Source organism: Streptomyces sp. NPDC059832 (genome assembly GCF_042731715.1).
Lineage (GTDB): Bacteria > Actinomycetota > Actinomycetes > Streptomycetales > Streptomycetaceae > Streptomyces.
In genome coordinates this window covers 57672-115342 of record NZ_JBHWIY010000004.1, presented here as the reverse complement: position 1 = coordinate 115342, position 57671 = coordinate 57672, and the positions used below count along the sequence as shown (strand labels likewise).

48 protein-coding genes (2 of these 48 cut by a window edge) are annotated in these 57671 nt (G+C 71.9%); 26 read left to right on the top strand and 22 right to left on the bottom strand.

Annotated elements, in window-relative coordinates:
* The 4 genes from ACFV8T_RS08345 to ACFV8T_RS08330 form a co-directional block, all read left to right on the top strand.
* Window positions 1-1882, top strand: partial view of a protein kinase gene (locus ACFV8T_RS08345; protein ID WP_385325713.1) — the 3' portion only. The gene continues 479 nt to the left of window position 1, outside the view; only the last 1882 of its 2361 coding nucleotides appear in the window; its start codon lies off the left edge, out of view; its stop codon occupies window positions 1880-1882.
* A complete protein-coding gene (locus ACFV8T_RS08340; RefSeq protein ID WP_385325712.1) occupies window positions 1879-3552 on the top strand; it encodes a hypothetical protein in 1674 nt (557 codons plus the stop codon). Before ACFV8T_RS08345 ends, ACFV8T_RS08340 begins: the two co-directional genes overlap by 4 nt.
* A 73-nt stretch (window positions 3553-3625) precedes the next feature.
* Entirely contained in the window at window positions 3626-5695 is a 2070-nt protein-coding gene (locus tag ACFV8T_RS08335) for an AAA family ATPase (RefSeq protein ID WP_385325710.1), read from the top strand.
* On the top strand, window positions 5692-6273 hold the full coding sequence (locus ACFV8T_RS08330; protein WP_385325708.1) for an FHA domain-containing protein: 582 nt from the start codon (window positions 5692-5694) through the stop codon (window positions 6271-6273). Before ACFV8T_RS08335 ends, ACFV8T_RS08330 begins: the two co-directional genes overlap by 4 nt.
* A gap of 24 nt (window positions 6274-6297) precedes the next feature.
* On the opposite strand, the gene ACFV8T_RS08325 is transcribed toward ACFV8T_RS08330, so the two are convergent.
* Genes ACFV8T_RS08325 through ACFV8T_RS08315 form a run of 3 tightly spaced genes read right to left on the bottom strand, consistent with a single transcriptional unit; the run spans window position 6298 to window position 11403 of the window.
* Window positions 6298-6957, bottom strand: coding sequence for an RES family NAD+ phosphorylase (locus ACFV8T_RS08325; protein ID WP_385325706.1), 660 nt, complete (start codon window positions 6955-6957; stop codon window positions 6298-6300).
* On the bottom strand, window positions 6957-7616 hold the full coding sequence (locus ACFV8T_RS08320) for a hypothetical protein (RefSeq protein WP_385325705.1): 660 nt from the start codon (window positions 7614-7616) through the stop codon (window positions 6957-6959). The genes ACFV8T_RS08325 and ACFV8T_RS08320 overlap by 1 nt, the downstream gene beginning before the upstream one ends.
* 16 nt (window positions 7617-7632) lie before the next feature.
* Window positions 7633-11403 (bottom strand): CHAT domain-containing protein, encoded by a 3771-nt coding sequence (locus ACFV8T_RS08315; protein WP_385325703.1) that lies wholly within the window; start codon window positions 11401-11403, stop codon window positions 7633-7635.
* 327 nt (window positions 11404-11730) lie between these two features.
* Between ACFV8T_RS08315 and ACFV8T_RS08310 the strand changes: the two genes are divergently transcribed.
* Both ACFV8T_RS08310 and ACFV8T_RS08305 read left to right on the top strand, forming a co-directional pair.
* Window positions 11731-12108: a hypothetical protein gene (locus ACFV8T_RS08310; RefSeq protein WP_385325702.1), complete on the top strand. Its 378-nt coding sequence runs from the start codon at window positions 11731-11733 to the stop codon at window positions 12106-12108.
* Window positions 12105-12746 (top strand): hypothetical protein, encoded by a 642-nt coding sequence (locus ACFV8T_RS08305; protein ID WP_385325701.1) that lies wholly within the window; start codon window positions 12105-12107, stop codon window positions 12744-12746. The genes ACFV8T_RS08310 and ACFV8T_RS08305 overlap by 4 nt, the downstream gene beginning before the upstream one ends.
* 54 nt (window positions 12747-12800) lie before the next feature.
* Here ACFV8T_RS08305 and ACFV8T_RS08300 read toward each other — a convergent pair whose 3' ends face one another.
* Window positions 12801-13223 carry a hypothetical protein gene (locus ACFV8T_RS08300; protein WP_385325700.1) on the bottom strand — a complete coding sequence of 141 codons (423 nt, stop codon included), beginning with the start codon at window positions 13221-13223 and terminating at the stop codon, window positions 12801-12803.
* Between the two features lie 120 nt (window positions 13224-13343).
* On the opposite strand from ACFV8T_RS08300, the gene ACFV8T_RS08295 reads away from it, so the two are divergent.
* The 4 genes from ACFV8T_RS08295 to ACFV8T_RS08280 are packed head-to-tail and all read left to right on the top strand — an operon-like array spanning window position 13344 to window position 17543.
* The gene (locus tag ACFV8T_RS08295; protein ID WP_385325698.1) at window positions 13344-14276 is read left to right on the top strand and encodes a hypothetical protein; all 933 of its coding nucleotides are present in this window, start codon (window positions 13344-13346) and stop codon (window positions 14274-14276) included.
* Between the two features lie 34 nt (window positions 14277-14310).
* Window positions 14311-15261, top strand: a complete 951-nt coding sequence (locus ACFV8T_RS08290; protein WP_385325696.1) for an NADP-dependent oxidoreductase — start codon at window positions 14311-14313, stop codon at window positions 15259-15261.
* 49 nt (window positions 15262-15310) lie between these two features.
* Complete coding sequence (locus tag ACFV8T_RS08285; RefSeq protein ID WP_266417045.1) at window positions 15311-15562, top strand: DUF2630 family protein; 252 nt, start codon at window positions 15311-15313, stop codon at window positions 15560-15562.
* Between the two features lie 22 nt (window positions 15563-15584).
* Window positions 15585-17543 carry an FUSC family protein gene (locus tag ACFV8T_RS08280; RefSeq protein WP_385325694.1) on the top strand — a complete coding sequence of 653 codons (1959 nt, stop codon included), beginning with the start codon at window positions 15585-15587 and terminating at the stop codon, window positions 17541-17543.
* A 19-nt stretch (window positions 17544-17562) separates the two neighbouring features.
* Here ACFV8T_RS08280 and ACFV8T_RS08275 read toward each other — a convergent pair whose 3' ends face one another.
* A complete protein-coding gene (locus ACFV8T_RS08275; protein WP_385325692.1) occupies window positions 17563-17970 on the bottom strand; it encodes an RNA-binding S4 domain-containing protein in 408 nt (135 codons plus the stop codon).
* Window positions 17971-18482: 512 nt separating this feature from the next.
* On the opposite strand from ACFV8T_RS08275, the gene ACFV8T_RS08270 reads away from it, so the two are divergent.
* Window positions 18483-19985: a VWA domain-containing protein gene (locus tag ACFV8T_RS08270; protein ID WP_385325690.1), complete on the top strand. Its 1503-nt coding sequence runs from the start codon at window positions 18483-18485 to the stop codon at window positions 19983-19985.
* On the opposite strand, the gene ACFV8T_RS08265 is transcribed toward ACFV8T_RS08270, so the two are convergent.
* Window positions 19919-21130: a sensor histidine kinase gene (locus ACFV8T_RS08265; protein ID WP_385325689.1), complete on the bottom strand. Its 1212-nt coding sequence runs from the start codon at window positions 21128-21130 to the stop codon at window positions 19919-19921. The two genes, ACFV8T_RS08270 and ACFV8T_RS08265, sit on opposite strands and share 67 nt — an antisense overlap.
* Complete coding sequence (locus tag ACFV8T_RS08260) at window positions 21127-21780, bottom strand: response regulator transcription factor (RefSeq protein ID WP_385326234.1); 654 nt, start codon at window positions 21778-21780, stop codon at window positions 21127-21129. Before ACFV8T_RS08260 ends, ACFV8T_RS08265 begins: the two co-directional genes overlap by 4 nt.
* Before the next feature lie 148 nt (window positions 21781-21928).
* On the opposite strand from ACFV8T_RS08260, the gene metG reads away from it, so the two are divergent.
* Window positions 21929-23542 (top strand): methionine--tRNA ligase, encoded by a 1614-nt coding sequence (gene metG / locus ACFV8T_RS08255; RefSeq protein WP_385325687.1) that lies wholly within the window; start codon window positions 21929-21931, stop codon window positions 23540-23542.
* A 69-nt stretch (window positions 23543-23611) separates the two neighbouring features.
* Here metG and ACFV8T_RS08250 read toward each other — a convergent pair whose 3' ends face one another.
* The 4 genes from ACFV8T_RS08250 to ACFV8T_RS08235 form a co-directional block, all read right to left on the bottom strand.
* On the bottom strand, window positions 23612-24439 hold the full coding sequence (locus ACFV8T_RS08250; RefSeq protein ID WP_385325686.1) for a L,D-transpeptidase family protein: 828 nt from the start codon (window positions 24437-24439) through the stop codon (window positions 23612-23614).
* A gap of 330 nt (window positions 24440-24769) precedes the next feature.
* Window positions 24770-25264, bottom strand: a complete 495-nt coding sequence (locus ACFV8T_RS08245; RefSeq protein WP_385325684.1) for a hypothetical protein — start codon at window positions 25262-25264, stop codon at window positions 24770-24772.
* Entirely contained in the window at window positions 25261-26808 is a 1548-nt protein-coding gene (locus tag ACFV8T_RS08240; RefSeq protein ID WP_385325682.1) for an ATP-binding protein, read from the bottom strand. The genes ACFV8T_RS08245 and ACFV8T_RS08240 overlap by 4 nt, the downstream gene beginning before the upstream one ends.
* Window positions 26809-26825: 17 nt before the next feature.
* Window positions 26826-27521: a response regulator transcription factor gene (locus tag ACFV8T_RS08235; RefSeq protein WP_266417019.1), complete on the bottom strand. Its 696-nt coding sequence runs from the start codon at window positions 27519-27521 to the stop codon at window positions 26826-26828.
* 134 nt (window positions 27522-27655) lie between these two features.
* On the opposite strand from ACFV8T_RS08235, the gene ACFV8T_RS08230 reads away from it, so the two are divergent.
* The 4 genes from ACFV8T_RS08230 to ACFV8T_RS08215 are packed head-to-tail and all read left to right on the top strand — an operon-like array spanning window position 27656 to window position 31363.
* A complete protein-coding gene (locus ACFV8T_RS08230) occupies window positions 27656-28333 on the top strand; it encodes a hypothetical protein (protein WP_385325680.1) in 678 nt (225 codons plus the stop codon).
* The gene (locus ACFV8T_RS08225) at window positions 28330-29409 is read left to right on the top strand and encodes a peptidoglycan-binding protein (RefSeq protein WP_385325679.1); all 1080 of its coding nucleotides are present in this window, start codon (window positions 28330-28332) and stop codon (window positions 29407-29409) included. Before ACFV8T_RS08230 ends, ACFV8T_RS08225 begins: the two co-directional genes overlap by 4 nt.
* A complete protein-coding gene (locus tag ACFV8T_RS08220) occupies window positions 29406-30173 on the top strand; it encodes an ABC transporter ATP-binding protein (RefSeq protein WP_385325678.1) in 768 nt (255 codons plus the stop codon). The genes ACFV8T_RS08225 and ACFV8T_RS08220 overlap by 4 nt, the downstream gene beginning before the upstream one ends.
* Complete coding sequence (locus ACFV8T_RS08215) at window positions 30170-31363, top strand: ABC transporter permease (protein WP_385325676.1); 1194 nt, start codon at window positions 30170-30172, stop codon at window positions 31361-31363. The genes ACFV8T_RS08220 and ACFV8T_RS08215 overlap by 4 nt, the downstream gene beginning before the upstream one ends.
* A gap of 82 nt (window positions 31364-31445) precedes the next feature.
* Here ACFV8T_RS08215 and aspS read toward each other — a convergent pair whose 3' ends face one another.
* A complete protein-coding gene (aspS, locus tag ACFV8T_RS08210) occupies window positions 31446-33263 on the bottom strand; it encodes an aspartate--tRNA ligase (protein ID WP_385325674.1) in 1818 nt (605 codons plus the stop codon).
* A gap of 162 nt (window positions 33264-33425) precedes the next feature.
* On the opposite strand from aspS, the gene ACFV8T_RS08205 reads away from it, so the two are divergent.
* Window positions 33426-35528: a SpoIIE family protein phosphatase gene (locus ACFV8T_RS08205; RefSeq protein ID WP_385325673.1), complete on the top strand. Its 2103-nt coding sequence runs from the start codon at window positions 33426-33428 to the stop codon at window positions 35526-35528.
* A gap of 8 nt (window positions 35529-35536) precedes the next feature.
* Here the strand turns inward: ACFV8T_RS08205 and ACFV8T_RS08200 are convergent, their stop codons facing one another.
* The 3 genes from ACFV8T_RS08200 to ACFV8T_RS08190 all read right to left on the bottom strand — a co-directional run bounded on the left by ACFV8T_RS08200 (window position 35537) and on the right by ACFV8T_RS08190 (window position 38241).
* The gene (locus ACFV8T_RS08200) at window positions 35537-36622 is read right to left on the bottom strand and encodes an AI-2E family transporter (RefSeq protein ID WP_385325672.1); all 1086 of its coding nucleotides are present in this window, start codon (window positions 36620-36622) and stop codon (window positions 35537-35539) included.
* A 78-nt stretch (window positions 36623-36700) separates the two neighbouring features.
* Complete coding sequence (locus tag ACFV8T_RS08195) at window positions 36701-37657, bottom strand: pirin family protein (RefSeq protein ID WP_385325671.1); 957 nt, start codon at window positions 37655-37657, stop codon at window positions 36701-36703.
* A gap of 143 nt (window positions 37658-37800) precedes the next feature.
* Entirely contained in the window at window positions 37801-38241 is a 441-nt protein-coding gene (locus ACFV8T_RS08190) for an SseB family protein (RefSeq protein WP_072487501.1), read from the bottom strand.
* 172 nt (window positions 38242-38413) lie between these two features.
* Here ACFV8T_RS08190 and ACFV8T_RS08185 point away from each other — a divergent pair, with 172 nt between their 5' ends.
* From ACFV8T_RS08185 to ACFV8T_RS08165, 5 genes are all read left to right on the top strand, one after another.
* Window positions 38414-40240: an acyl-CoA dehydrogenase gene (locus tag ACFV8T_RS08185; RefSeq protein WP_385325669.1), complete on the top strand. Its 1827-nt coding sequence runs from the start codon at window positions 38414-38416 to the stop codon at window positions 40238-40240.
* Between the two features lie 105 nt (window positions 40241-40345).
* On the top strand, window positions 40346-40969 hold the full coding sequence (locus ACFV8T_RS08180; protein WP_385325667.1) for a Uma2 family endonuclease: 624 nt from the start codon (window positions 40346-40348) through the stop codon (window positions 40967-40969).
* A 74-nt stretch (window positions 40970-41043) separates the two neighbouring features.
* Window positions 41044-41724 carry a hypothetical protein gene (locus ACFV8T_RS08175; RefSeq protein WP_385325666.1) on the top strand — a complete coding sequence of 227 codons (681 nt, stop codon included), beginning with the start codon at window positions 41044-41046 and terminating at the stop codon, window positions 41722-41724.
* Between the two features lie 61 nt (window positions 41725-41785).
* Window positions 41786-43084 carry a M18 family aminopeptidase gene (locus ACFV8T_RS08170; RefSeq protein WP_266416997.1) on the top strand — a complete coding sequence of 433 codons (1299 nt, stop codon included), beginning with the start codon at window positions 41786-41788 and terminating at the stop codon, window positions 43082-43084.
* A 183-nt stretch (window positions 43085-43267) separates the two neighbouring features.
* Window positions 43268-46222, top strand: coding sequence for a BTAD domain-containing putative transcriptional regulator (locus ACFV8T_RS08165; protein WP_385325664.1), 2955 nt, complete (start codon window positions 43268-43270; stop codon window positions 46220-46222).
* A 48-nt stretch (window positions 46223-46270) separates the two neighbouring features.
* Here the strand turns inward: ACFV8T_RS08165 and ACFV8T_RS08160 are convergent, their stop codons facing one another.
* Window positions 46271-48097, bottom strand: coding sequence for an NHL domain-containing thioredoxin family protein (locus ACFV8T_RS08160; protein ID WP_385325662.1), 1827 nt, complete (start codon window positions 48095-48097; stop codon window positions 46271-46273).
* A gap of 64 nt (window positions 48098-48161) precedes the next feature.
* Here ACFV8T_RS08160 and ACFV8T_RS08155 point away from each other — a divergent pair, with 64 nt between their 5' ends.
* Window positions 48162-48653, top strand: a complete 492-nt coding sequence (locus ACFV8T_RS08155) for an LURP-one-related/scramblase family protein (RefSeq protein ID WP_385325661.1) — start codon at window positions 48162-48164, stop codon at window positions 48651-48653.
* Between the two features lie 32 nt (window positions 48654-48685).
* On the opposite strand, the gene ACFV8T_RS08150 is transcribed toward ACFV8T_RS08155, so the two are convergent.
* A complete protein-coding gene (locus tag ACFV8T_RS08150; RefSeq protein WP_385325660.1) occupies window positions 48686-49483 on the bottom strand; it encodes a carbon-nitrogen family hydrolase in 798 nt (265 codons plus the stop codon).
* 170 nt (window positions 49484-49653) lie between these two features.
* Here ACFV8T_RS08150 and ACFV8T_RS08145 point away from each other — a divergent pair, with 170 nt between their 5' ends.
* Window positions 49654-50478, top strand: a complete 825-nt coding sequence (locus ACFV8T_RS08145; protein ID WP_385325658.1) for a maleylpyruvate isomerase family mycothiol-dependent enzyme — start codon at window positions 49654-49656, stop codon at window positions 50476-50478.
* 81 nt (window positions 50479-50559) lie between these two features.
* Here ACFV8T_RS08145 and ACFV8T_RS08140 read toward each other — a convergent pair whose 3' ends face one another.
* Complete coding sequence (locus tag ACFV8T_RS08140; RefSeq protein WP_385325656.1) at window positions 50560-51870, bottom strand: nitrate/nitrite transporter; 1311 nt, start codon at window positions 51868-51870, stop codon at window positions 50560-50562.
* Window positions 51867-52562 (bottom strand): GntR family transcriptional regulator, encoded by a 696-nt coding sequence (locus ACFV8T_RS08135; RefSeq protein ID WP_385325655.1) that lies wholly within the window; start codon window positions 52560-52562, stop codon window positions 51867-51869. The genes ACFV8T_RS08140 and ACFV8T_RS08135 overlap by 4 nt, the downstream gene beginning before the upstream one ends.
* A 270-nt stretch (window positions 52563-52832) precedes the next feature.
* Between ACFV8T_RS08135 and ACFV8T_RS08130 the strand changes: the two genes are divergently transcribed.
* Complete coding sequence (locus ACFV8T_RS08130) at window positions 52833-53684, top strand: D-alanyl-D-alanine carboxypeptidase family protein (RefSeq protein ID WP_385325653.1); 852 nt, start codon at window positions 52833-52835, stop codon at window positions 53682-53684.
* A 131-nt stretch (window positions 53685-53815) separates the two neighbouring features.
* On the opposite strand, the gene ACFV8T_RS08125 is transcribed toward ACFV8T_RS08130, so the two are convergent.
* Window positions 53816-54250, bottom strand: coding sequence for a VOC family protein (locus ACFV8T_RS08125; protein WP_385325652.1), 435 nt, complete (start codon window positions 54248-54250; stop codon window positions 53816-53818).
* A 525-nt stretch (window positions 54251-54775) separates the two neighbouring features.
* On the opposite strand from ACFV8T_RS08125, the gene ACFV8T_RS08120 reads away from it, so the two are divergent.
* Entirely contained in the window at window positions 54776-55258 is a 483-nt protein-coding gene (locus tag ACFV8T_RS08120; protein ID WP_385325651.1) for a response regulator transcription factor, read from the top strand.
* Window positions 55259-55279: 21 nt separating this feature from the next.
* Here the strand turns inward: ACFV8T_RS08120 and ACFV8T_RS08115 are convergent, their stop codons facing one another.
* The gene (locus ACFV8T_RS08115; RefSeq protein ID WP_385325649.1) at window positions 55280-56914 is read right to left on the bottom strand and encodes an ABC-F family ATP-binding cassette domain-containing protein; all 1635 of its coding nucleotides are present in this window, start codon (window positions 56912-56914) and stop codon (window positions 55280-55282) included.
* 17 nt (window positions 56915-56931) lie between these two features.
* Window positions 56932-57671: the 3' portion of an MFS transporter gene (locus ACFV8T_RS08110; protein WP_385325647.1), read on the bottom strand. 517 nt of this gene lie beyond the right edge of the window; 740 of the gene's 1257 nt are visible here — the last part of the coding sequence; the start codon falls outside the window, past its right edge; the stop codon is at window positions 56932-56934.

Here is a 57671-nt window from a genome sequence, read left to right as displayed (position 1 = left end):
GGACATCGTGCACCGCGACGTCACGCCCGACAACATCATGGTGCGGATCCAGAACGAGGACCGGCCCGAACTGGTGCTGATCGACTTCGGCGCGGCGGTGCACGAGCCGCAGCACGACCGGCCGCGCCGGCGCGGCTGGGTGGGCAAACCTCTCTACCTCGCACCGGAGGCGGCCCCGCACCGGCAGGCCGTGACCCCCGCCGTCGACTGGTGGTCCTTCGGCATGGTCGTCGCCGAACTGGCCGGCGGCAGCCACCCGATCGACTTCCGCGGCGACGAGGAGGTGCTGACCGAGGTCGCCACCCACGACCCCGAACTGCCCCTGGTGACCGATCCCCGGTTGCTGATGCTCTGTCAGGGACTGCTCACCCGGGCACCGGAGCACCGCTGGGGCGGCGATCAGGTGGCGGCCTGGCTGCGGGGTGAATCCCCACCGACGGCGCCCCGAACGTCCGGCGCGGCACCGCACGACCTCCCGCCCCGGCGCACGCTGCGCCCCTTCCCCTTCATGGGCCGGGAGGTCACCGGCGCCGAGGAACTGGCCCGCCTCCTGGACGTCAACCGCCTCGCCACCGGACGGCTGCTGGGCCGCCGGAACCGGCGGGCCGAACTGGTCGAGTGGCTGGGCCAGTTCATCGACTCCCCCGGCCGCAGCTCCGAGGAGAACGAACGGCTCGTCGCCCTGCGCGCGGAACTCGCCGAACCGCCGGACGCCCGGACCACCGCACGGCTGATCAACTGGCTGGGCCCGCGACTGGAGGTCTCCTACCACGGGGCCCCCCTCGACACCCTGGGCATCCGGCAGCTGACCGAGGCGGTCACGGACGGCGACGCCGAGGCCCGCGCGGTACTGACCGATCTGCTGCGGCACGAACTGCTGCCCCTGCTCGCCGAACGTCCGGGCGGCGCCGGACTCGACGAGGTGCACCGGCGGTGGTCCGCGCACCGGGCCGCCTGGCGACCGCTGACCGACGAGATCCTGTCGCGCGGCGGACCCCGCGACCGCGGCGCCGCACGCGCCCGGCTGCGCAGCACCGATGCCGTCGACGCGATGCTGCTGCGCCTCGCCCACGAACCGGGGCGGGTCACGGCGGAACTGGCACGGGGGGCCGCCGCGGTGCGGGCCGCCCTGGCCGTGCCCGTCGACTGGTACACCCGGCTCGTCGCCGATCCGGACGACACCCTGCGGCTGATCGCCGCCCGGCTGCTGGCCGGTGTCGCCACCGACGAGGCCGCGGCGCGCCACGGGGAGCTGGCCGAGGCGGAGGCCGCCCGGCTGCTGGCCGCCGACCAGGACGCCACCCTTGTCTGGCTGCGTCGGCTGGAACGCCCGGCGATGCTGGGCTGGGCGCTGCTCGGGGCCACTACGGCCACCGTGCCGTGGGGGTTCGTGATCGGCCTCGCCGATGTCCTCGGACGGGCCTCCCAGCAGGCGGTCGTACTCGCCTGGGCGCAGGCCCTGCCCGCCGCCGCCGCGGTGTTCGCCCTGGAGCTCTCCGCCGCGGCGTTCATCGGCCCGCCCCACTACCACCCCCGGCGGTCGCTCGCCGGGCGGCTGATCGCCACCTCGGAGCGCCCCGCCCGGTTCGCCCGGTCCCGCGGCCTGCGCACCCTGCTGCCGTCGGCCGCGCTGCTGGCCGCGGCGGTGGCCCTGGGGATCTACGCCGTCACCGTCGCGCCCTGGGCCTGGCCGATCGGCACCGTCGTGGCACTCACCGTCTGGACCGTGCACCGCACGGTCTCCTGGCGCCGGGAGCTGAGCCGGCTGCGCGCCGGGCGGGCCGCGGACCGCACCGGCCGGCCGCGGGGCGTCGTGCCCGCGGGCCCGGCACGCACGTACCGGCCACCCCGTCCGCTGCCGCCGCCCGGAGGAGACCGATGAGCACCGGAGTCGCCCTGCCCTCGATCAGCGAGGTGTTCCCCGCGGTGGACTACGCACCGGCAGGCCAGTCGGTCGGCGACCTCGTCCCGCACGCCCAGGCCTTCGCGCACCCAGGTGTCGCCCATGTGCCAGGGGCCGCGGACGCGGTCCACCAGGCCGCCGGGCACCTGACCGACGCGGCGGCCCACGGTCTGCATGAGCTGCTCGCCCCGGCGGCCGTCGCCCTGGGAGCGCTCAGCGGGGCGCTGCTGGCCGGACGGGCCGCCCTCGTCACCACCCAGGTGCTCGCGGCGGCGGCCGTACGGGCCGCCGAGGAACAGGCGTGTCTCGAACGCCGGCAGGAGGCCTCCGCCGCCGCGGCCCAACAATGGGAGGTCGCCGCCTTCGCCGCCGCGCGGGCGAACGCACGGCGGGCGGCACTGCTCGCACGGGTACGGCGGGCAGCGCGGGCGGCCCCGCCCGGCACTCCCCCGCCGCCCCCCGGCCTCCCCGGCCCCCTCAGCCCGGTGGGCATGCCCCTGGCCCGGCTGCGCGAGCGACTGGCCGTCCTGGACGAGCGGATGCGTCACGCGGAGGCCGCGCACGCCGACTGGGTGCAACGGGCGAGCCGGAACGCCTTCGCCGGACCGGAGGACGACGACTGGCAGCGTGAACTGCGGGCCCGGCGCGCCTCGGTGCTGCACGAGCACCGGTCGCGGCCGGACGCCGCACGGGACGCGGACCCCTCCGTCGCGCGCCGGGAGGACGAGGCCCTGCCGCAGCCGCCCGCCGCCGAGGAACTGCGGCACGAGGACGCCGTGCGGATCGGGGCCGAACTGCTCGCCCGGCTCGACGTGGCCGCCACCGCCGAGGACGCCGCACCGGCCGCCGCCGCGGTGCGGCACGCGCTCGCCGCCGCCGCGACCCGCCCGCTCAAGGCCCGCACCCATCTGCGCGAGGCACGCCGCTTCGTCGCCGACACCAACCGTGCCGTCCGGGCCCGCCGGGCCGCCGAGGAACGGGCCGCCGCACAGCTCCACTTCCTGGAGACCACGGCCCCGCAGGGCACGGACCCGCTTCCGCCGGCCCCGGCCGAGACCGCGCTGCTGCGCCGGGTGCTCGACGAGGGCCGCCCGCTGGAACCCCACGAGCAGCAGCAGGTGGACGACCGGGTGTCGGAGCGGCTGGCGGAGCTGGAACGCCGGTACGTCGAGCGGATGCTGCGGCTCGCGATCTCCGGCACGGACCGCTCCGAGGGGCGGGCGGCCGACTCCTCGCACCCGCGCGACCGGCTCGTCCGCTTCGACTGGACACCGCCCGGCTGGGGCGAGGAGCACTGGCTGCGGATCGTCCTGGACGGGGAGCACGCGCGGGTGGCCACCATGCGCCGCGAAGGGCCCGGTGCGCGCGACAGCGCCGCGCTCGCCCGGGACGCCGAACGGTGCCACCGGGCCGGCGACCACCTGGACCGGCTGCGGGAGATCGCCCGTCAACTCGGCGTCGCCCTGGACTTCGTCTTCGAGGAGAGCGGCACCGTACCCGGGACACGGGGCGAGGAGGACGTCCTCCTGCTCGACGAGGACACCGTGGGCGCGCGGCCGGATACGTCCGGGAACACGCACGACGGACAAGGGCGCCGGGGCGAGGACCGGCGGCCCAGGTACCGCACGGCTCCGGCCGGCGACCGCTGACCCCACCGGCCGTCCGGCCGACGCCCCGCCGTCGCGGAAGACGTGAACACGATCAAGGATGCGGAGGAAGGGTGTGGACACCCACAGCACCGAGGACACGCGGTCCTACGACTACCGCAAGCACCGTCCGGGCCACGACGGACCACCCGCCGAGGTCCGGGACGGCACGGAGGAGGGCGGGCCGGAACGTGCGGTGCCGCTGTTCGTCGAGGAGCTGACGAGCACGCTGGGCGTGCACTCCCAGTACGTCCTGCACGGCAACATCCAGGACCTCCACCTGGTGCGTCACCGTTCCCGGGACGCCCACCACCCGTTGGTCGAGGTCGTGTGGAACGCCCTGCGCAGGCTGGGGTACCAGGCGCTGATCCGCTACGACCAGATCCGCGGCTTCCGCGTCGTCACGGGCCCCGAACAGCTGATGGTCGAGGAACTGCTGCATGTCACCCGGCAGTCCGGCGGCCGGGACCGGCACCGCCCGCCGGTCCTCATGGAGATCGAGCCGCTGCTCCACGGCATCGTCACGGGCTGGGCCGAGCACCGGCGCGCCGGCCACGGCAACGGCCGGTCGGCGGCGCCCCTCCGGGTCGCCCTGCTCGTCGAGCACGCCGCCCGGCTGACCACCGATGTCACCCGGCTCACCGAGTCCGAGCGCGACTTCTTCGTGGCCTGCCTCAAGCTCGCCGAGCAGGCCGTACCGGTCCCGCTGCCGCCGGGCGTGCTGTCGCCGTCCGCGAGCCGCGGCGCCACACCGCTGTTCAACCCGGTCATCTGGCTCACCGAGGGCGAACGCGATCTGCCGAACTGGCTGGTCTCCGGGAGCGAACGCATCCGCACCATCGCGGTGCCCGACCCGGACGCCGACGAACGCCGGCGGATGGCCGCCCTCCTGCGGCACGAGCACACCGGGCCGGACGACGACGGGCACCGCACCGGTGGCGGGGTGACGGGCAAGGACCCGGTGGACGCCTTCGCACGGGCGTCCGTCGGGCTGCCGCTGCGGGCCATGCGGCAATCCCTCGACCTGGCCCTCTCCCGGGGCATTCCGTTCGGCGCCATGCCCGACGCGGTACGGATGTACCGGCTGGGGGTGGAGAAGAACCCGTGGCGGCGCGACGAGATCCGGCAGCGGATCATCGAGGGCGAACGCACCGTGCCGGAGCGGGTGCTCGGTCAGGAGGCGGCCGTCTCCATGACGCTGGACATCCTCAAGCGGGCCGCGATGGGGCTCTCGGGCTCCCAGGCCACCAACCCGGGCCACCGGCCGCGTGGCGTGCTGTTCTTCGCGGGCCCCACCGGCACGGGCAAGACCGAGCTGGCCAAGGCCGTCGCCTCGGTGCTGTTCGACAGCGACCAGGCGTATCTGCGCTTCGACATGAGCGAGTTCTCCTCCTCGCACTCGGCGGACCGCCTGGTGGGGGCCCCGCCCGGATACGTGGGGTACGAGGCGGGCGGAGAGCTGACGACCGCGGTGCGCGGCAATCCGTTCCGGGTGATCCTGTTCGACGAGATCGAGAAGGCCGACAAGGGAGTTCTCGACAAGTTCCTCCAGGTGCTGGAGGACGGCAGGCTCACCGACGGGCAGGGCGTCACCACGTACTTCAGCGAGTGCGTGCTGATCTTCACCTCCAATCTGGGGGTGCAGCGCACCGACCCGCAGACCGAGGAACGGGAGTGGATCGTCCGCCCGGGAACCCCGTACCGGGAACTGGCCCGGACCGTGCGACTGAACGTGAAGCGTCACTTCGAGCACGTCATCGGCCGGCCCGAGCTGATGAACCGGCTCGGCGGCAACGTGGTGGTCTTCGACTTCATCTCCGGCGAGGTGGCCGAACGGATCATGAAGCTCCAGATCGACAACATCCGGCGCCAGTTGCTGGCCGAGCACAGCATCTCCCTCGAACTCTCCCCGCACGCACGGGCCCAGTTGACCGAGTACTGCACGCATGACCAGTGGAACGGCGGCCGGGGCATCGGCATGACGCTGGAGACGCACCTGATCAACCCGCTGGCCCGCGCCCTGTTCGCCGACCCGGCGATCGGTGCGGGCTGGACCGTGTCGGTGCGGGAGGTCCACGAGCGCGACGACGGCCGGGTGGAGATCCGCATCGACACGTCGCCCGGCTTCGTGCCCGGTCAGCGATGACCGCGCCGGTCCGGGGCACCGACGGGGACCGGGACGACGGGTACGAAGGGTACGGCGGGTACGACGACGACTGGGAATCCGTACCGGACGAGGAGGTGCGCGGGGCGGCCCCGCCTCCCCCGGACGGCGCCGCCGGCGTGCGCTGCCCCGGCTGCGCGGCTCTCGTGCCGCCCGGGACCCCGCGCTGTCCACGCTGTCTGGCCCGGATCGGCGGCGAGGGCGACGGGACGGCGCCGCCCGGCACCCGGGTGGTGCTGCACTTCGACACCCTGGCCCTGTCGCTGCCCGTCCTGCCCGGGGAACCGCTGAGGCTCGGTCGGGACACGGACTGGGCCCCCGCCTCGGCCGGTGCCTTCAAGGACCTGTCCGTCGTGTCCCGCCGGCATGCCAGTGTGAGCGTCGATCCCGACGGCACGGTCTGGGTCACCGAGGAGACCGACGGAACCGTGAACGGCACCTGGGTGAACGGCGGTCACCTCCTGCCCGGTGAACGGCACCGGCTGCGGCACGGTGACCGCCTCCAGCTGAGCCACCGGGTCGGCTGCACCGTCCGCATCACGGGGGACGGGCCCTGCTGAGGCGGCCCCGCCCCGGGCGGGGCGTCAGTCCGGCCAGGGCGAGGAGATCACGGCCCGGAGCGGGTTGAGCAGCCGGTTAGCCTCGGCCAGTCCCTCGGGGGAGTCGAGCCGCAGGCTCCGGTCCGGGTCGGTGTCCAGCGGTGCCTCCCCGCAACGGTCACCGAAGAGCTGCAGGGCGCTCCTCGGCCGGCACCGCTTCGACTCCCAGACCAGACCGTGCGTCCCGGAGGCATGCTCACGCATCAGCCGTACCCAGTAGCGGGTCTTCGGGTAGTCCCCGGCCTCGGAGTCGACCAGCCAGGAGTCCTGCCAGACGGCGGCCAGGCCCTCGGCCGTCGCCAGTTCGACGAGGGACAGCTCGCGGGTGGTGCGCACCACCGAGAGCGTGTACCGGGACGCCTGCGCCCACGGGACCAGCCGCACCGCCGTGCGGTTCTCGAAGTCGACCGCGCGCAGCAGGACTTCGCAGAGCGCGGTGACCGGGTCGAGCGCGGCGTAGAGGAACGGGTAGGGGTCCTGCTCGGTGGCGTCGAACCGGTTGCCGCGGAAGTACGGGTGGGCGGGGTTGGGGTTGAAGGACTCAGGGCCGAAGTCGTTCTGGTGGCAGCGCCAGAGCTCGGTCCCCGCGGGCAGGACGCGCAGCAGGGGCCGCATGGAGACGCCGGTGGGCGGGATCTGGTCCATCAGCCCGCCACCAGTTCGAGTGCGGCCCGCGCGAGGTCCTCGTCGGGGACGGCGCCGAGGAGTTCGGCCGGGATTCCCGCCAGCCGGCCGTTGCCGCCGAGCCACCAGTCCGCGGCGCCCCAGGGGTCCTTGTCGGCCATCAGGATGTGGTTGATACGACGCACCACCGGCAGCGGTTCGGTCGTGCCCGGGGCGAACTGGAACCGGGGATACCGGTCCCCGGCCCCGGGATGGCGCAGTCTGATGAGACCGGCGGCCGCGGGGTCGTCCGCGGTTTCCGGGGCGAGTTCCGCCGGGCCCAGGGCCGGGGTCTCCCACAGCCGTTCGTGAGCGGCCCGGAGCAACTCCGCGGGGCCGGGCGGAGGGTCGGCGAACACGTCGAGGAGTTCGCCGAGCAGCGCCCGGTCGACCGTCGGGGCGGACGGGGCGTCCGCGTAGCGGACCGTGCCGCTCAGCTCCCGGGCCACCGGGTGGTCGGAGGGCAGGGCGCGCAGTTGCAGCCGCAGGCCGCGCAGGGCCCGTTCGACGGCCTTGCGGTCGCCAGCCGCCGCGAGGTCGTTCAGACCGTCGCACAGCCGTGCGCGCCGGCCGCCGTCGAGAGCGGCGAGCGTCATCGGCCAGTGGGTGCGGAGCAGGGAAAGGAACGCGTCAGGGGTCATCTCCGTGCTTCTCCTTTCACGGGGCGAGCGGGACGGACGAGGCAGACGGGACGGACGAGGCAGACGAGGCGGACGTAGGCGTGCCGGGGGCGCCGTCCTGGCCGGCCGGTCCCGGATTGCCCTGGTGGATGAAGGCGGCCCAGGCGAACGGCACCGACAGGTCCAGCTCGGCCGCCGCCCGGCCGAGTTCGGGCGTCAGACCGCGCACGGTGTCCCGTCGGCCGGGCGGCGCCAGCATCCAGCGCTGGGCGGCCCGCAGCGCGTCCGGCGGGGCCAGCCCGGCGCCGAGACGGTCGTGGAAGACGGTCATCAGTACCGAGCTGGCCACGTCCGGGACGGTCCAGCGGGAGCCCACCACGTCGGCGGCCAGCCGGTGCGCCAGGGCCGTGGTCAGTGTCAGCGCCTCGTCGTGGTCGCGGGCGCTGAGGTCCGTCTCGCAGGCGCTGAGCACGACCAGGGGGCCGCCCGCCCCCTCCGTACGGTCGAACGGTGTGTCCAGCAGCGCGGTGACCGTGAGTCTGCCCGCCTCCGGTTCCGTACCCTGCGGCCAGCCGAGTTCCAGCGCGGAGGCGGTGGGGTCGGAACCCGCCACCCCGTGGCAGGCCAGGTGTACGAGGGCGACGCGCCCGGTGTCCCGTCCGGGCCCCGCCCCCAGCAGCGCCAGCACTTCCTCCGGGGTGCCCTCGGGCGGTTCCGGAGTCAGGTCGCGGGTCATCAGGGTTCCGTACAGGGCGGCGTCCGGGTAGTAGGTGTCGACCAGGGCCAGAATCTCGTCCTCGGCACAGTCCAGGTCCCAGCCGGGAACGCACACCAGCGCCTGTCCCAGGGCGGCCGGCAGTCGTGCCCGGCCGGCCGACCGTGCGAACTCCCGTCCGGACGCGGCGTACGAGAGGACGGCCAGCTCACACGCCCGTACCGTGGCGGGCCTGCCGTCCGGCGCCGGGCCGTGCCCGGGTGCCGGGGGGACCGTGAGCAGGGCCGCCTGCCAGGGCACCACACCGAGGTTCCCGCAGGCGATCAGGGTCAGCCGGACCGGTTGCGGCAAGGGGTGCGTCGCGGGGCCGCCCGCCAGGCCCGACTCCGCCAGTCCCCTTTCCCACAGCGCGAGTTCGTCGAGGACGGGGGCCATCACGGCCTCGCCCGCCCAGGCGCACAGCGCGTCCAGTGCGGCCTCCCAGCGCTGCTGTCCCCGCCGGGCCGTGGCGTGCTGGGCCGCGGCGTCCAGATAGCCGTCGAGCGGGGCCCGGCCCTCGGCCGACAGACCGGGCAGGGGCAGCGACCGGGGCGGCTGCCCCGGGACCAGCAGCACGGCGGAGCCGTCCGCGCCTCCCTGCCCCGGCAGGAGGTACACCAACGCGTCGATCCCCGCGCGCCCGGCGGCGGCGACCAGCTCGGACACGGCGGGAATCCGCCCGGGGGCGTCCTCCCCGCCGGCGGGGCGCAGCAGTTCCAGGGCCCGGCGACGCAGGGCGCTCGGCAGTTCCGGGCTGCCGAACGACGCGCCCAGCACGATCTCCGCCAGCTCCGACCGGCTGCCTCCCGCGCGGGGGCCGGTGGTTCTCCGGGAGGTCTCCCGGCGCCACCTGTCGGCCAGTTCGTGCTCGCCGCGCTCCGCCAGCCGTTCGGCGACCGTGGCCGAGACCGCCGCCGCTCCGAGAACCAGGGCCCGTCCCTCCTCCAGACAGGCCACCGCGTCCGCGGGCCGCCCGGCACCGACCGCCCAGCCGGCGGCGGCCAGCGCGCAGCTGGCACCGGTCCTGGCGACCTGGAGGCCGTGCTGGACGCCCTGCTGGAGCAGGACGTCGTCGGCGATGGTGCGGAGCGAGTGCCGGGCGCTCTCGACCGCCCTGACCAGGTCGTCCCCTCCGTGGGCGGCTCGCCGCCCGTACGCGTCGGCCAGCTGCCAGTGCATGGCGGCGGCCGACCCCCCGCTCACCCCCGTCAGCTCCTCCTCGGTGCACTCCAGCTCGGTGATCATCTCGTCCAGGACGGACGGATCACCGGTCATGCCGTACACCGCGTCGAGGGCCAGTCCGATCGCCTGCCGTGCCCGCACCCGCTGGTCGACCATGACGGGCGCACCCAGCAAGGTCGCCCGGGTCCGCCGGATGCCTTCCTGGATACGGTCGACGGAGGGTTCGAGGAAGGAGCTGAAGGTCAGCAGCGGCGCCCAGCTCATGTCGAGCATCGTCCGTGCCAGCAGTGGTACGTCCGGGCTCGTCAGCGCCTGTTCCTGGTAGTGCACCGCACTGCGCAGCGAGTCGATGCTGCCGGTGAGCCAAGCGAGGGAGAGATGGACCACGCCCAGCTCGTAGAGCGGGAGGAACGACCACTCGGTGTCCTCACAGGCGTCCAGGATGTCGAGGAGTTCTCCCACCAGCGCTTCGAGTGTCTCCGTATCGCCGGCCTCGCCCGCCCCGGTCGCCCGCATGTGGATCCGCAGACACTGATTGATCATCAATGCTTCGCTCAAGCCCGCCAGTTCGGGCAGAGCATCGGCCGACAGCCCCTCGCCGGGGGTCAGGAGATCCTCCAGAATCGCCTGCGCCTCCTCCAGGTCCTGGAGGCTCCCGCCGACCAGCATGGCGCCGACCAGGGCACCGGGCAGCATGCTCCGCGCCATCCAGGCCATCTTGTCGTCCGGACCCGCCGCCGCGGCGGCCTCGCGCATCAGCCGCAGCGCCTCCTGGAATTCCTCCGGACGGCCGGTGCGGATTCCGAGCCCCATCGCGCCGAGTGCGGACAGGAACTGGTCACCGGGCTCCGCCCCCTGCCCGGGGTCACCCAGCCTGGTCAGCAGCTCGGCGAATTCGTCCGGTGCGAGCACACCCGGCCGGTTCATCTCGGCGAGCAGGGCCACGATGTCGCGCATGTTGTCGTCCGAATCCGGTGCCGACAGGGCGGAGACGGCCCTAGCCAGTTCCGGCAGGGCCGACACACGCCCGTCCTGCGCCGCCGGGCCGCCGCCCACGGCGGCCGGTTCCTCGCCCGCCAGGCCCGTCGCGTCCGATGCCGGTTCCTCGCCCGCCAGGTCCGTCGCGTCCGATGCCGGACCCTCGCCGGCCGACCCCGGCGCGCTGGATCTGACCAGCGGCATCAGCGTCCGCGCGACGGAGCCCAACGGGCCGGAGGGCATCATCGAGCCGAGGTCACCGGCGAGCATCTGCTCGCACATGGCCGCCACTCCCCGGGCATCGCCCCCGTTCAGCGCCTCGGCGTACGCGCTCATCATCGAGAGGCCCTGGAGGACGGGGGGCGCGGCTCCGCCGATCTCCTCCACCAGCTGCTGGATTTCGGGAAGGGCTTCGATGACGCCTGCACCGCCGAGCTTCTCGGGCTTGCCGATCTGCATCAGCAGCGAGAACCCGTCCAAGCCGATCGCGCTGTCGAAGCGGCCCGGATCGACGCGCACCGCCGGGCCCAGCAGCAGGGCGACGAGTTCGCGCGCGGCCCCCAGGTGGTCGTCCGGTGCGAGGAGACCGGACGCACGGGCCCCACGCAGCAGACGTATCGCCTCGTGCCGGTCGGACTCCTCCCCGTCGGCCGCCCACCGCGAGCCGGTCAGCGTCCCGAGCCGGGCCGTCACCGCCTGCCCCAGCGGATCGCCCGGCAGGTCCCGTTCGAACTCCGCTCCCAGAGACCGCAGTTCGGATATCAGCGCGTCACGTTCCGCTCCCTGCGGGCCGGTCGGCGCGGCGACCGCCGCGGGCAGTGCCCGCGCTCCCGCCGTCCGGCGGATCGCGTCGGCCGCCCGCTCCCGCAGCCCGGCGTCGTCGGTGTCGTTCAACACCCCTCCTCCCGCCGCCCGTTCGGGCAGTCACGGCGCCCCCCGAGTCGATGCGGGGCCCTGTTGCGGACATGATGCCCACGGGCGCCAGTCGCCAGGACCGTTTCGCGGCAGCCGCCGGAATACGTCCCGTAATCGACCCGAAATCGGACAACAACCCTCCGGCCAGCGGCGATTCCGGCACCGGGCGGCGGCACGGCCCCGACGCACCGCCGCCGGCGTACCGCGCCGAAGCCTCCGCGCCCGAACAGGGCCCGGCCTTCTGGCAGCATCGGAAACCGGACGCGAGCCACCGCCGTCCGCCGCCCCGCCCACGGGAGACGCCTCATGCCCGAGCCCGCCCCGCCCACGCGAAACCCCCCGACGGACCCCGCTCGTACGGGGCGTGCGTCCGCCCTCCCGTACGAAGAGGTCACGGAGCCCGGCTATCCCGCCTCGTACACCGCCGGCCTGCGCATCGAAGCCACCGGGGACGGAGCCGTCCTGACCGGCACCTGCCCGCGCTGCCACTGCGCGACGGTCTACACCTGGACGCGTTCCGTCGTCCGGGCCGCGCCGCGCACCGGCCGGCCCCGGCGCACCGGCACGGGGCTCGTCCCGGTGCCGGTGCTCTGCGTCTGCACGACCGAGCATCCCGGCCGGCCCGGCGACGAGGAGGGCTGCGGGGCGTACTGGAACATCCTGCTGGAGAGGGAGCGGAGATGACCTGGCGTGCCGTACCGGGACCGGCCGGGGTCCCGGTCGACCGGCTCGCGGCCCGCCATCACCGCGCCCTGCTGCGCCGGGAGCTTCCCCGGGTCCGGGAGTCGGCGCTGGCCTGGCGCAACGGCCTCGCCGCGCTCCTGGCCGGGCTGGTCGGATTCGGCCTCCTCCGGGGTCGCAGCGACATCGGCTCGCTCGCCGCCCCGTACGCCGTCGCCGTCGGCCTCGTGCTGCTCCTCGCGCTCCTCTGCGGCGCCGCGGGGAGCCTGTCGCTGCTGCGCGCCGCCCACGGCCGTCCGGCGGCAGCGGTCGACACCGGCGCGTTCCGGGTCGACCACGTCGCCGAGGACCACACCGAGGCGCTGCGCGCCGCCCAGGCCCTCGCACGGGGCGTGCCGTTCACTCTCTGCTGTGCCGCGTTGCTCATCGCGGCCGTGGGGATCACCTGGTACGGGCCGTCGAAGGAGGGCCCCCGCGTCTCGGTCACCACCCCCGCCGGAACGGTCTGCGGGGAACCGCAGCGCACCCACGGGGGCCGGATGACGCTCAGGACCGACGCGGGCCGGGTGGTGGCGGACCTGACCCGGGCCACCACGGTGCACGCGGTGATGTCGTGCGCCCCGCCGCCGGCGAACGGCTGACAGCGGGGCGCGACAGGTCGTCGGGCGGCACGTGCGGGTGCGTGCCGCCCGGGTTCACGCACGGGGGCGGATGTCCTCGTGCGTGTAGAAGATGTAGAAGGTGGTGATGAACATGCCGAGGCCGACCGCCAGTCCCAGCGCCGAGGACCGCAACACGCTCGAATCGGTCAGCCCGACCAGCAGGCCGATCGCCGCCGCCGTCAGCGCGCCGTAGGCCACCGCCCGTACCAGGGGCAGCAGGGCGTGCTGGATCCGGCCCAGCGCGAAGCACAGGGCGGCGAGCACCGCCGCGGTGATCAGGCCGTACCAGAACTGCCGGCCGCCGCTCGCGCCGTTGTTGCGGAGGATGAACGAGGCGTAGAGGCCGTACGCGGCACCCAGCGTGACGGGTGCCGCCCAGGAGAGCGCGCTGTGCCCGCGGGCGTGTGCCCTCGGCCCGGTCCGTCCGCGGGTCGGCATTGCTGCGTGTGTGGACATGGCGGAGTTCTCCTTCCGTCGCCCCTGTTTCCTTCCAGGGCACACCCGGCCGCGCCGCCCGGCAACTCGGATGGCCCACAACCCGGGGCGCGCCGCCCGTCCGCGGGATTCCCTGGGAGGGTGCGGACGTATCTCTCGGCGGGTCTCTCGGTGGTGCTGGTGGCGCTGCTCGCCGTCCTCGTCCCGGTCGGCGCGCTGTCCGCCTGGGTGGATCTGGAGATCGACAACACGGACCGTTACGTCGCCGCGGTGGCCCCGCTCGCCTCCGACCCCGATGTGCAGAGCACCGTCACCGACCTCATCACCGACGGCGCGATGAAGCAGATCGACGCCGGGCCGCTCCAGAACACCGTGCGGGACTTCCTGCGCCAGGCGGTCCTGTCCTTCACCACCACCGACGCCTTCCAGGACGCGTGGATCGCCGCCAACCGCACCGCCCACCAGGCCGTCACCGCCGCCCTGAACGGCAACACCGGCGAGGCCGTGACCATCGATCTGGCGCCCGTGACCGAGCGGGTCAAACAGAATCTGGCGGAGAACGGGGTGCCGTTCGCCGACCGGATCCCGGTCCAGCACACCGACATCACGCTCATCTCCGCCGGCCGCGCCGACCAGCTGCGCCAGACCTTCCGCCTGCTGCGGACCGGCAGCATCTGGCCCGCCGTGGGCACGCTCGTGGTCGCCGTCCTGGCCGTGGTCGTGGCCTGGGCGCGCGGCGGCGGCCCGGGGCTCAGGCGCTCCGGGCTCGCCGCGCTCTCCGCCACCGCCCTGGCCGGGCTCGGCCTCGCGCTCGGGGCGCTCGTGCTGCGCGCGGTGATCGCGTACACCCGCGGCCGGGTGCTGTCCGAGGTGCCGGACAGCGAGACAGCGGGGGCGGCGGCGGTGTACGACGCGCTGACGGGCTCGCTGCGCACGACGGTGTGGATCGTGTGCGCCGCGGGGCTGGCGGTGGCGCTGTGCGCGGGGCTCGTACGGCTGCGGGCGGGCCGGGGACGGCCCGCCCCGGGCTCGACGTGCGGCGGTGGGCGGGCCGGGGAAGAGTGGATCTCATGACTGCCGGATCGGGGGCGACTGAGAGGTCTTCCGCATGCGAGCCATAGCCGTCGGCGCGTTCCGGGCCGACCCCGCACTGGTGGAGATACCCAAGCCCGAGCCGGAAGCCGGAGAGGTACGGGTCAAAATCGAGTACGCCGCGCTCAATCCGTCCGACTGGCAGGCCGCACAGGGGTCCCCGGACGACGGACCGGCCCCGCGCGTGTTCCCGATGGTCATCGGCGTGGACTTCGCGGGCCGGGTGGACATGATCGGCAGCGGCGACAACCGTTTCCGGGTCGGCGACCAGGTCTTCGGCCGGGTCGCCCGGCCGAACGCGGCCGGGGGCGGCACGTACTGCGACTACGTGTCCGTGCCCCAGGACTCCGCCATCACCGTCGTCCCGCCCGGCCTCCCCCTCCGGGCCGCCGCCGCGCTGCCCTCCGCCGGGATGACGGCCGCCCAGATCCTGGAGATCGCGGTGTTCCGCGGCCACGAGAGCCTGCTCGTCGTCGGTGCGGCGGGCGGCGTCGGCAGCTATCTGACCCAGCTCGCCTCGGCCCGCGACATACGCGTGATCGCCGCCGTGCGCGGCGACGAGCGCAGGCGGATGACGGAGCTGGGCGCCGCCGTCACGATCGACGTCACCGACCGCCCGCTCGAAGCGGCGGTACGGGAGAGCTGCCCGGACGGCGTCGACGCACTGGTCGACCTGGTCTCCACCACCCCGGACTCCTTCGCCGCCCGTGCCGCCCTGGTACGCGACGGCGGCATCGCCCTCACCACCCGGGGCGTCGCCGTCGGCGCCGCCCTGCCCGCGGGCGTGACCGGCATCGACTTCCGGCTCGAACCCACCCCGGTCCTGCTCGACGTGCTGGCCGCGGGCGCCGCCGAAGGTGTGCTGCGGGTGCCCATCGACATCGAACTCCCGCTGGAGAAAGCACCCCAGGCCCTCGACCGGAACCGGACGGGCGGCGCACGCGGCAAGACCGTCATCGTGCTCTGAGCCCCCGCCCCTACACCGCTTGCCCCTCCCCCGAAGGAGACGAGACGTCATGGACGACCGGGAACGCGACATCATCGACGACATCGGCGGGCTCATCTCCGAGGAACGGAGCCTGCGCGACCGCTCCACCCGGGAGATGGGCCTGAGCGCGGACGAGAAGTCACGGCTGCGTACCGTTGAGGTACGGCTCGACCAGTGCTGGGACCTGCTGCGACAGCGCCGTGCACTGAGCGAGTTCGGCGAGGATCCGTCCACGGCGGAGGTCCGGCCCGCCGACGAGGTCGAGGGCTACCGCAGCTGACCGCACGACTCAGGGGGACGCGTTGACCGACACGGAGGCCGCATCCGGACGGCGGCGCGCGACGCCACCCCCCTGGCTGCTCAGCGGACTGCGCCCGCAGTCGTCCACGCCCATCGCCTGGGCGGCGGTCCTGCGTGCCTCCGTCTCCCTGGCCGCACCGCTCGCCGTCGGCTTCGCGCTGGACCGGCCGGCGTACGGCGCGCTCGTCTCCATGGGCGCGCTCTCCGGCGTCATCGGCGACACCGCCGACGCGTACCGGATGCGCATCCTCAACATCGCCGTACCGCAGCTCTTCGGCGCGCTCGGCATCATGCTCGGCACGCTGGTGTACGGAACCGGCTGGGCGGCCGTCGCCGCGCTGACCCTGGTCGGCCTGGTCTCCGGAATGATGTCGACGATCGGCGCCGTCGCCTCCGTGTCCGGGCTGCTGCTCCTGCTCAACGCGGTGGTCGGCGCCGGACTCCCGATGCCGCAACCCTGGTGGGTGGCGCCGCTGCTGCTCACGGTCGGCGGTCTGTTCGTCCTCGCCCTGACCCTGCTGGCCTGGCCGCTGCGACGGAAGCTTCCGGAGCGGGTCGCGGTCGCGGGCACCTATCTCGCGGTCGCCGACCTGCTCGCCGCCGCGGGCAGCGACGCGTACGAGGAACAGCGCCACGCCGTCACCCAGTCCCTCAACACCTCCTACGACCTGATCCTGGCCCGCCGGGCCCGCTACCACGGCCGCAGCAACGCCATGGTGCGGCTGCTCGCCCAGCTCAATGTCGTCATCCCGCTCGTCGAAGCGGCACCCGCCGTCCATGTGCGCCGGCTCACGCTCCCGGACGAGATCCCGGCGGCGGTACGCGAACTGGCCGCCGCCGTCGAGGAGAGCCGCACCGGCCGCCCCGAACTCACCCTGCCCGCACCGGACTCGCCCGCCACCCGGGCGGTGGACAGCGCCCTGCGGCACGCGGCGGTCGTCGTGCACAAGGCCGACCCCGACCCGTACAACGTCGACGACCGGCTCGGCCGCCCCGCCGTCCTCGGGGTACGGATCCGGCGGGCCACCCGCGACGTACTGCTCTCCGGGGCCTCGTGGCGGTACGGGCTGCGCCTGGCCCTCTGCATCGGCCTGGCCCAGGCGCTGACCTCGCTGATCCCGGTGTCGCGCTCCTACTGGGTCGCGCTGACCGTCACGTTCGTCCTCAAGCCCGACTTCGGCTCGGTGTTCTCGCGGGCCGTACTGCGTTCGGTGGGCACCGCGGCCGGTCTCGTGATCGCCGCACCGGTGCTCGCCGCGGTGCCGATCGGCTGGTGGGACGTGCCGGTGATGGTGGTGCTCGCCGCGCTGATCCCGGCGCTCACCGCGAAGGGCTACGCCTTCCAGACCGCGGCCATCACCCCGGTGATCCTGCTCCTGTCCGACCTGCTGAACCACCAGGGCTTCCATCTGGTCTGGCCGCGCTTCCTGGACAGCCTGATCGGCTGCGCGATCGTGCTGGTGGCGGGCTATCTGCTGTGGCCGGAGAGCTGGCACGTACGGATCGGCCACCGGCTCGCGGACGCGGTGACGGACACCGCCGACTACGTGGCGTACGCCTTCGAGCCGGGCCGCTCCGGCGACCACGCGGAACGGGTGCGGGCCCGGCGCCGGATCTACCGCGATCTGTCGGTCGTACGTTCCGAATTCCAGCGCGCCCTGACGGAGCCGCCCCCGGTCGGCACCCGGGCCGCCGCCTGGTGGCCGCTGGTCGTCGCCGTCGAACGCATCGTGGACGCGACGACGGCGGCCCGGGTCCGGGTCAACCACGGAGCACCCGAGCCGCCGCCGGCGGAGGTCACGGAGGTCCGGCGGCAGCTGCGGGAGCTGGCCGACGGGATACGGGCGAGCGAGGTCCTGGTGGAGGTGCGCACCGAACTCCCGGGCGACGAGGAAGGCGTACTGGCCCCGCTGCGCCAGGAGGTGGCGGCGGCCAGGGCCATCGCGTCACCCCAGCCGTAGCCGTCACTCCGTGGGGCCGTCAGCCCGTGCCCGTGGGGTCGGCCCCGCGCAGCCGCTCCATCTCGCGCCGGTCCCGCTTCGTCGGCCGCCCCGCGCCCCGGTCCCGTACCGGAACCTGGATCGCCGCCTCGCGCGGCGGTGGCGGCGGACTGTTGTCCATGAAGCACTCCGCCGCCACCGGAGGGCCGACCCTCTTCTTGACGATCTTCGACACGACCACGATCCGGTCGCGGCCGGCGTGCCGGAGCCGCACCTCGTCGCCGACGCGCAACGCCTGGGCGGGCTTGGCGCGCTCGCCGGCGACCTTCACATGACCCGCGCGGCAGGCGGCAGCGGCCTGCGAACGGGTCTTCGTCAGCCGGACCGACCAGATCCAGACATCGACCCGAACGCTGCCCTCCGCCTGCGGAGCCTCACCGGAAACCATGCATCCGACTGTAGTGCGGTGCACGCTCCGGGTCAGGTCCGGTGAGCCGGCTCGCGCGAAGCTGCAGACATCCGACCGTATGACCACCGCCCGCCCATACGTACGGCAAGATCAGAACTGGCAGCTATTGCCCATCAGTTATTCATATCCGCACCACCGGCGTGACCAGATGGTCCCTTTGGCCACCCCTCCGCCATCCGAACCGGACGGCTCCTTCATCTGCGCGCCTTCACGCCACCTACGGCAGAACTGCGTTGATGCCTGTGAGCCGGCCACCCACGCCAACAAGGCAACTCAGAACCGAGGGGACACACTTGAGCGACGCGCATCAGGCCCGCACGGCATGCGCACAGGACTCGTCCAGGGATCAGCCGGTCTCAGTTCCCACACGGGCGGGCCGCGCCACCGAAGGGCTGGATCCGGCCGCTAACCTTACGTATCCGTCCTGGCCAGGGATCAATTCCCACAGGTCGGACATTTCTCGCACCCAACTCACGCGAAAGGCCTCGCCCATGGGCATTCGGAGCTTGCTGCGCAAGGTGTTCGGCCGCGACCGCGCGGAGCAGGACGCGCCGACGGCCACGGTCCCGCCCCAGACCGAACGCACCGCGCCCGCGGAGTCGGAGCCGGCCACGGCGACGGAGACCGAGACGGTGACGGCGGACGAGCCGGCCCCGGTGCTCGAAACCGCCCCGGCCACCAGGGCTTCGGTACCGGCCCCCGCCTCTCCCCGGTCCGCCGACAACAGCGGTCTGGCCTCGGACCTGGTGGCAGCCGCCTTCGACAAGGCGTCCCTCTCCACGGTCCCGTCGCAGGGTTCGGCCCCGAAGCCGGAGTCGACGGAGACCGTCAAGGCCGCGGAGACAGCGCCGGAGCCGGAGGCCGCCGAGGCTGCGGAGCCGAAGGCTGCGGAGGTCGTCGAGGCTGCGGAGCCGAAGGCTGCGGACGCCGTCGAGGCTGCGGAGGTCGTCGAGGCTCCCGCCGAGGTGGAGGCTCCCGCCGAGGCCGAGCCGGTCGTCGCGAAGGCGGAGCCGGAGACGGAGACGGTGGCCAAGGACGAGCCCGTGGCCGCTGAGGCCGAGCCGGAACCGGAGCCGGTAAAGGCCGAGGTCGAAGCCGAGGTCGAGGCCCCCGCCGAGCCCGAGGCGCAGGCCGAACCCACCCCCGAGCCCGCTCCCGAGCCGGAACCGAAGCCCGAGCCGGTAAAGGCCGAAGCCGAGGTCGAGGCCCCCGCCGAGCCCGAGGCGCAGGCCGAGCCCGCGCCCGAGCCCACCCCCGAGGCGACCCCGGCCCCGGCGTCCACCCCCGCCACCGCCCCCGCCCCCAAGCCCGCGCTCACCCTCGCCCGGGTCAAGTCGCGCGCCCCCGGGCTCGTCGACTCGTACAAGGCTGCCCAGGCCGGGCTGAAGGCGCACGGGCTGACCGGGCTGCGCGCCACCGTCTACCTGGTCCTCGACCGCTCCGGCTCCATGCGGCCGTTCTACAAGGACGGCAGCGCCCAGCACCTGGGCGACCGCACCGTGGCGCTCGCCGCGCACCTGGACGAGAACGCGACCGTCCCCGTCGTCTTCTTCTCGACGGAGATCGACGGCACCGGCACGGTCGGCCTCGCCGACCACGAGGGCCGGATCGACGAGCTGAACGCGGGCCTCGGCCGCCTCGGCCGTACGAACTACCAGTGCGCCGTCGAAGAGGTCGTCGCGCACTACGAGAAGTCGGAGGCGACCGGCCCCGCCCTGGTGATCTTCCAGACGGACGGCCCGCCGGACGCCAAGCAGGCCGCCAAGCAGGCGCTGGCCGACGCGGCGCGGCTGCCGCTGTTCTTCCAGTTCGTCGCGTTCGGCGACGAGGACGCCAAGGGCTTCGACTTCCTGCGCAAGCTGGACGCCCCGAACGCCGGGTTCTTCCACGCGGGCCCCGCGCCCCGGGAGGTCGCGGACACCACGTTCTACCGCGAGGTCCTCGCCGCGCTCCCCGCGTGGATCGCGGCCCGCGACACCCCGGCCGACGCCTGATCCACCGGCAGACGTACGGTCACGGCGAGCCCGCCCCCGGGGCCCGGCACCGCCGTGACCGTACCGCCGTGCGCGACGGCGATGGAGCGCACGATCGAGAGGCCGAGCCCCGACCCGCGCCCCATCCGGTCCTTGCCCTCGCCCCGCCGGAACGGCTCGAACAGCCCGGGGATGTCCGCCGCGTCCACCACGGGCCCGGTGTTGCGCACCTCCAGCAGCGCCCCGCCACCGGCCGTCACCAGTGACACGTCCACCGTCCCGTCCGGCACGTTGTACGTGACGGCGTTGGCCAGCAGATTCGCCACCAGCTGCGCGAGCAGCATCCGGTTCCCCCGCACCGTGCAGAAGTGCGTATCGGCCCGCACGCCCGGGTGCCGGGCCGCCTCCTCCGCCACCACCTGCGCGAGATCCACCGTCTCCCGCTCGCCCTCCGCGAGCCCGCGCTCGCTGCGCGCCAGGACCAGCAGCCCCTCTATGAGCCGCTCGCTGCGCCGGTTGTTGTCCAGGAGCGTCTGCCGGGTCCGTACGAGATCCTCCGGGGTCGGGTCGTCCAGACCGATCTGGATCGCGGCCCGCTGGGTGGCGAGCGGGGTCCGCAGCTCGTGGGAGGCGTTGGCGATGAACCGCCGCTGGCTGTCGAACGCCTTCTCCAGCCGGGCCAGCAGCGCGTCGAGCGTCTCGCCGAGCTCCTTCAGCTCGTCGTCGGGGCCGCTGGACGCGATCCGCTCGTGCAGATTGTGCTCGGAGAGCCGGCGCGCCTTCGCGGTCATGGCGTGGACGGGCCGCAGCACCCGCCCCGCGGTCCACCAGCCCACGGCGACCGCGCAGGCCGTCATGACGAGCAGCGAGGCCGCGGACCACACGAGCAGCTGATGCCCGGCCGCGTCGCTGACGTGGTCGGTGAGGTCGTAGACGGTGGGCGGCCCGAGACTCCGCCGGGTGACGAGCGGACCGTTCACCGCGTAGCCGGGCTGGACCACCGCGGCGGTGCGGGCGATGTCACGCGCCTGGGAGTCCGTACCGGCGCGGGAGGCCAGGTTGACGGTGGCGAGCAGCGCCGTGCCGAGGATCAGGAACACTCCGCCGTACACGAGCGCGATCCGGGTCCGGATCCTGGAGTGCGGCACCGGGGCCGGGCGCCTCACAGGGCGTACCCCACGCCCTGCACCGTACGGATCAGCGCCGGTTCCCCGAGCTTCCCGCGGAGCTTGCTCATGCAGACACGGACGGCGCCGGTGAACGGATCGGCGTTGGCGTCCCAGGCCCGCTCCAGGAGTTCCTCGGCGCTGACGGTCCCGCCGTCGGCCTCCAGCAGCAGCTGGAGCACCGAGAACTCCTTCGGCGAGAGGTCCAGCTCCCGCCCGTCCCGCGAGGCGGTGCGCCGTACGGTGTCGAGCCAGATGCCGTGCCGCTCCAGCTGCGGCGGTACGGGGCGGGCACTGCGCCGCCGCAGCGCCCGTACCCGCGACACCAGCTCGGGGAACTCGAACGGTTTGCCCAGGTAGTCGTCGGCGCCGAGGTCGAGCCCGGCGACCCGGTCCTCCATGGAGCCGGCGGCGGTGAGCATCAGGATCCTGGTCCGGGAGCCGGAGGCGACGAGGCCGCGCGCCACGTCGTCGCCGTGCACCCGCGGCAGGTCGCGGTCGAGGACGACGACGTCGTAGTCGTGCAGCCCCAGGTAGGCGAGGGCGGCGTCACCGCTGTACACCGTGTCGACGGCGAAACCGGCCCGCCGCAGTCCGGTGGCGACCAGCTCCGCCAGGATTTCCTCGTCCTCGGCGACCAGTACCCGCATCGTGATGTCCCCTGCCTCGTACACGCGTGTCCACTCCCTCCCAGGATGCGTCTTTGTTACGGGAAGGGATGTTTCGCAAAGGTCTCCACGGCCGTGGCCGGGTTTATCGGTGTGAGTTGATCTCCCGCAGGCCGTTAGGATTTCGACCATGGCGGCCACTGGATCCGAGAAGCAAGGGGGCGACGGCGTGAAGAGTTTCTACGTATCGACCCCCATCTACTACGTCAACGACGCTCCTCACCTGGGCCACGCCTACACGACCGTCGCAGGCGACGTGCTCACGCGCTGGCACCGCCAGCGCGGCGAGAAGGTGTGGTACCTCACCGGCACGGACGAGCACGGTCAGAAGATCATGCGCACTGCCGAGGCGAACGACGTCACGCCCCAGGAGTGGTGCGACAAGCTCGTCGAGGAGGCATGGAAGCCCCTCTGGGAGCACCTGAACATCGCGAACGACGACTTCATCCGTACGACGGAGAAGCGCCACACCGACCGGGTGCAGGAGTTCGTGCAGGACCTGTACGACAAGGGTGAGATCTACAAGGGCGGCTACGAGGGCCCCTACTGCGTGGGCTGCGAGGAGTACAAGCTCCCCGGCGACCTCGTCGAGGACGAGAACGGCGTCAAGCTGTGCCCGATCCACAAGAAGCCGGTGGAGATCCTCAAGGAGGAGAACTACTTCTTCAAGCTGAGCGCCTACGGCCCGAAGCTGATGGAGTTCTACGCGAACAACCCGGGCTTCATCCAGCCCGAGTCCGCCCGCAACGAGGTCGTGAACTTCGTCAAGCAGGGCCTCCAGGACCTCTCCATCTCCCGCTCGACCTTCGACTGGGGCGTCCCGGTGCCGTGGGACGAGAAGCACGTCATCTACGTGTGGGTCGACGCCCTGCTGAACTACGCCACGGCGGTCGGCTACGGCGCCAACCAGGAGAAGTTCGACGGCACCTTCCCCGCGAACGTGCACCTGGTGGGCAAGGACATCCTCCGCTTCCACGCGGTGATCTGGCCCGCGATGCTGATGGCGCAGGGTCTGCCGCTGCCGGGCCGGGTCGCGGCCAACGGCTGGCTGATGGTCGGCGGCGAGAAGATGTCGAAGTCGAACCTGACGGGCATCAAGCCGCAGGACCTGACCTCGCACTTCGGCGTGGACGCGTACCGCTGGTACTTCCTGCGCGCCATCGCGTTCGGCAGCGACGGCTCGTTCTCCTGGGAGGACTTCTCCGCCCGCTACACCTCCGAGCTCGCCAACGACTACGGCAACCTCGCCTCGCGCGTCGCGGCCATGGTCGGCAAGTACTTCGGCGGGGCGCTCCCGGCGGCCACCGCGTCGGGTGACGCCGAGACGGCGGTCCAGGAGGGTCTGGCGAAGGCCGTCGCCACGGCCGACGAGAAGATCGGCGAGGAGCTGGACTTCCAGGCCGGCATCCTGGCGATCTTCGACTTCGTGAAGCAGGTCAACGGCTACATCACGGAGCAGGAGCCCTGGAAGGTCGCCAAGGACACTTCCCCCGAGGGCCAGGCCCGCCTCGCGACGATCCTCTACACGGCCGCCGAGTCGCTGCGCGGTGTCGCGGTCCTGCTGAACGCCGTGATGCCGGAGACCTCCCAGAAGCTGTGGGAGTCGCTGGGCGCCGAGGAGTCCCTGGGCGCGCTGGCCGACCAGCGCGTGCAGGACGCGGGCACCTGGGGCCGGCTCCCGGCGGGCACGACGGTGACGAAGGGCGCGGTGCTCTTCCCGCGCCTGGAGGAGAAGCCGGCGTAAGCAGCGCTGACACACATACGGCGAAGGGCGGGACCGCGTGTCGGTCCCGCCCTTCGGCCCGTATCCCGTTCACCGCTCCAGTGCCTCCGCGTCCCCCATCACGACGACCGGCTTCTTCGCCGGGTCGAGGGTGCTCAGGAGTTCCCGCATCCGGTCCAGGGGGAGCGAGATGCAGCCCTGGGTCGGGCCGCCGTGGTCGACGTGGATCCAGATGCCGCCGCCGCGCTCCTGACCGAGCGGACGTTCCCCGTCCAGGGGGGTGACGCCGGGGGTCCGGTTGTAGTCGATGGCGACGACGTAGTCGAAGGACCCTTCGAGCGGCTCCCCGTCGAAACCCTCGCCGCTCACCGAGAACATCGGGTTCCGGTCGTAGGGGAACGCCGTTTCGGGAGGGCCGAACAGGCCGCCCGCGTACGTCAGCCCGTAGACCCCGACCGGGGTGCGGAGGTCGCCCTCCCAGTGCTCGTCGGTCCAGCCGTTCAGCGCGTTGTGGGCCGGCCAGCGGGTCGTGACGGGCAGCCAGCCCAGGGCCGGGTTGTCGCGGGTGTAGAGCACCGCGGTGGACAGGCTGGAGTCGTAGTCGTCACCGGTGACGACGAAGACCTGTTTGGCGCCCGCCGGAATCGCGGCCCGGGTCTTCGGCCCCAGCGCGGGGATCTCGCGCGGCCGGACGACCGGTGCGTGCGGCGCCGGGGCGGCCCGTTTCCGTGCCCGCTCGGCCGGTGGGCCCGCGACACCGGAGGAGACCGTGGCGCTCGCCCGGACGGCGGGGCTCCGGGGGGCGGCGGTCCCGGAGGTGTCGCCGCAGGCGGTGAGCGCCAGCAGCGCAGCGGCACAGGCCCCGACATGGACGGCGTACGGGGGACGCCGGACGGCCGACGGGCGGGAAACGGACACGGGAACTCCTCAGCATCGGTGGGGTGACGGCAGCACGGGCGAGCTCCCCGTCACGCCTCCTGCCGCCGACCCCAGTTAACGCCGCGCCGCGCGAGCGCGAATCCGCACGGGGGCCATACGGCTGTACCGTCCGCCGGACACGCGCGCCGAAGCGGCCCGGAGCCGCTCCTTGCGTGTAGGTTCCGGGCCTTCCTGCCATGGGGGAACGAAGGTCTGATCACGGGTCAGGGATCGGTGGCGGTGCCGGCCGCAGTCGCGTACCGGCCCTTGCGCGGCCGGATCTCACGGTTCGTCGCCTCCGTCGTCCCGTGCGGAAACCGGTGACCCGACTCACCCGTCGAGGAACTCCGCGCACCGGTAGGGACCCAGCGCGGCGCCCTCGGAGGGTCGCAGGGTGACCTCGACGTCGTCGGTCCTGACCTTCGGTTCGAGTACGGACTGGGCACGCGCCAGCGTGCACACCAGCTGGCCCGTGGCCTGGTCGCGCCCCGACTCCCCGTAGAGGCCCTCCAGGCGCACCGTGACCCGGGTGCCCGAACCGGTCACCGAGTAGCCGCCGAGGTGGACGAGGGAGGTGAGCCCGCCGCCCTGCTCGGCGGGCGGCGGCGTCGCGCCGAGCAGCTTCAGCACGCCGTTGAGGTCGTCGACCTTCTTGTCGATCAGGGGCACCGCGCGCAGCCCGTCGGCGGACGCGTAGTACAGCCGCATGCCGCGCGTCAGCCCGGACGCGGGCTCGCCCGCGCCTATCACCCCGGTCGGCTGGACGCCGCAGCCCATGAGGGCGGTCCCCAGTGCGGCGACCGCGATCCCCTGTCGGAACTTCACTCCGTGTCCTCTCCCGTACGCCGCAGGGGCAGCCGCAGTGTGAACACCGCGCCGCGCCGCGTCCCATCGGCGGCATCCGCCGCATCCGCCGCATCCGCCGCGTCGGCCACCTCGATCGTGCCGCCGTGCAGCCGGGCGTTCTCCAGTGCGATTGCCGTGCCGAGGCCGCTGCCCTGTCCGCTGTCGTCGGCCGCGCCGCGCGTGCGGGCCGTGTCCGCCTTGTAGAACCGGTCGAAGACCCGCTCCCCCGCCTCCGGCGGCAGTCCCGGGCCGTGGTCGGCGACGGACAGGACCACCCACTCGCCGTCCGCCGCGAGGGCCGTCGTGAGGGTCACGGTGACCGGCGGGGCGCCGTGCCGCAGCGCGTTGCCCACCAGATTCGCGACGATCACGTCGATCCGGCGCCGGTCGACCACCGCCCGTACGCCCTCGTCGAGCTCCGTCCGTACCCGGTCCGTCCAGCCGCGCAGCGCCAGCGACGCCCGTACGGTGTCGGCGAGGTCGGTCTCGGCCGCGTTCAGCCGTACCGCCTTGGCGTCGAAGCGGGAGATCTCCATCAGGTCCTCGACCAGCCGGGACAGCCGTGCCGTCTCCGCGCCGACGGTGCGGGCCGCCCGTGCCGCGTCCGGCGGCAGCTGGTCGGCGTCCTCCTCCAGGACCGTCGCCACCATCGTCATCGCCGCGAGGGGCGTGCGCAGTTCGTGCGACACGTCCGCCACGAAGCGGCGCGCCTTCGCCTCCTGCTCCCGCAGATCCGTGTCGGAGGCCTGGAGCGCGTCGGCGGTCTCGTTGAACGTCCGTGCCAGGTCGGCGAGTTCGTCGTGCCCGGTGACGGCGACCCGGGTGCCGAGGTCTCCGGCCGCCAGCTCGCGGGTGGCCCGGCCCAGCTTCCGTACCGGACGCAGGACCGACCCCGCGGCCAGCAGGGCCAGGACGGCGGCCAGCAGCACCACCGGCACGATGCCCGCCCGCACGGAGTCCAGCAGGGCGGCCGTGTCGTCGCGCTCGGCCCGCAGATCGGTGATCGCGTAGACCTCCAGACCGGAGGTGCTGCGGTCCCCGTCGGCGTACGTCACGGGCATGCCGACGACCAGATAGGGCTCGCCCCGCCACCGCACCCGCTGGAACTCGGCGTCGTCGCCGGTCATCACGGCGGTGCGCAGCTCGACGGTGATCCGGGACGTGGTGTCGGCGAGCGAGTCGGAGACGGCGGACAGGTCCTGGTAGCGGGCGACCACGATCTTCCCGCCGATGCCCTCCGACACCTTCGCCGCGAACCGGGACAGCGACCGCTGGTCGGGCGGTACGTCGAAGTCGGCGGCCACCGCGCCGACCCGCTCCCGGAAGTCGTTCACGGCCGCGTTCTGGGTGCGCTGGAGGACGGCGGTGCGGGCGTCCCGGTAGGCGAGGGCGGTCGCGGTCACCGCGCTGATGAGGGCGACGACGACGAAGGTGACGACGAGCCGGGTGCGCAGCCCGCCGACGAGGCGCCACGAGCGCCTCCGCGGGGCGGCGCCGCGCCGGTCCTTGTCCGCACGGTTCACAGCGGCGTCCGTACGGTTCACAGCGGCCCGAAGCGGTAGCCGAAGCCCCGCACCGTCTGGACGTAGCGGGGCTTGGCCGGTACGTCCTCCAGCTTGGCCCGCAGCCGGCCGACCGCGGCGTCCACCAGCCGGGAGTCGCCCAGGAAGGTGTGGTCCCAGACGGATTCGAGGAGCTGCTCGCGACTGAAGACCCGGCAGGGGGAGGCCGACAGCTCCAGCAGCAGCCGCAGCTCGGTGGGCGGCAGCGGGACCGGGACGCCGTGCTTGGTGACGGTCAGTCCGGCGCGGTCGATCACCAGCCCGGCGAGGTCGGCGTCGGCCCCCTGCGCCTGCCCGGACGGTTCCGCGCGCCGCAGCGCGGCCCGGATCCGGGCCTCCAGGACGGGAGCGGTGACGGGCTTGACGACGTAGTCGTCGGCGCCCGCCTCCAGACCGGTCACGATGTCCTGGTCGTCGCCGCGCGCGGTCAGCATGATGACCGGCAGGGTCGCCGAGCGGGCGCGGATGCGGCGGCACACCTCGAAGCCGTCCATGCCGGGCAGCATCAGGTCCAGCACCGCCAGTTCGATCCGGGCGCCCCGCTCCCCGGCGAGCAGGGCGAGGGCCTGCTCGCCGGTGGCGGCGGTGTCCACGCCGTACCCGTGCCGGCGCAGCACGAGCTCCATCCCGTCCCGTACGGACGCGTCGTCCTCGATGAGCAACACATGCGGCATGGGGCCGATTATGGGCATGCCCGGACCGTTTCCGTCTGCTGTGCACGGGGCGAAGGGGCAGGCCGGGGCCATTGTTACGTTCCCATCATGTGGCCATGGACGGGCCATCATCTGCGGCGGCGAGCGTGCGTCGCATGACCTTCCTCAGGACGAACCCGCGCACGAATCCCCGCACGAACCCCCGCGCCACCGCCCGGCTGCGCATGGCAGCCCTCGTAGCCCTGCCCGTGCTCGCCCTCTCCGTCGCCTGCGGCGGCGGTGACGACAGCGCGGGCGCGGCGAAGAAGGACGACGCCATCGCCGACGTACCGGCCGCACCGACCGCGAAGGACGGGAAGGACGGGAACAAGCCGAGCGCCCCGCCCGCGGGCAAGAGCGCCTTCTACGACGCCCAGATGAAGTACGTCCAGTGCATGCGCGTCAAGGGCGGCTACAAGGACTTCCCCGACCCCAAGCTCAGCGGGTACCTCGACTGGACGAAGGTCGAGGAGATCGCCTCCCGGCCCGGCCAGAACGAGGCGTACAAGGGCGGGAAGAACCGGGTCTGCGTCCCCGAGATGCAGGCCGTCATGGACGTCGAGCCCGAGCGCGACCAGCAGAAGGCCTACGAGTCGATGCTCGCGCACGCCAAGTGCATGCGGGACAACGGCGTCTCCCGGTTCACCAACCCGACCATGAGCGGCGGCAACGCCCAGCCGGGCGGCGACCCGAACCCGGCGTCCCCGGTCCTCGACCGCGATTCGCCGTCGTACAAGAAGGCCCGCGAGGCCTGCCAGCCGAAGCTGATCGACAGCGTGGAGGGCATGCAGTGAAACGCCGCTCCGCCCTCGTCGCGCTCGGCGCGCTGGCCGTCGCCGCCGCCGTCACCGGGGGCGTCCTGTTCCTCGGTGACGGCGGCGACGCGGGCACCTCCGGGAGGGGCGGCGACCTGCCGCCCGCCACCGCGGCCGTCGTACGCACCGACCTCGTGCAGTCCAAGACGGTCGACGGCAGGCTCGACTTCGCGCAGCGCCGGGCCGTCAAGTCCGCCGTCGAGGGCACCGTCACGGTGGCCGCCTCCGAGGGGAGGACGCTGACCATGGGGCAGGCGCTGTACGAGCTGAACGACAAGCCCGTCACCCTCCTCTACGGGCCGGTCCCGATGTTCCGCGAGATGAAGGCCGGCGACCGGGGCAGCGACGTGCTCCAGCTGGAGCGCAATCTGCGTGACCTGGGGTACGGGTCGCGGCTGTACGTCGACGTCCGGTACGACAAGGACACCGAGGCCGCCGTCGAGCAGTGGCAGAAGTCCCTGAACCGCGAAGCCACCGGCAGGGTCGGCAGGGGCGACGTCGTCTTCCAGCCCGGCCCGGTCAAGGTGGTCTCCGCCGACGCGGCGCTCGCCGACCAGGTCGGCCCGGACGGGCCGGTCCTGACGGTCGCCTCCACCAAGCCCGTCGTACGGGCGCAGCTCGACCAGACCGATGGCGCGCTCACCTCGCGGGACACCAGGGTCGAGGTCACCCTGCCGAGCGGGAAGACCGTGGCCGGCAAGGTCGCCGGGACGGTGCGCCCCGAGACGTCCGCGTCCGGGGGCGACCCGGTCACCGAGGACGGCATCACCGTCGAGGTCGTCCTGGACGGCGGGGCGGGCGCCGCGTCCGGCGAGGACACCCGGGCGTCGGCGAGCGTGAAGTTCGTCAGCGAGGCGCACAAGGGAGTCCTCGCGGTCCCCGTCGAGGCGGTCGTCGCCCTGCGCGGCGAGAACGGCGGCTACGGCCTCCAGGTCGTCGAGGGCGCCACGTCGAGGATGGTGCGGGTGGAGACGGGCATGACCGCCGACGGGCAGATCGAGGTCAGCGGCCCGGACGTGCGCGAGGGCCTGAAGGTCGGAGTGGCGAAGTCATGACGCCGCCCCCGGTGATCGAACTGCGGGACGCCACCAAGTCGTACCCCGGCGGCGTCCACGCCCTGCGCGGAGTGGATCTCACCGTCGAGGAGGGCGAACTGATCGCCGTCGTCGGCCCGTCCGGCTCCGGCAAGTCCACGATGCTCAACATCATGGGCACCCTCGACAAGCCCACCACGGGCACCGTCCGGATCGCCGGATACGACGTGTCCGAGCTCTCCGACTCCCGGCTCTCCGCACTGCGCGCCCGCCACATCGGCTTCGTGTTCCAGCACTTCCACCTGGCGGCGGGGCGCGACGCGGTGGACAACGTCGCCGACGGGCTGCTGTACGCGGGCGTCCCGCTGAAGGAACGGCGTACGCGTGCGCGCGAAGCGCTCGCCAAGGTGCGGCTGGACCACCGCCGCTCGCACACGCCGAACGAGCTGTCCGGCGGCGAGAAGCAGCGCGTGGCCATCGCCCGCGCCCTGGTGGGAGACCCCCGGCTGCTGCTGGCCGACGAACCGACCGGGGCGCTGGACACCGCGTCCGGCGAGCTCGTCATGGAGCTGCTGCACGAGCTGAACGCGTCCGGCACCACCATCTGCGTGATCACCCACGACAACGAGATCGCGGACTCGCTGCCGCGCCGGGTCCGCTTCAGGGACGGCGAGATCGTCTCGGACCTGCGGTCCGGCACGCACATCGACCCGCGGTCCGGCACGCGGTCCGGCACGCGGTCCGGCACGCACATCGACTCGCGTACGGAAGAGGCCGGTCCATGAAGAACGACCTCAGGCCCGCCCGCCTCTCCCCCCGCGACATCCTGCGCGTCGGTGCGGTCGGCCTTCGCGCGCGGCGAGCGCGTGTGGTGCTCTCGGCGCTCGGCATCGCCATCGGTATCGCGACCATGGTCGCGGTCGTCGGGCTGTCCGAGTCGAGCCGCGCGGACCTGATGGCCCGGCTCGACCGCCTCGGCACCAACCTCCTCACCGCCGAGGCGGGCAAGGACGCCATGGGGCAGGAGATCAAGCTCCCCAAGAACGCGGTCGCGATGGTCGAGCGCGTCGGCCCGGTCCAGCACGCCACGGCCACCGCGGACATCGACGCCCGCATCCGCCGCAGCGACGTGGTCCCCGAGGAGCGCACCGCGGGCGTCACCGCCCAGGCGGTCCGCACCGACCTGCTGTCCGCGCTGGGCGGTGAGGTCGACAAGGGCGCCTGGCTGAACCCGGCCGGCGAACGCCTCCCGACGACGGTCCTCGGCGCGGTGGCCGCGGAACGTCTCGGCGTCACCCGTACCGGCGAGACGATCATGATGAACGACACCCGCGTGGCCGTCGTCGGCATCCTCGAACCGCTCGAACTGGTCCCCAACCTGGACCGGGTGGCCATGGTCGGATTCCCCGCCGCCGAGCGCTACTTCAACTTCGACGGTCACCCCACCACCGTCTTCGAGCGCTCCACGGACGCCTCGGTGGCGGACGTACGGGCGATCCTGGCCCGCACCATCAGCCCCGGCAGGGAGACGGGCATCAAGGTCTCCCGGCCCTCGGACGCGCTGGCCGCCAAGGCCGCCACCGACGAGGGCCTGACGACCCTGATGCTCGGCCTGGGCGCGGTGGCCCTCCTGGTCGGCGGGGTGGGCGTCGCCAACACCATGGTCATCTCCGTACTGGAGCGCCGTCAGGAGATCGGCCTGCGCCGCTCGCTGGGCGCGACCCGGGGCACGATCCGGCTCCAGTTCCTGACCGAGTCGCTGCTGCTGTCGGCGCTGGGCGGGGCGACCGGCGCGCTGCTGGGCGCGGCGACGACGTACGGCTTCGCACGGGTCCAGGGGTGGACGGCGGTGGTCCCGCCCTGGTCCCTGGCGGGCGGCCTGGCCGCCACGCTTCTGATCGGCGTGGTCGCGGGCCTCTACCCGGCGATCCGCGCCTCCCGTCTCCACCCGACGGTGGCCCTGAACGCGACATGAGGCGGCCCCGGACATGAAACATCCCCCGGCCTGGGGCGGCCGGGGGATGTTTCACGTGGAACCGAAGCGGAACCGGTGACGCTTACTTCGCGCCGGTGTCCCTCGCCACGGAGTCCTTGGCGTCCGCCTTTTCCTTCACCGACGCGGCCGGCTTGCGGAGCTGGATGTTCAGCTCGCGCAGGCGGGTCTCGTCCAGCTCCGTCGGAGCGCCCATCATCAGGTCCTGGGCGTTGCCGTTGAGCGGGAAGGCGATCGTCTCGCGGATGTTGGGCTCGTCGGCCAGCAGCATCACGATGCGGTCGACGCCCGGGGCGATGCCACCGTGCGGCGGGGCGCCGAGGCGGAAGGCGCGGAGCATGCCCGCGAACTCGTGCTCGACGGTCTCGCGGTCGTAACCGGCGATCTCGAAGGCCTTCAGCATCAGCTCGGGCTCATGGTTACGGATGGCGCCGGAGGACAGCTCGATGCCGTTGCAGACGATGTCGTACTGCCAGGCGAGGATGTCCAGCGGGTCCTTCTCCTCCAGGTCCTTCAGGCCGCCCTGGGGCATCGAGAAGGGGTTGTGCGAGAAGTCGATCTTGCCGGTGTCCTCGTCCTTCTCGTACATCGGGAAGTCGACGACCCAGCAGAACCGGAAGACGCCCTCCTCGAAGTGGCCGGCGCGCTTGGCGGCCTCGACGCGGACGGCGGACATGATCTTGGAGACCTCGTCGAACTCGCCCGCGCCGAAGAAGACGGCGTGGCCGGGGACGAGGGAGAGACGCTCGGTGAGGGTCTTGATGTCCGTCTCGGTGAGGAACTTGGCGATCGGACCCGCCAGCGTGCCGTCCTCGCCGACGCGGACCCAGGCCAGGCCCTTGGCGCCGTGCTGGACGGCGTAGTCGCCGAGGCCGTCGAAGAACTTCCGGGACTGGCCCGCGGTGTCCGGGACCGGGAGGGCGCGGACGTGCTTGCCGGCGAACGCCTTGAACTCCGAGTCGGCGAAGACGTCGGAGATGTCGACCAGTTCCAGCTTGGCGCGCAGGTCGGGCTTGTCGTTGCCGTACTTCAGCATCGACTCGCGGAACGGGATGCGCGGGAACGGCGAGGTGACGTGGCGGCCGTTGCCGAACTCCTCGAAGAGCTCGGTCATCAGCTTCTCGATCGGCCGGAAGACGTCCTCCTGCTCGACGAACGACATCTCGACGTCGAGCTGGTAGAACTCGCCGGGCGAACGGTCCGCGCGGGCGTCCTCGTCGCGGAAGCACGGCGCGATCTGGAAGTAGCGGTCGAAGCCGGAGATCATCAGCAGCTGCTTGAACTGCTGCGGGGCCTGGGGCAGGGCGTAGAACTTGCCCGGGTTCAGACGGGACGGGACGACGAAGTCACGGGCGCCCTCGGGAGAGGTCGCGGTGAGGATCGGGGTCGCCATCTCGTTGAAGCCGAGGGCCACCATCTTGGCGCGGATGGCGGCGATGACCGCCGAGCGCAGCATGATGTTGCGGTGCATGCGCTCGCGGCGCAGGTCGAGGAAGCGGTACTCCAGGCGCCGCTCCTCGTTGACCCCGTCCTCGGCGTTGATCGTGAAGGGCAGCGGGGCGGCCTCGCCCAGCACCTCGACCGCGGTGACCTCGATCTCGATCTCGCCGGTCGGGAGCTCCGGGTTCACGTTGTCGGCGCCGCGCGCGGAGACCTTGCCGTCGATCCGTACGACGGTCTCCTTGGTGAGCTTCGCCAGCGCCTCGTTGCCGGGGGTGCCGGGGCGGGCGACGAGCTGCACCAGACCGTAGTGGTCGCGCAGATCGATGAAGAGGATGCCACCCAGGTCTCGGCGATTGTGCAGCCAGCCGCTCAGTCGGACGTCGGTGCCGACGTCAGAGGCGCGGAGCTCGCCGCAGGTGTGGGACCTGTACCGATGCATCGTCGTTCATCCAGTCTTCGCGGTTCGGGGTGGATTCAGCCACCCCAGGCTACCGCCCGCACCCGCACCGAATCATTGACATTGACATTTCAAGATCATCCGGAGGTCGGAGAGGCCACCCCTCAGTGGCGTTTGCGGAGCAGATCTTCTTAAAGTGGGGCAATGCGCACCGAGGACATCCTGGCCGCGACCGCGACCGGTCTGTGGCGCTGGGACAACGCAGCCGGGACCGTCACGCTCGATACGGAGGCGGCCCGGCTGCTGGAGCTGCCCGCCACGGCCGGTGTCTTCCGCGAGTCCGCGGTGCGTTCCCGTTTCCACCCCGTCGACTGGAACGAGATCTACGGGGTGGTGAATCTCGCCCGCGCCGAGGGCACCCTCGCCGAGGCCCGGCTGCGGATCGTGGACGGCAGCGGCCGGGTGCTGCGCACGGTGCGCAGCCGCTCCAAGCCGCTCCCGGTCGAGGTGGCGAGCCGCGCGGACTACGTACTGGTCGGCACCCTTCAGGAAGTCGCCGAGCCGCAGCCCGGCACCACCGGGGCGCACGCCCCCATCACCGGGGACTGGCGCCGCTCCCGCGAGGCCTTCCTGCTGGACGCGGGCCGGGCGCTGGCCGAGGCCAGGTCGACCGCGGAGGTGCTGCGGGTCGCCGCCTCGCTCTCCATGCCGGGTTTCTCGCCGGACGGCCTGGCGGTCTTCGGCATCGCGGGCGAACGGCTGACGATCATCGGGCACCACGGACACAGCGTCGGCGACGAGGACCCGTTCACCGACATGCCGCTGGAGACCGACTACCCGGCCGCCGAGGTCGTACGGACGGGGCGGGCGATCTATCTGCCGTCGCCCGAGGACTACGGCCGCCGCTACCCGGTCACCTGGCCGCTCGCCAGCCGTTTCGGGCGCCGGTCCTGGGCCTTCCTGCCGCTGATCGTCGCGGGGCACACCATGGGCGCGTGGATGGCGGGGTTCAAGCACCCGGTGTCGTTCTCGCCGGACGAGCGGTCCGTACTGACGACCGTGGCCCGGATGCTCGCGCAGGCACTGACCCGGGCCGGGGTCGCCGAGACCGAGCGGGAACTGTCGCTCGGGCTCCAGCGCTCGATGATGCCGACGCTCGGCCCCGACATCCCGGGGATGACGGTCGCCGCCCGCTACATCCCGACCGGCGGCGGGCTCCAGGTCGGCGGCGACTGGTACGACATGATCCCGCTCCCCAACGGCCGCATCGCCCTGGTCATCGGTGACGTCCAGGGCCACGACGTGCGGGCCGCCGGGCTGATGGGCCAGTTGCGGATCGCGCTGCGCGCGTACGCCTCCGAGGGGCACCGCCCGGACGCGGTGCTCTCGCGCGCCTCGCGCTTCCTCTCCGGGCTCACCGACGCGTACGAGAACGGGGCGACGACCGGGCCGCGCTTCGCCACCTGCCTGTACGCGGAGGTCGACCCGGAGTCCGGCACGCTCGACATCGCGCGGGCCGGCCATCCCGACCCCGTGGTCACCACCGCCGACGGGACCGCGATGATCCGCCAGACCGAGGGCGGACTGCCGCTCGGCATCGAGGAGGACGCCGACTATCCGACGAGCCGGCTCACCCTGGAGCCCGGAGAAACGATCATGCTCTGCACGGACGGGCTGATCGAGACCGGCGGCCACGACATGTTCTCCGGCTGGGACAGGCTGCGGCCGGTCCTGGAGCAGCACACGACCGACCTGGAGAAGCTCGCCGACGCCCTCGTGCAGGCGGTGCACGGGCCGACCTCGCACTACACGACGGGCCCGCTGGCGGACCGCCGCGAGGACGACATCGCGCTGCTCCTGCTCCGGCGCGACGGGGGAACCCGGAAGCAGCCGGCGCCGCGGCGCACCGCCCTGACCATCGCGCAGGCCCAGCCGGAACGGATCGCGGCGGCCCGGCAGCAGCTGCGGGACCTGCTGCACGACTGGGCGGATCCGGAGCAGGTCGACGCGGCGGTGCTGATGATCTCCGAGATGGCCACCAATGTCCTCGTCCACACGGACGGGGACGCGCTGATGCTCGCGCAGGCGACGGGGGAGCACGGCGAGCGGCGGCTGCGCGTGGAGGTGTCCGACGGCAGCGACGAACTGCCGCACAAGCGGCGTCCCGGGGAGATGGCCTCCAGCGGCCGGGGGCTGGTGCTGATGGAGATGCTCGCCGACGCGTGGGGAGTGGATCCGCAGGGGGCCGGGAAGTCGATCTGGTTCGAGCTGTACGAGTCGGGGCCGGCTGCCGGGGCGGCGAGCTGAGCCGGGCCTCAGGGCCCGGACGTGCCGCCCGCCGGTTCGCCCCCGGACGGCGGCCCCGGGCGATCTCCGCGCAGCTCGCCGAGGACACCGAAGGCCGCCGCGCAGAGCGGGACCGCGAGCAGCATGCCCAGCAGACCGGCCACGCTGGCGCCCGCGGTGATCGCGATCATGATCATGGCGGGGTGCATCTGCACCGTACGGCTCTGGATCACCGGCTGCAGGACGTGGCCCTCCAGCACCTGCACGGCGAGCACGACCCCCAGCGCCCAGAGCGCGATCACGACCCCCCGGTCGGCGAGCGCCACCAGCACCGCGACGGCGCCCGAGATGAAGGCCCCGAGGTAGGGGATGTAGGCGCCGACGAAGACCAGCGCACCGAGCCCCACCGCGCCGGGAACCCGCAGGATCAGCAGGCCGACGGTGATGCAGACGGCGTCGATCAGCGCGATGAACGTGGTGCCCCGCATGAAGCCCTCGACGGCTTCGAAGGCCCGCCGCCCCATCGCCTCGACCAGGTCCCCCGTACCGCGCGGGGCGATCGAGTGGGCGAGCTGCGCGGCCCGGTCGGAGTCGCGCAGGAAGAAGAAGGTCAGCAGGAGGGCGAGGACGCTGGTGGCGATGAGCGAGCCGATCAGGCTGAGCCCGGAGAGGAGCCCGCCCGCGGCGCTCGCGCCGAACTTCTCGACGAGCTTCTGGGCGTTGGACGCGAGGTCGTCCACATTGGTGTTCCTGCCGATCCCGAAGTGGTCGACGACCCACTGGGCGGTGTCCTTCAGCGACCGGACGATCTGGTCACCGGTGTCGACGAGCGCGGTGACGACGATGTACCCGGCACCGCCGACCACCGCGACGAGCAGTACGCAGGTGAGCCCCGCGGCGAGCGAGCGCTTCAGTCCGCGGGTGGTCAGCCGGCGGTGCACCGGACCGAGCAGCGCCGTTCCGAGCAGCGCGAGCAGCACGGGGGTGACCGCGGTCTTGAGGATGATGCACAGCCAGATGGCGACTGCGGCGACCCCGGTGACGAGGAGGACCACGCCGCACCAGGCGGCGGCACGGCGCGCGCCGTCGGGCAGGAGGGGCTTGTCGGTCTGCACCCTCCCACCCGATCACGGCGCGGGAGCCGTGTCCCGCCTGCGCGGCCGTACGGGTGACGGTCCGTCACGCGGCGGCGGTCACATCCCGTGGACGGCGGGCACCGTGCCGAGGCGGCCGGCCTGGAAGTCCTCGAAGGCCTGCTTCAGTTCGGCCTGGCTGTTCATCACGAACGGCCCGTAGTGCGCCATCGGCTCACGGATCGGACGGCCGCCGAGCAGCACGACCTCCAGGTCCGGGGCGTTGCCGTCCTGCTTCTCGTCCGCGCGGACGGTCAGCGCGGAACCGGCGCCGAAGACCGCGGTCTGCCCCATGTGGACGGGGCGGCGCTCCGCGCCGACGGTGCCGCGGCCGGCCAGCACGTACGCGAGTCCGTTGAAGTCCTCGCGCCACGGCAGGGTCACCTCGGCGCCGGGGCGCACGGTGGCATGGATCATCGTGATCGGGGTGTGGGTGATGCCGGGGCCCTCGTGCCCGTCGAGCTCACCGGCGATGACGCGGAGCAGCGCGCCGCCGTCCGGGGAGGCGAGGAGCTGGACCTGGCCGCCGCGGATGTCCTGGTAGCGGGGAGCCATCATCTTGTCGGCCTTGGGCAGGTTGACCCAGAGCTGGAGGCCGTGGAAGAGGCCGCCCGACATCACGAGGGACTCCGGCGGGGCCTCGATGTGCAGAAGACCGGAACCGGCGGTCATCCACTGGGTGTCGCCGTTGCGGATGGTGCCGCCGCCGCCGTTGGAGTCCTGGTGGACGAAGGTTCCGTCGATCAGGTACGTGACGGTCTCGAAGCCGCGGTGCGGGTGCCAGGGGGTGCCCTTCGGCTCACCGGCCGCGTACTCCACCTCGCCCATCTGGTCCATCATGATGAACGGGTCGAGGTGCTTGTAGTTGATACCGGCGAACGCCCGGCGAACCGGGAAGCCTTCGCCCTCGAATCCGCTCGGCGCCGTGGTGACGGCGAGCACGGGACGGTCCGCTGCGTCGCCCGGGGCGGCGACCTTGGGCAGGGTCAGCGGATTTTCGACAGTCACTGCGGGCATGGGAGCCACCTCCGGGGATCGTTCTGCCTTCAATTTAGTTGAATGGTGAACATCTAGCAAGGGGTCATCCATTCCCTCAGCCGTCCGGAGCAACACAAGGGGCCCGCACCGAGCGGTGCGGGCCCCTTGTGAAGGATCGAATCTCAGCCGTACATGCGGCGCATCGCGAAGTCGACCATCTGCTCCACGGCCTTCGCGTCGAAGACCATGCGGTGCTCGCCCTCCATGTCGAGGACGAAGCCGTAGCCGGTCGGCAGCAGGTCGATCACCTCGGCCCCGGTGATCACGAAGTACTTGGACTCCTTGCCCGCGTACAGCCGCAGCTCCTTGAGCGTGGTGAACATCGGGATCACCGGCTGCTGGGTGTTGTGCAACGCCAGGAACCCGGGGTTGTCGCCGCGCGGGCAGTAGACCTTCGACGTCGCGAAGATCTGCTGGAAGTCCTCGGCGGACAGCGAGCCGGTGGTGAAGGCCCGCACCGCGTCACCCAGGGACGGCGGCGAGGGTTCGGGATACAGCGGCTGCTCGCCGTAGCCGCCACCCATCTGCTGCTGTGCGCCCGGGTTCTGGTCGTAGCCGTACATAGCGCAAAGAGTAATCGGACACATCGGGGCCTTGAGGGGTTGCGTCTTATTACTGACGGGTAGCATCATCGTGCAGGTCAGCTGATATACGCACCGCCAGCTCGTCGCCCGCCCGGCCCACACCCCGTCCCGGGGCGCTGCGCGCCACTGCTATTGATTACGGAGCCTTCCCATGGGGCACTACAAGTCGAATCTCCGCGACATCGAGTTCAACCTCTTCGAGGTCCTCGGGCGCGACAAGACGTACGGCACCGGCCCGTTCGCCGAGATGGACGTCGAGACGGCGAAGAGCATCCTCGACGAGGTCAACCGCCTCGCGGAGAACGAGCTGGCCGTCTCCTTCGCCGACGCCGACCGCAACCCGCCGGTCTTCGACCCGGAGACCAACACCGCGCCGGTCCCGGCGACCTTCAAGAAGTCGTACCAGGCGTTCATGGACTCCGAGTACTGGCGCCTCGGCCTGCCCGAGGAGATCGGCGGCACCACCTCGCCGCGCTCCCTGATCTGGGGCTACGCGGAGCTGCTGCTCGGCTCGAACCCGGCCATCTGGATGTACTGCTCGGGCCCGGCGTTCGCCGGCATCCTCTTCGAGGAGGGCAACGAGGCGCAGAAGAAGATCGCCGAGATCGCCGTCGAGAAGCAGTGGGGCTCGACGATGGTGCTGACCGAGCCGGACGCCGGTTCCGACGTCGGCGCGGGCCGCACGAAGGCCGTCGAGCAGGAGGACGGCTCCTGGCACATCGAAGGTGTGAAGCGCTTCATCACCTCGGGCGAGCACGACATGTCCGAGAACATCATCCATTACGTGCTGGCCCGCCCCGAGGGCGCCGGTCCCGGCACGAAGGGCCTCTCGCTCTTCATGGTCCCGAAGTTCCACTTCGACTGGACCACCGGCGAGCTGGGCGAGCGCAACGGCGTGTACGCGACGAACGTCGAGCACAAGATGGGTCTCAAGGCCTCCAACACCTGCGAGATGACCTTCGGCGACCAGCACCCCGCCAAGGGCTGGCTGATCGGCGACAAGCACGACGGCATCCGCCAGATGTTCCGCATCATCGAGTTCGCCCGCATGATGGTCGGCACGAAGGCCATCGCGACCCTGTCGACCGGCTACCTGAACGCGCTGGAGTACGCCAAGGAGCGCGTCCAGGGCACCGACCTGTCGCAGTTCATGGACAAGACCGCCCCCAAGGTCACCATCACGCACCACCCCGACGTGCGCCGCTCCCTCATGACGCAGAAGGCGTACGCGGAGGGCATGCGCTCCCTGGTGCTGTACACCGCCACCGTCCAGGACGCGATCCAGGAGAAGGAGGCCGCGGGCGAGGACGCGAAGGCGCTGCACGGCCTCAACGACCTGCTGCTCCCGATCGTGAAGGGCTACGGCTCCGAGAAGTCCTACGAGCAGCTGGCGCAGTCGCTCCAGACCTTCGGCGGCTCCGGGTACCTCCAGGAGTACCCGATCGAGCAGTACATCCGTGACGCCAAGATCGACACGCTGTACGAGGGCACGACGGCGATCCAGGGCCAGGACTTCTTCTTCCGGAAGATCGTCCGCGACCAGGGTGCCTCGCTGAACGCCCTCTCCGAGGAGATCAAGAAGTTCCTCGCCGGCGCCCAGGGCAACGAGGAGCTGGCCGGCGCGCTGGACTCGCTCGCCAAGGCGGCCGTGGACCTGGAGGCGATCGTCGGCACGATGATCACCGACCTCACCGCGACCGGCGAGGACGTCAAGAACATCTACAAGGTGGGCCTCAACACCACCCGCCTGCTGATGGCCTCCGGCGATGTCGTCGTCGGCTACCTGCTCCTCAAGGGCGCGGCCGTCGCGGCCGAGAAGCTGCCGACCGCCGCCGCGAAGGACGTCGCCTTCTACCAGGGCAAGATCGCCGCTGCGAAGTTCTTCGCCGCGAACGTCCTGCCGGGCGTCTCGGCCGAGCGCGCGCTCGCCGAGTCCGTCGACAACTCGCTGATGGAGCTGGACGAGGCCGCGTTCTAGCCCCGCCCGACAGCGTCAGCACGCACCGTCACCCGGACACGCTTTCGGGTGGCGGTGCTGTCGTATCAGCTGGGTACGCTGAGTGCAGGTCCGAGAATCCCGTCCATGGGAGGAACCATGACTGCCGAGGCACTGCGCGACTCGCTGCACCGTCAGCCCGACGGCTCCAGGTGGCCGGTCCCTCCGCCGGACGGCTACACCGTGGACGACCTGTTCGCACTTCACGACCTCCCGCCGCACACAGAGCTGATCGACGGGAGTCTGGTTTTCGTGAGTCCGCAGCGGAAGTTCCACACGCTGGCGATGTATTTGCTGGAGCAGGGGCTGCGCAGCCACGTCCCGGAAGATCTGCGGGTCCGCCGCGAAATGGCCGTCGTCCTCGGCAAGCGCAACGCACCGGAACCCGACCTCGTCGTGGTGACGGCCGAAGCGGACGGGGACCAGCGCCAGACCCGCTACCAGGCCGCCGATGTCCTGCTCGCCGTCGAGGTCGTCTCGCCCGATTCCGAGTCGCGGGACCGCGACACCAAGCCGCACAAGTACGCCGGGGCCGGCATCCAGAACTTCTGGCTCGTCGAGATGTCCGCGAGCGGCCGGCCCGTGGTCTGGACGTACGCGCTGGACCCGGTCAACAAGAAGTACGTCTCCACCGGCGTCCACCACGACCGGCTGAAGCTCTCCGCCCCGTACGACATCGACATCGACCTGACCGCCATCGACCGGCTGTAGACCTGGTCCCGACCGACGGCACCGATCCTCTCCAGGATCGGACGTCCGGTAGCCGGAGGGGGCGGGGTTCACTCATGGGGGACAAGGGTTTCGTGGGTACGCGAGCGGGGCGGGGACGGCTCCTGGCGGCCGGGGCGGCGGTGCTGCTGCTCGCGGGCTGCGGGGGCGGCGGTGACGACGCCAAGGCGGCGGCGCTCGACAAAGGGCAGGTCGCCTCGGTGCTGCCGGACGCGAAAGCCGTACCGGGCTGGCGGATGTACATGAAGCCGGCGGCCCTGAAGCCGATCCCCGAGTACCCGCCGCCGGTCTGCGTGTCCAGGACGAAGGAGCAGCGGGAGACGGCCTGCCGCCCGGCCACGTCCTGGGGTTCGTCCGCCTTCGTGCGCAAGGCGGACGCGACCACCCTGAATTTCTGGGTCCTCGCCTACAAGGACGGGAAGGCCGCGGACGCCGCGTACGACGTCCTGATCAAGTGGTACGGCGGGGACCGGGTCGGCCAGGACGCCGAGAAGGTGGACCTCGGCACTCCGGGCGCCGAGCGCGAGGCCAACCGCGCCGCGGTCGGCACCATGGGCGGACCGGGCACGATCGCGCAGGTCCGGGTCGGGACGACCGTCCTGGGCATCAGCACCGGAACCCAGGGCGGATCGGCCGTCCCCGACAAGGAGGTCAAGGCGTTCGCGGCCATGTTCGCCGAGCGCGCGCAGCAGGCCCAGAACGGCGAGAAGCCCTCGGCGACCCTCCCGGGACATTGAGCGGACGCCCTCGTGCGACGGTGGTGAAGCCGTCCGGTCCGGTCTCGTTACAGTGAGGAACATGAGTTCCTCCCTCCGCTTCGACCGCGGTCACACCGACGATCTGATGGCCTTCCTGATGGCCTCCCCCTCCCCGTACCACGCCGTGGCGACCGCGGCCGCCCGGCTGGAGAAGGCCGGGTTCCGGCAGGTCGAGGAGACCGCGGCCTGGGACGGGACCAGCGGGGGCAAGTACGTCCTGCGCGGCGGCGCGATCGTGGCCTGGTACGTGCCGGAAGGCGCCGAGGCGCACACCCCGTTCCGGATCGTCGGGGCGCACACCGACTCACCGAACCTGCGGGTCAAGCCGCTGCCCGACACCGGGGCGCACGGCTGGCGGCAGGTCGCCGTGGAGGTCTACGGCGGGACGCTGCTCAACACCTGGCTCGACCGGGACCTCGGCCTGGCCGGCCGGATCTCGCTGCGCGACGGCACGCACCGGCTGGTGAACATCGACCGGCCGCTGCTGCGCGTACCGCAGCTGGCCGTGCACCTGGACCGGTCGGCCAACCCCGACGGACTCAAGCTCGACCGGCAGAAGCACATGCAGCCGATCTGGGGGCTCGGGGACGTCGAGGAGGGCGACCTGATCCGGTTCGTCGCCGAGGAGGCCGGCGTCGACGCCGAGGACGTGACCGGCTGGGACCTGATGCCGCACGCCGTGGAGCCGCCCGCCTACCTGGGCCGGGACCGCGAACTGCTGGCCGGTCCCAGGATGGACAACCTGCTCTCCGTGCACGCGGCGACCGCCGCACTCGGCGCCGTCGCCGGGCAGCCGGACGAGGAGCTTCCGTACATCCCGGTCATGGCCGCCTTCGACCACGAGGAGAACGGCTCGCAGTCCGACACCGGCGCCGACGGGCCGCTGCTCGGCACGGTCCTGGAGCGTTCCGTCTTCGCGCGCGGCGGGACGTACGAGGACCGCGCCCGTGCCTTCGCCGGGACCGTCTGTCTCTCCTCCGACACCGGTCACGCGATCCACCCCAACTACGCCGAGCGCCACGACCCGACCCACCACCCGGTGGCCAACGGCGGACCGATCCTCAAGGTCAACGTCAATATGCGGTACGCGACCGACGGCAGCGGCCGGGCCGTGTTCGCGGCGGCGTGCCGGAAGGCGGACGTGCCGTGGCAGTCGTTCGTCTCCAACAACTCGATGCCGTGCGGCACCACGATCGGCCCGATCACCGCTGCCCGGCACGGGATCCAGACCGTGGACATCGGCGTCGCGATCCTGTCGATGCACAGCGCCCGTGAGCTGTGCGGGGCGGACGACCCGTATCTGCTGGCCAACGCGCTGACGGCGTTCCTGGCGGGCTGAGCCACCCGCCGCGAGGCCGTCGACGGGCCGGTGCGCGAGGCGCGCCGGCCCGTCCGACGACGCCGCTCCGCTCGCACCCCGCCGATCGGGCACGACCCGTCGCCGACTCCCCGGCACCCCCGATATCCTGGGACTTTCCCGTGCCCGGCCCCGGGCTCATCCCGCCCGGAAGGGAAGCTGCTCGTGGAGTTCCGGCTGCTCGGCACCGTCTCCGTCGACACGTTCACCGGGCCGCTGCCGCTCGGCCCCGCCAAACGCCGCAGTCTGCTCGCCGCGCTGTTGCTGTCCGCCAACACCCCCGTCTCCATCACCAGGCTGACGGACTCCCTGTGGGACGACACACCGCCGCTGCACGCCCGCAGCGTCATCCAGGGGCATGTGTCCCGGCTGCGCGCCCTGCTGGTGGGTGCGGACGCGGAGGCGTACGGGGTGGAGCTGGTCACGCTCGGCGACGCGTACGTGCTGCGGCTGCCGGAGACCCTGCTGGACTCGCAGCGCTTCGAGGAGCTGCTGACACTGGCGCGGGGGCAGCGCAGCCCCGCCGACGCGGTACTGATGCTCAAGGAGGCCCTGTCCCTGTGGCAGGGTCCGGCGCTCAGCGGCGCGTTCGCCGGACGGCCGCTCCAGGCGGCCGCGCACTCGCTGGAGGAGTCGCGGCTGGCGACGGTCGAGCAACTGGCGCGCGCCTATGCCGCGCTGGGGGAGCACAACCGGGCGGCGGCGGTACTGCGGTCGGAAGCCGTCGCGCATCCGATGCGGGAGTCGCTGGCGGCGGCCCTGATGACGGCGCTGTACCGGGCGGGACGTCAGTCGGAGGCACTGGACTGGTTCCACCGCACGAGGCGGCTGCTCGCCGACGAGCTGGGGATCGATCCCGGACACGAACTCGCCGACGCATATGCGCTGATCCTGCGCGGCGACCCCGGGCCGGACGCCGGGGAAGGCGGACGGAACGCGCCCGGCGGTCCGGGGACGACAGCCCGCGGCCCGGTCCGGTCGGGCGGCGGTGACAGCGGCGGCGCCGGGAACGGGGCCGTGCCCGCGGCCCGCCCGGCGGCGGACCGACGGGCCGGAACGGACGGCGGGACCGCGGCGGCACCGGCCGACCGCCCGGACGAGCGGCCCGGCGATACGGGCGGCGGTGCGGGCGGCGATACGGGCGGCGCCCCCAGTCCCGCGCCGCCCCGCCCCCTCCCCGTGCCGTCCCTCGCCGGCGAGCCGCACCCCACCGATCTGCTGCCCCGCGCGCCCCGCGGCTTCCAGGGGCGGACCGCCGAACTGGCCGCGCTCACCCGGGCCGCGGCGGGCGAGGCACCCGTCTGCCTGGTCACCGGACCGGCCGGGGTGGGCAAGACCGCGCTGGCCCTGCAGTGGGCGCACCGCAACCCGGCCGCCTTCCCGGACGGGCGGCTCTTCGCCGATCTGCGCGGGTTCAGCGACACCGGTGAGCCCGCACTCGTCGAAGTCCTGCGCGAGTTCCTGCTGGCGCTCGGTGTCGCGCCCCGCCGCGTCCCGGAGTCCGTCACGGCCGCGGCCGCGCTCTTCCGGTCGCTGACCGACCGGCGCCGTCTGCTCGTCATACTCGACAACGCCCGCCACTCCGCCACCGTCCGGCCGCTGCTGCCGGGCGGCACCGACTGCGTCACGCTGGTCACCAGCAGGCACCGGCTGGAAGGCCTCATCGCCTCGGACGCGGCCCGTCCCGTACCGCTCGACGTGCTCGAACCGCCGGACGGCACGGCCCTGCTGGCCGGTGTGCTCGGTGAGGACCGGGTGCTCGCCGAACCGGTCGCGGCCCGCCGGCTCGCCGAACTCTGCGGAGGGCTGCCGCTCGCCCTCCGGGTCACCGCGGCCCGGCTGGCCGGACGCCCGACCTGGACGCTGGCCGGTCTCGCGGACGAACTGGCCGACGAGCGCAGCAGGCTGACATATTTCGACGTGGACGACACCGGCGTCTCGGCCGCGCTGCGGCTGACCGTGCAGCAGCTGCCGCAGGACGCCGTCCACCAGCTCGCCCGGCTCGGCCACCACCCCGGCGGCCACTTCGACCCGTACACGGCCGCCGCGCTCGCCGGCACCGACCCGGTCGTCGCCACGGCGGCGCTGGAACGGCTCGCCGCCGCCCATCTCGTCACCGAGACGGCGCCGGGGCGCTGGGTGCTGCACGACCTGGTGCGCCTCTACGCCCGCGGCATGGACCCCGCGGGCGGGTCCGAGGCGCTCGTCGGTGTCCTCGACCACTACATCGCCACCGCGCTCGCCGCCGCCGACACGGCCGAGCCCGGCGGCGAGCCCTGCTTCGTCCTGCCGGAGGACTACCACCGCCCGGTCGCCGTACGGGACTTCGTCGACCGGGCGGCGGCGATGCACTGGCTGGCGGCCGAACGCGACGATCTGGCGCTGGCCGCCGACGCGGCCCGGACCGCCGGGTTCCACGACCGGGCCTGGCGGATCATCCTGCTCCAGTGGCCGCAGGTGGTGTGGCGGGTGCGGGACAACTGGTCCCCGCTGCTGGAGCTGGCGCTGGACTCCGCGCGCGCCCACGACGACGCGTACGCCGAGTCGAGGGTGCTCAGCCTGCTGGGCTGGGTGCTGACCGAGGAGGGCAGGACCACCGAGGCCGTCACCCTGCTGGAGCGCTCGCCCGGTCTGGCCCGGCAGGCCGGCGACCGGCTCGGCGAGGCGACCGCACTGATCAACCTCGCCGTCGTCCAGGCCGAGCAGGGAGAACTCGACACGGCTCTGGAGGGCTGCGGGCGGGCTGTCGACCTGGCCCGTGAGGAACGGGACGCGCACACCGAGATGCTGGCGCTCCAGCACCTCGCCCGGATGCAGCTGACCGCGAACCGGCCGCACGACGCCCTCGAATCCGCCCGGACGGCGCTCGACCTGGGGCCCGAGCACGAGGAGGTCGCCCGCCGGGTGCTGCTGCTGACCACCAGCGGCGAGGCCCGTCTGGCGCTCGGCGAGGAGAACGACGGGATCCGGCTGCTGGACCGGGCGGCCGGGGAGGCGGAGTCCGCCGGATACGACACCGGCGCGGTACGGGCCCTCCAGGCGCTGCTGCGGGTGACGGCCGAGCCGGAGTACCGCAAGCGGTACGAGGAGGCGGTCCGACGGCTCACCGACAACGGGTGAGACCCCTCCCGGACGCGATCACGAAAGCGCCCGGGAGGCTGCGGGAGGTCAGGCCTGCTCGTCCATTCCTGCCAGCACCAGCGGCAGCCGGGGCGTTCCCTGTGCGCTCACGCGGACGGGGACGCCCCAGTCCTGCTGGTGGACATGGCAGGCCGGGTACTCGTTCAGCGGGTCGTCGTCGCAGGACGCCGCCATCGCCGACACATGCAGGACGCCCTCGGTGACGCCCTCGGCGAGGACCAGATCACGGAAGAGGTCGGTACCGGGGCCCGCGCCCTCGGCCAGCAGCTCCGGCGGGGTCGCCGAGACCAGCAGCCGGGTCGAGGGGCCGTACCGGGTGTCCAGCTTCTGCCCGGCGGGCGCCTGGAAGACCACATCGAGCCGGAGCGTGCCCGGGGCGATCTCGGTGGCCGCGCGCCGGGTGCGGTGGGCCCGGTCGGCGACGCGTACGGCCTCCTCGGGGAGCCGCAGCCGGGTCAGCCGGTGCCGGGCGGACTCGACGACCACGAGATCGCCGTCGACCAGCACGGCGTCACTCGGCTCGCGCAGATCCGTGGCCAGGGTGGTGACCTCACCGCTCCCGGGGTCGTAGCGCCGCAGCGCGTGGTTGTACGTGTCGCAGACGGCGACGGACCCGTCGGGCAGCGCGGTCACCCCCAGCGGGTGCTGGAACAGGGCCTGCCCGGCGGCGCCGTCGCGGTGTCCGAAGTCGAAGAGTCCGGTGCCGACGGCCGTACGGACGGCGAAGCCGGATCCGTCGCGCTCGACGTACCGCAGGGCGGACGTCTCCGAGTCGGCGACCCAGAGCCGCTCCCCGTCGGCGGACGTGGCGAGCCCGGACGGCTGGGCGAACCAGGCCTCGGCGGCGGGCCCGTCGACCAGGCCCTCGTTGGTGGTGCCCGCGGCGACCTGGACGGTCCGCGTCGCGGGGTCGTACGTCCACAGCTGGTGCACGCCCGCCATGGCGATCCACAGCCGGTCCGCGAACCAGGCGACGTCCCAGGGGGAGGAGAGGTCGACCTCACGGGCCGGTCCGGACGTCGGCGAGCCCTGCCACCACTGGCGGCCGGTGCCGGCGAGCGTCGTCGTCTCCCCGGTGGAGAGGTCGAGGGCGCGGATGGCGTGGTTGACCGTGTCGGCGACCGCGATCCGGCCGTCGGGCAGGACGGCGAGGCCCTGCGGCTCGGAGAACCGGGCCTCGTCGGGTGCGCCGTCGGTGAACCCCCTGTTCCCTGTTCCGATGTGACGGCGAACCGTTTCACTGTCACGTTCGATCTCGACCAGGCGGTGGCGGGTGGTGTCGGAGACGAGGAAGCCGCCGTCGGGCAGGAGCAGCGCCTTGCCGGGGAAGCGCAGATGCGTGGCGACCGGTTCGGGCGCGACATAGGGGCCGTCGCCGCGGCGCAGCGTGCCCTTCGCCGCGTGCTCGGCCTCCAGCTCCTCGACCAGCTTCTCGATGGCGTGCGCATGGCCCTCGCCGGCGTGCTGGGCGACGACATAGCCCTCGGGGTCGATGACGACGAGCGTGGGCCAGGCCCGTACGGCGTACTGCTTCCAGGTCGCCAGTTCCGGATCGTCGAGGACCGGGTGGTGGACCTCGTACCGCTCGACGGCGTCGACGACGGCCTGGTGCTCGGCCTCGTGGACGAACTTCGGCGAGTGCACCCCGATGATCACCAGGGTGTCTCGATGCTTCTCCTCCAGCTCGCGCAGCTCATCGAGGACATGCAGGCAGTTCACACAGCAGAAGGTCCAGAAATCCAGAATCACAATGCGTCCTCGCAGGTCAGCGAGGGTGTACTGCTGGTCGCCGGTATTGAGCCAGCCACCCTTGCCGACCAGCTCGGGGGCCCTGACGCGCGCACGTGTTGCCATGTGAACAGTCAACATCACCGTGGCATCCACGCATTCCGCAGGGACCTCGGGGAACCTGTGAGCCATGAGATTCCTGGTGCGTGAACGACTCTTCGCCGTCGGTGACGACTACTGGATCGAGGACGTGGACGGCCGCAAGGTGTTCCTCGTCGACGGCAAGGCCATGCGGGTGCGGGACACCTTCGAGCTGAAGGACGCACAGGGCCGGATCCTGGTCGAGATCCGGCAGAAGCTGCTCAGCCTGCGCGACACGATGCTCATCGAGCGCGACGGCGAACAGCTCGCCAGGATCAAGCGCAAGCGGCTGTCGCTGCTGCGCAACCACTACCGGGTCACACTGGTCGACGGCACCGAGCTCGACGTCAGCGGCAAGATCCTGGACCGCGAGTTCGCCATCGACTACGACGGGGAACTACTGGCGCAGATCTCCCGGCGTCGGCTGACCGTCCGGGACACCTACGGCATCGATGTCGTACGGGAGGACGCCGACGCGGCACTGCTCATCGCCGTATCGGTCTGCGTCATCGTGCTCGCGGACAAGGAGCGCGAGGACTGACCCGCCCCGGTTTCACGTGAAACGAAGCGGTCCTACCGGAGCCTGGGCGGGGCCAGTCCCAGGCGGCGGTCCTTGAGGGCCGGGAACTGCTCACGGGTCGTCGCCACCCTGGCCGGGTCGAACTCCACGCCGAGCACCTCCTCGTCCGCACCCGCCTCCGCGAGCACCTCGCCCCACGGGTCGACGACGATGCTGTGCCCGGCCTGCTGGACTCCGGCGTGGGTGCCCGCGGTGCCGACGGCCAGGACGTACGACTGGTTCTCGACGGCGCGGGCCTGCGCCAGCAGCGTCCAGTGGGCGCGGCGCCGCTCGGGCCAGCCCGCCGCGACGATCAGCGTCCCCGCGCCCGCGTCGACCAGGCCGCGGAACATCTCCGGGAAACGCAAGTCGTAACAGGTGGCGAGGCCGAGCGTGGTCTGCGGCAGGGCGACCGTGACCAGTTCCTCGCCGGCGCCCATCATGACCGCCTCGCCCTGGTCGAAGCCGAAGCGGTGGATCTTGCGGTACGCGGCGGCCCGCTCGCCCTCGGGCGTGAAGACGAGCGAGGTGTTGTAGAGGGTGCCGTCCGGGGCGCGCTCGACGAAGGAGCCCGCGTGCAGCCAGACCCCGGCGTCGGCCGCGGCCTTCGCCATGATGTCGTGGGTGGGCCCCTGGAGCGGTTCGGCCTCGTCCGCGAAGTCGGCATACGCGAAGGCGCCGACCGGCCAGAGCTCGGGAAGCACCACCAGATCCGCACCGCGCTGGGCCGCGACCAGTGAAGCCGCACGCTGCCTACGGGCGTTGACGGATTCGTCCGGGTCTACTGCGATCTGGATGAGGGAGGCGCGCACACTACCACCGTCCTGGCATTCGAGCCGTCAACACGGGCCTACGATCGTCACACGAAAGCACTGCCGGGGTGCCTGCTCGCAGCGTAACTTAGCGAACGAACCTCCCACGCAGCCCGCCGCCCGCGCCAAGCTCTCCAGCCCATGCACCGCAGAACCGCACGAGGGGTCCCGTGACCGTCCATCCCAGCCTCCAGACCTACGCCGATGCCTGGACCCACTCCATCGAGTCGATAGCCGAGCTGGTGAAGCCACTCGCCGAGGGGGAGTGGAACCGCCGTACGCCATGCCCCGCCTGGTCGGTGCGCGACATCGTCTCGCACGTCATCGGCATGGAGTCCGAGCAGCTCGGCGACCCGCGCCCGATCCACACGCTGCCCCGCGACCTCTACCACGTGCAGAACGACTTCGCCCGGTACATGGAGATGCAGGTCGATGTGCGGCGTCACCACACCGCACCGGAGATGACCTCCGAGCTGGAGTACACGATCATCCGGCGGGCCCGTCAGCTGCGCAACGAGACGCGCGATCCCGAGACCATGGTCCGGGCGCCGCTCGGCGCCGAGCAGACCCTCGAACTGGCGCTGCGGATGCGCGCCTTCGACGTCTGGGTGCATGAGCAGGACCTGCGGGCGACGCTGGGGCAGCCCGGCAACCTGGACTCCCCCGGCGCCACCGTCGTCCGGGACACCCTGTTGCAGGCGCTGCCGAAGGTGGTCGCCAAGGACGCGGGGGCACCGGCCAGTTCGGCGATCGTGCTCGATGTGCACGGGCCACTGGAGTTCCTGCGCACCGTCAGGGTCGACGCGGAGGGCCGTGGTTCGGTGGACGGTTCGCCGTCGCTCGGGCCCGCGGTGACGCTGGCGATGGACTGGGAGACGTACTTCCTCCTCGCCTGCGGGCGGGTGCGCGCGGGTGCGGTCGCCGAGCGGATCAAGGTCGAGGGCGATCAGGACCTGGCGACGGCGATCCTGCAGAACTTCGCCGTGACGCCGTGACGGCGTAGTGCCGTGACGTCATGATCGGCGGCGCCCGTCGCACGAGGGACGGGCGCGCCGCCGATCCGGCGCGCGGGGCGGTCACACCGGTACGTGCACGGCCTCCACGCGGCTGACCACATGGTGGTCCCGCTCGCGGTGCGTGGCCCTGGAGTGCAGCCGCAGGATCTGTACGACGCCGAACGCCTCCAGCACGAAGACCGAGGCGAACGCGATCCGGTAGTTGTCGCCGGTCGCGTCCAGCAGCACACCGACGGCGAACAGCGTGGTCATCGAGGCGACGAAGCCGCCCATGTTGACGATGCCCGACGCGGTGCCCTGCCGCTCCGGCGGATTGGCCGGCCGCGCGAAGTCGAATCCGATCATCGAGGCCGGACCGCACGCGCCGAGCACCACACACAGCACGATCAGCAGCCACATCGGCGCACGGTCGCCCGGACAGAAGATGGCCGACGCCCAGAGCAGTGCCGTCATCGCGACCGTACCGAGGGCCAGCGGGGCGCGGGCCGCGTGGTGGCGGGCGATGATCTGCCCGTAGACCAGCCCGAAAGCCATGTTGGAGAGCACCACCAGGGTCAGCAGCTCACCGGCGCTGGACCGGCTGAGCCCCTGCGCCTCCACCAGGAACGGCAGCCCCCACAGCAGCAGGAACACCATGGCCGGGAACTGCGTGGTGAAGTGCACCCACATACCGAGCCGGGTGCCGGGCTCCCGCCAGGAAGCGGCGATCTGCTTGCGCACATAGGCGGCACCCGCGTGCTCCGCGGGCGGCGGCTCATGGCCCTCGGGGTGGTCCTTCAGGAACAGCAGGAGCAGGACGAGGACGACGACCCCGGCGACGGAGCTGCCGACGAACGTGGTGGTCCAGCCGAACCCATGCAGGGCCCGTGCGATGAAGAGCGTGGAGACGAGGTTGCCCGCCATCCCGAAGAGCGCCGCGACCTGGCCGATCAGCGGGCCGCGCCGGGCCGGGAACCAGCGGGCGCCGAGCCGCAGCACGCTGATGAACGTCATCGCGTCACCGCAGCCGAGCAGCGCCCTGGACGCCAGCGCCATGCCGTACGAGGGGGAGAGCGCGAAGCCGAGCTGCCCGAGGGTGAACAGGACGGCCCCGAGAGCGAGGACCTTCTTGGTACCGAGCCGGTCGACCATCAGGCCGACGGGTATCTGCATGCCCGCGTAGACGAGCAGCTGAAGGATGGAGAACGTGGAGAGCGCGGAGGCGTTGACGTGGAACCGGTCGGCGGCGTCCAGCCCGGCGACGCCCAGGCTGGTGCGGAAGATGATGGCGACGAAATAGACGGCGACCCCGATGCCCCAGACCCGGGCGGCACGTCGGCCGCCGGGTGGATCGCCGGGCAGGGACAAGGTGGGAGCGGCGGCAGAACTCACCGGTCCTCACCCCTGACCAGCACCTTGACCCGGCTGACATGGCGCCGCACGACCTGCGCGGCACCGTCCGCGTCACCGGCCCTGATCGCCTCCAGCAGCTCACCGTGCTCGGTGATGTTGGCGGCGATCCTCCCCGGGTGCGCCTCCATCACGGCGACGCCCATCCGCAGCTGCCGGTCGCGCAGCTGGTCGTAGAGGCGCGAGAGGATGTCGTTGCCCGCGTTGCGCACGATCTCGGCGTGGAAGCAGCGGTCCTTCACCGACACCTCCGCCAGATCCCCGGCCTCGGCCAGCTGCCGCTGCTCCTCCAGGAGTTCTTCGAGCCGGCCGATCAGCTGCGCGGAGGCGGGCACGGCCTTGCGCGCCGCGAACTCCTCGACCAGCAGCCGGGTTTCCACCACATCGGCGATCTCCTGTGCGGAGACGGCGAGGACGAGGGCGCCCTTCTTCGGATACAGCTTGATCAGCCCCTCGACCTCCAGCCGCAGCAGCGCCTCGCGCACCGGCGTGCGGGAGACGCCGACGGCCTCCGCGAGGTCTCCTTCGGTCAGGAGCGTGCCGCCCTCGTAACGGCGGCCCAGGACCGCCTCCTTGATATGGGCGTACACGCGCTCGGCGGCGGGGGGCTGCTTGGTGGGGGACTTCACGGCGGGCTTCGCGGCAGGCTTCACGGCTGGGGGTGCGGCAGGCATGCACACAGCATAGATACAAGATGCGTGCATGGCGAAACGGATCCGGGATCCGGACGGACGCTTCACCACCGATCATGGCCGGAATCACCCGTAGCCCCGAATAGCTCCGAAATTGCCCCAGGAATCAGCACATCCATCCCCCGCTCTCATGAGTCTCACCACCGAGCGGCACCCACATGTGGCCGCATTCCAGGGGCATTTGGAGCGTTCAAGTTGAAAATCGGCATTAAGGGCATCAAGGGCATAAACCGTGTTTCTGCCACTGCCACCGTGGCTCTGACGGCAGGTGCCGTCATCGCGGGCAGCGCGTTCGCCTCCACCGCGCAGGCCGCCACGCTGCCCAACCCCAAGATCACTGCCCCGGGCGGGTACGTGATGAACAACGGCACCGCGAAGTCCCTGTTCGCCAAGACCGCGGACACCCGTCGCTCCACCGGCTCCACCACCAAGATCATGACGGCGAAGGTGGTGCTGTCGCAGAAGAACCTGAACCTGGATTCCAAGGTCACGATCCAGAAGGCGTACAGCGACTACATCGTCTCCAAGGGCGCCTCGTCGGCCCACCTCATCGTGGGCGACAAGGTCACCGTCCGCCAGCTGCTGTACGGCCTGATGCTGCCGTCCGGCTGCGACGCCGCCTACGCGCTGGCCGACAAGTTCGGCTCCGGCTCCACCCGCGCGGCCCGTGTGAAGTCGTTCATCGGCAAGATGAACGCCCAGGCCAAGTCCCTCGGGCTGAAGAACACCCACTTCGACTCGTTCGACGGCATAGGGAACGGCTCGAACTACTCGACGCCGCGCGACCTGACGAAGATCGCCAGCAGCGCGATGAAGAACTCCACCTTCCGCTCGGTCGTCAAGACCAAGTCGACCAAGCAGAAGGTCACCACGAAGTCCGGCGGCTACCGCTACATGTCGTGGTCCAACACCAACACGATGCTCAGCAGCTACAGCGGCGCCATCGGCGTGAAGACCGGCTCCGGCCCGTCGGCCAAGTACTGCCTGGTCTTCGCCGCGACCCGTAACGGCAAGACGGTCATCGGCACCGTGCTCGGCTCGTCGAGCGCGGCCAACCGCACCGCGGACATGAAGAAGATCATGGACTACTCCTTCAAGAAGTAGTCCCGCCGGTCACGGCAGTACACGCAGAGGGGCCCCGCACCACGCGGGGCCCCTCTCCGTTACCGCACTGCTCCTCCGGCCGCATCGGGCGTTCTCGTACGAGAACCGGAAGGCGCCATGGGCGGAGATGCTCAGTCGAGGCAGAACTCGTTGCCCTCGATGTCCTGCATGTTGATGCACGACTCGTTTTCCTCGTCGGCGTACAGCACGTTCGTGCACACCGCGCCGAGCGCCACCAGCCGATCGCGTTCGGCCTCAAGCACCGCCAGCCGCTCCGCGCCCACGAGCCCGGTGCCGGCCCGCACGTCGACGTGCACCCTGTTCTTGGCGACCTTGTCTTCGGGGACGCGCTGGAAGTACATGCGCGGGCCCTCACCCGTGGGATCGGAGCACGCGAACCACGCACCCCGCTCCCCGGGCGGCAGTGAGTCGTTGTAGGCGTCCCAGGAGTCGAACCCCTCCGGCGGCGGAGGCGCGACGTACCCCAGCACCTCGCACCAGAAACGGGCGACGCGCTCGGGGTCCGCGCAGTCGAAAGTGATCTGGATCTTCCTCACCGATGCCATTCGGCCACCCTAACAGCGGGCGTCCGCCGTACAACCGCCGGTGGATATCCGCACGTTGACCAGCAGCTGGACACCGTCCGCCCCACGGTCCGCGGGGTCCCGGGCAGGCCCGGAGGCAGGCGAACGACCCGCCCCCGGGCACACCCCGGCCTGCGGCCAGACATCCCTTCGACACGTTTTCAGCAGTCTTCTGGAAGAGGCAGTTCGCAGGCATGACACCCGAAGAGGCCGCCACTCCTCCTTCTGAGGCATGAAGCTGTTGCCTGCCCGCGAATCGATCCGGCTCCACCAATGCAGAGGAGTGAACCGATGACGTGCAAGGAGAGCGCCAAGGCCATCGCCCGACGGGTGGAAGTGATGGCACCAGCCGTGGGCACAGGGGGCGCACGTCAATCAGGCCGAATCAGTGAGCGGGGTTGAGGAAGCGATGTACCGAATCGGTTTGCTGCACAGTCATCCCCTGATTGCCTGGGCCGTGGCCGGGCACTGGCTACCGTCCCCGACCTCTCGGTCAGCCTGCTCGACGTGAACTCTGCCGTACCGGACTCCGGGTGCGACGATGCGTACGACGTCCTGATCACCAATCAGATTTGCAACTCCGGTGATCAGCCACTGGGCTTCAAGGTTCCCAAGGCATCCTGCGTTCTTGTGATGTCGCCGTTGCCCGAGGGAATCGCAGCTGAGACGTCCGGCGCCGATGGCTACCTCAGCGAGTTCAGCTCACCGAGCGAACTGGTCCGAGCAGTCCATCGAGCAGCCGTAGCGGGGCAACCGCCCTCGGACGGCCAGGCCAAGGTTTCAGCGCAAGAACGCCCCGATCTATCCAAGCGGGAGCGGCAGGTACTCGGCTTCATTGCGGATGGGCTGACACATGCGCAAATAGCCAGGCGGCTCGTCATCAGCCAGCACACCGTCGACACCTACGTAAAGCGAATCCGGTGCAAATTGAGGGTTGGGAACAAAGCTGAACTCACCAGGGCAGCGTTGGCCATGTGCTGGGCGGCCTGAGGGCTGTCCCGTAGCAGTACCTCATGGGCCGCTGAGCTCGGTGACCTCCACCGTCGTGTCGATGCGTACCGACTCGGCAAGCCTCCGATCATGGGTGACCAGCAGAAGGGAGCCCGAGAAGCTGTCCAACGCCTGCTCCAGCTGTTGAACCGCTTCAATGTCCAGATGGTTCGTCGGCTCGTCCAGGATCAGGCAGTTGACCCCTCTCGCCTGGAGCAGTGCCAGACCTGCGCGAGTCCGCTCCCCCGGCGACAAGGTCCGCGCCATGCGCAACGCCGCCTCCCCGCCCAGACGGAACTTCGCCAGCAGGGTCCGGGCCTCCGTCACACCGAGGCCGGTCTTCGACCTCAGCACGTCGACCACGGGTCGACTGGTATCGAACAGTCGCCTGGTCTGGTCGATCTCCCCGACCACCACACCGGCACCGGCCCATTGCGAACCACTTTCCAGAGGTATCCGGCCGAGCAGGCATTCCAACAAGGTGGTCTTTCCCGAGCCGTTCGGGCCAGAGATCCGGATCCGCTCACCCCAGCCCACCTCAAGGTCGATCGGCCCGAGAGTGAACGCCCCCCGGCGCACCACGGCTGCCCGCAGGGCCAGGGACACATCGCCCGTCCCCGCTGTCTCCGCAATCGAGAATCTCAGTTGCCAGGATTCCCGCACCTGCTCGGGGGCCTGCCTGTCGAGTCGTTCGACCGCGCGGTCCGCTTTCGCCGCAGCCGCGCCGGTCTGCTGGGCCCCTGCGATACGTGACGCCTTGCGGAACTTGTCCCCGTCAGGCTGACGGCGCGGATTCGCCGCCCGCTGCGTACCTTCCCGGGACCACTGGCGGTGAGTTCGCGCAGTGTCGACCAGACGGCGACGGGTCGCTTCATGCGCGCTGTACGCGTCAACGGCGCGTCGGCGAGCCAGCGCCCGCTCCGCGACAAAGGCGTCCCAGCCCCCGCCGTACTCCGCGCCCCGGCGCGTGAACTCGTCGAGTTCGACGATGCGGTTAACCGTAGCCGAGAGGAACGCCCGGTCATGGCTGACCAAGGCGATTCCGGCCCGTGACGTGTGCACATGGTGCTCCAGGCGGTCCAGGCCGTCGGCGTCCAGGTCATTGGTCGGTTCATCGAGAAGAAGGACATCCGGCTGCGCCAGTAGCACCGCCGCCAGGGCCAAGCGGGCCCGCTGCCCGCCGGACAGGTCGGCTGTCTCCCGCCCGTCCAGATCCAGCCCCAGGTCGGAGGCGACCACCGTCGCCCGCTCCGAGAGATCCGCGCCGCCCAGCGAGAGCCAGGTGTCCCAGGCATCCGCATAGGCTTCACCTGCCTGAGGCTCCTCGCGCTCAAGAGCAATGGTGGCCTCGTCGAGCGCCGATTGCGCCGCGGCCACTCCGGTCCTGCGGGCCAGGTACTCCGCCGTGCTCTCACCGGCGAGCACATCGGCTTCCTGTGCCAGCCTGATCACTGTGGTCGTCTGTGGCGCTCGGACAACCGTTCCGCTCTCCGGGACCAGCTCGCCGGAGAGGACCTTGAGCAGGGTCGACTTCCCCGTGCCGTTGGGCGCCACGATACCCACCCGGTCTCCCCTGCCGAGTGAGAGGCTTACGCCACCTAGCACGGTGACACCGCCGAAAGCCAGTTCCACACCCCGGCAGTCGATGCGAGTCATGCGACAGCTTCTCCTTGTCAGTTCCGAACAGTGCTCTCGACAACTGCGGGGCTCTTGCGGGTGCGTGTACGGGTGGCGAGCTGGGCAGTCCCGGGAACGGCGAGCACTCCATAGGTGGACACCAGCAACACGACGGCAGCCAGGGTGGCAAAGGGCGCAACTCCGATGAACCGGACGAGCAGCGGTGTCACGGCGAGCGCGATGGGCTGGAGGCCGAAGCTGGCCAGCCCCTCCAGGGCGAAGACCCGGCCCTGGACCTGCTCCGGGAACTCACGCTGGAGCGAGCTGTACCAGAGGACCATGAAGCAGCCGACTCCGGCGGAACCGGCGGCACCAGCGGCGCAGAACATCCACAGGGGTACGTCGACAGCGAGGCATATCGGCGTCAGCAAGCAGGGAGCCAGCGCGTTCATGGCCCACAGTCCTGGACGGCCCGAGGAAACCCTGCCTCCCAGCAACGAGCCGATCACCGAACCCGCAAGAGTGGCGGCGCTGACCCAGCCGAAAGCGGAGAGGCCGTACCGGGCCTGGCTGACCATCGGCACCAGAATGTAGTTCGGCCCGAAGAGGAAGAACACCTGCACCGTGCCCTGGAGCATCAGGACCGATACCCAGGGCCTCCGACGGACCTCGACGAGGCCCTCCCGCGCCTCGGCCAGCACCCCCCGCAGCCCGTCCGGCTCGTCGGTCTGCGGGTCGGCGGTACGGATGGGTGGCAGGCGCAGCCAGACCAGCGTGACCAGGCTGACCACGAACG

Excerpts from the sequence above, each read along its gene's own strand:
- ACFV8T_RS08275 (WP_385325692.1), bottom strand. The coding sequence starts at position 17,970 with ATGGTTTCCGGTGAGGCTCCGCAGGCGGAGGGCAGCGTTCGGGTCGAT.
- ACFV8T_RS08220 (WP_385325678.1), top strand. The coding sequence starts at position 29,406 with ATGACGCCGCCCCCGGTGATCGAACTGCGGGACGCCACCAAGTCGTAC.
- ACFV8T_RS08215 (WP_385325676.1), top strand. The coding sequence starts at position 30,170 with ATGAAGAACGACCTCAGGCCCGCCCGCCTCTCCCCCCGCGACATCCTG.
- ACFV8T_RS08270 (WP_385325690.1), top strand. The coding sequence starts at position 18,483 with ATGGGCATTCGGAGCTTGCTGCGCAAGGTGTTCGGCCGCGACCGCGCG.
- ACFV8T_RS08300 (WP_385325700.1), bottom strand. The coding sequence starts at position 13,223 with ATGTCCACACACGCAGCAATGCCGACCCGCGGACGGACCGGGCCGAGG.
- ACFV8T_RS08180 (WP_385325667.1), top strand. The coding sequence starts at position 40,346 with ATGGGAGGAACCATGACTGCCGAGGCACTGCGCGACTCGCTGCACCGT.
- ACFV8T_RS08175 (WP_385325666.1), top strand. The coding sequence starts at position 41,044 with ATGGGGGACAAGGGTTTCGTGGGTACGCGAGCGGGGCGGGGACGGCTC.
- ACFV8T_RS08195 (WP_385325671.1), bottom strand. The coding sequence starts at position 37,657 with ATGCCCGCAGTGACTGTCGAAAATCCGCTGACCCTGCCCAAGGTCGCC.
- ACFV8T_RS08320 (WP_385325705.1), bottom strand. The coding sequence starts at position 7,616 with ATGACCCCTGACGCGTTCCTTTCCCTGCTCCGCACCCACTGGCCGATG.
- ACFV8T_RS08160 (WP_385325662.1), bottom strand. The coding sequence starts at position 48,097 with ATGGCAACACGTGCGCGCGTCAGGGCCCCCGAGCTGGTCGGCAAGGGT.
- ACFV8T_RS08340 (WP_385325712.1), top strand. The coding sequence starts at position 1,879 with ATGAGCACCGGAGTCGCCCTGCCCTCGATCAGCGAGGTGTTCCCCGCG.
- ACFV8T_RS08125 (WP_385325652.1), bottom strand. The coding sequence starts at position 54,250 with ATGGCATCGGTGAGGAAGATCCAGATCACTTTCGACTGCGCGGACCCC.
- ACFV8T_RS08115 (WP_385325649.1), bottom strand. The coding sequence starts at position 56,914 with ATGACTCGCATCGACTGCCGGGGTGTGGAACTGGCTTTCGGCGGTGTC.
- ACFV8T_RS08325 (WP_385325706.1), bottom strand. The coding sequence starts at position 6,957 with ATGGACCAGATCCCGCCCACCGGCGTCTCCATGCGGCCCCTGCTGCGC.
- ACFV8T_RS08230 (WP_385325680.1), top strand. The coding sequence starts at position 27,656 with ATGACCTTCCTCAGGACGAACCCGCGCACGAATCCCCGCACGAACCCC.
- metG (WP_385325687.1), top strand. The coding sequence starts at position 21,929 with ATGGCGGCCACTGGATCCGAGAAGCAAGGGGGCGACGGCGTGAAGAGT.
- ACFV8T_RS08310 (WP_385325702.1), top strand. The coding sequence starts at position 11,731 with ATGCCCGAGCCCGCCCCGCCCACGCGAAACCCCCCGACGGACCCCGCT.
- ACFV8T_RS08285 (WP_266417045.1), top strand. The coding sequence starts at position 15,311 with ATGGACGACCGGGAACGCGACATCATCGACGACATCGGCGGGCTCATC.
- ACFV8T_RS08135 (WP_385325655.1), bottom strand. The coding sequence starts at position 52,562 with ATGCCTGCCGCACCCCCAGCCGTGAAGCCTGCCGCGAAGCCCGCCGTG.
- aspS (WP_385325674.1), bottom strand. The coding sequence starts at position 33,263 with ATGCATCGGTACAGGTCCCACACCTGCGGCGAGCTCCGCGCCTCTGAC.
- ACFV8T_RS08235 (WP_266417019.1), bottom strand. The coding sequence starts at position 27,521 with ATGCCGCATGTGTTGCTCATCGAGGACGACGCGTCCGTACGGGACGGG.
- ACFV8T_RS08185 (WP_385325669.1), top strand. The coding sequence starts at position 38,414 with ATGGGGCACTACAAGTCGAATCTCCGCGACATCGAGTTCAACCTCTTC.
- ACFV8T_RS08290 (WP_385325696.1), top strand. The coding sequence starts at position 14,311 with ATGCGAGCCATAGCCGTCGGCGCGTTCCGGGCCGACCCCGCACTGGTG.
- ACFV8T_RS08260 (WP_385326234.1), bottom strand. The coding sequence starts at position 21,780 with ATGCGGGTACTGGTCGCCGAGGACGAGGAAATCCTGGCGGAGCTGGTC.
- ACFV8T_RS08305 (WP_385325701.1), top strand. The coding sequence starts at position 12,105 with ATGACCTGGCGTGCCGTACCGGGACCGGCCGGGGTCCCGGTCGACCGG.
- ACFV8T_RS08155 (WP_385325661.1), top strand. The coding sequence starts at position 48,162 with ATGAGATTCCTGGTGCGTGAACGACTCTTCGCCGTCGGTGACGACTAC.
- ACFV8T_RS08170 (WP_266416997.1), top strand. The coding sequence starts at position 41,786 with ATGAGTTCCTCCCTCCGCTTCGACCGCGGTCACACCGACGATCTGATG.
- ACFV8T_RS08190 (WP_072487501.1), bottom strand. The coding sequence starts at position 38,241 with ATGTACGGCTACGACCAGAACCCGGGCGCACAGCAGCAGATGGGTGGC.
- ACFV8T_RS08330 (WP_385325708.1), top strand. The coding sequence starts at position 5,692 with ATGACCGCGCCGGTCCGGGGCACCGACGGGGACCGGGACGACGGGTAC.
- ACFV8T_RS08205 (WP_385325673.1), top strand. The coding sequence starts at position 33,426 with ATGCGCACCGAGGACATCCTGGCCGCGACCGCGACCGGTCTGTGGCGC.